This window comes from Streptomyces sp. NBC_00878 (assembly GCF_026341515.1).
Lineage (GTDB): Bacteria > Actinomycetota > Actinomycetes > Streptomycetales > Streptomycetaceae > Streptomyces.
The window spans coordinates 3,161,024-3,218,694 of sequence record NZ_JAPEOK010000001.1; the positions used below are offsets into that span (position 1 = coordinate 3,161,024).

Consider the following 57,671-nt stretch of genomic DNA (forward strand, 5'->3'; position numbering starts at 1 on the left):
GCCACGTCGGCCAGTTCGCGGACCGGCATGACCGTACCGATCTCGTTGTTCGCCCACATGACGGTCACGAGGGCGACGTCGTCGGGGTCACGCTCGATGGCCTCGCGGAGGGCCTCGGGGTGGACGCGGCCGTACCGGTCGACCGGGAGGTACTCGACCGTGGCGCCCTCGTGCTCGCCGAGCCAGTGGACCGCGTCGAGGACGGCGTGGTGCTCCACGGGGCTCGCGAGGACGCGGGTGCGGGCCGGGTCGGCGTCGCGGCGGGACCAGTACAGGCCCTTCACGGCGAGGTTGTCGGCCTCGGTGCCGCCGGAGGTGAAGACCACCTCGCTGGGGCGGGCGCCCAGGGCTTCCGCGAGGGTTTCGCGGCCTTCCTCGACCGTCCGGCGGGCGCGGCGGCCGGCGGCGTGGAGGGAGGAGGCGTTGCCGGTGACGGCGAACTGCGCGGTCATTGCCTCGACCGCCTCCGGGAGCATCGGGGTGGTCGCGGCGTGGTCGAGGTATGCCATGGTAGGCCCGATTCTAGGGCCCGCTGCTTTCTGGCTCGGCCGGGCGGGTGTCGTTTGCGCCTGCCCTCAAGCCGGGGTGCCCCACCGGAGCTCTTGCCCAGCCCCTCTGACCGGGCACCCGGAGCCGGCGGCTGTGCCCGCCCTCCCCCACTCTCGACTTCGTTCGAGCGGGGGACCCCCATCGCCCTGCGGAACCCCTGCCCACAGCAGTTGTAGGCGGCTGCCGCCTCAGAAGCTCCAGGACAGCGTGCTGTCCGCCGACATGAAGGCCAGGAGGACCAGGAGGTCGGCGATTCCCAGGGCGAGGCCCAGGAACGCGCGGCCGCGGCGCGTGGTGCCCCGGTAGAGGGCCGTCGAGGCGAGGGCGATGGCGACGGGGCCGAGGAAGATGTTCAGGGCCAGCAGGCCGACGAGGCCCAGGATGAACGACGCGACGGCCATGCCGTCGGCGTCACGGACAGTACTCCGGAGCCGCGGGGCGGCGGTGGTGAGTTCCATGTGTCTGCTCCCAACAGGCAGTCGAACGTGGACAGTTGGAGGGTTGGAGGGCGGGCGGTGGCCGCGTCGGAGAATTTCGGGGTTCAGCTCGACGTCTCGCGGCGTCGGCCGAGGCGCTCACGGACCGCGAAGACGGTCAGCCACACCCCGATGACGGCCGCGGCGACGAGGGTGAACGAGAGCGGGGCGTGGGCGACGGTGCCGAGCATGAGGCCCAGCAGCAGGAGCGCCGCGACGAGGAACAGCATGAGATGCCTCTCGTGGAAGTCCGGCGAGTCGCCGTGTCCGGTCCGTACAGCTCCGTACGTTCCGGATGCCCCCGGATGCCCCAGGGACTCGACAACTCGGTGAACGCTTGTGGTAACAACTGTTCACTGAATCCAGAGTCTAGCGCGCCCTACGACTTTCCCTCTACAGAGAACAGTTGTTAACTACATGGCATGAGTCACACCCTCGGCATCCGGCAGGCCCAGAAACAGAAGACCCGACAGGCGTTCCTGGACGCCGCGTTGGGCCTGCTGGAGGAGCAGAGCCTCAGCAGTCTGGGCCTGCGCGAGGTCACCCGGGCCGTCGGCGTCGCCCCGACCGCCTTCTACCGGCACTTCCACTCGACCGCGGATCTCGGGGTCGCCCTGGTCGAGGAGGCGCTGGGCAGCCTGCACCCGATGATCGCCGGCACCGTGTCCGCGGCCTGCGAGAGCGACGAACGCATCAACCGGGCCGTTGCCCTGATCGCCCGTCATGTGCGTGAGCATCCCGCGCACATCCGTTTCATCGCACGCGAACGCAACGGCGGCGTACAGAAGGTCCGGGCCGCGATCGCGGAGCAGATGGACCGGTTCACCGCCGAGGTGCGGACCGAACTGGCCAAGCAGCCCGAGTCGGCCGGCTGGAGCGACGACGACCTGCTGATGCTCGCCGGCCTGTACGTCGACCAGATGCTGATGACCGCCAGTACGTTCCTGGAGGCGGCCCCCGAGGAACAGGACCAGGTGGCCCGGGTGGCCACCCGCCGGATGCTGCTGATCGCCATCGGCCGCCGCCACTGGCTGGGCTGACGCCCCGTCGACCCCCGGCCTCGCCGCGCACGCGCGCGGACACGACCTAGGGGCGCGTACGACCTTTCGTACGCGCCCCTCGCGCCCTTCACACCCTTCGCGCTCTGCGGAAGGTCCGCGAGCGGGTCAGCCCTGGTCCTGCTGCTCCTGGCTCTGGCCCTGCTGGCCGCCGGTCCCGCAGCCTCCGCCCGGCCCGCCGCCCTGGCCGCCGCCGGGACCGCCACCCTGGCCGGGACCGCCGCTGGCCGCACCTGACGGCATCCCGGTGGGCGCGCCCGACGGGGCCTTCCCCGTAGCGGCACCGGACGGCGCCCCCGAAGGTGCCCCGGACGGAGCCCCGCTCGGCATCCCCGACGGAGCGCCGCTCGGAGCCCCGCTCGGTGCGCCGGACGGCGCCTGGCAGTTCTGCTGCCCCGAACTGCCGTTGCCGCTGCCATTACCCGAGGACGACGAGGAGTCGCCCGAGCCGCAGGCCGTCAGCAGGAGTGGCGACAGCGCCAGCAGGGCGATGGCGGGGATGTGACGTACGCGCGTCATGCGGACAGGCTTCATGAGGGCAACTCCCGTTTGGATGAGCGGAATCTGAGAGCCGCATGCAACCAACCGCCCATAGGCCCCGCTTGGGCCCGCGCTGTGCCCCGCCTGTGCCTAGAGCAAAGACCGACTCAACAAACCCGCCCTGACCTGCGCTTTCATCCGCTCGCCCCAACTCCCCCGCTGGTACAGGTCCGTGACAGAAGAAGCCAGGAGGCAGGAGCAGGAGGCAGGAGGCAGGAAGCAGGAAGCAGGAAGCAGGAAGCAGCTGACCGCGTACGGATCAGCCGAGCCGCACCCTGGCCAGTTGCCGTGACTGTGCGACGAGCCGGTCCGCGCTGTCCCACACCTCGGCGTCCTCCTCCAGGAAGCCGCCGGCGAGGTTGCGGGTGGTGATGGAGACCCGGAGCGGACCCGGCGCCGGACGGCAGCGCACGTGCACGGTCAACTCGACCGTCGGCACCCAGCCGGACAGGCCGATCTCGAAGGCGGTCGGCGGCAGCGCGTCCACCGCGAGGAGCAGCGAGAAGGGGTCCGCGTCACGGCCGTCGGCGAGGCCGAGCCAGGACCGCATCTCACCCCTGCCGGACGGCGATCCGAGGGCCCAGCCCAGCGTGGCGGGGTCGAGCTTGAGCGCCAGCCGCCCGGTGATGGTGGAGCTGACGGAGCCGGCGAGGGGGCCGGGTCCGTCCTCGGGTCCGAGGCACTGGTCCATGGGCGGTATCGCGGGCGGCCGGGCCGCCGTACGGATGTCGTCGGGCAGGCCGTCGAGGTCTCCGTACGAGGCGAGCACGCGGAGCCGCTCGACCTCGCGGCCCTCGCCGTCGTACTGGTACAGGGACGCCTGGCCGGTGGAGAGGGTGCGACCGGTGCGTACGACGTCGGTGCGGACGACCGCCGGGCCCGGCTGGGACGCGGTGAGGTAGTGCGCGGAGATCGTGAACGGGTCGGTGTGCGGCAGGGCGTCCGCGAGCGCGCGGCCGAGGACGGCGAGCAGATAGCCGCCGTTGACGGCGCCGATGACCGACCACCCGGCGGACAGGTCTATGTCGTAGACACCGGGTTCGCGTGGGGTGACCGTGGTGTCGCGGTCGAACTCGCTGTCGCCGATGGTGGCCCGCGTCGCGTGCAGGGCAGCTGCTTCTGACATGCCTGAACGGTACAACAGGCAATTACTAAGCGGTAGCTTTCCCTGTTTCGATCACGTGAAGCGCCTCTCGGCTCACCTCACACCACCCCACTCCAGCCCGCCCCGACCCACTCCGGCTCACTCCGGCTCACTCCGGCACCTCGACCGCCGTCGAGCGCCGATTCCACGCCCGGGGTGCGCGCCAGTGGTACCGCATCGCGAACAGCCGCAGCACGAAGGCCGTGATGACGGCGAGCGCGGAGGTGAAGGTGGTCAGCGCGTCGTAGCGGATGCACAGGGCGACCATCGTGGCGCCGACTATGGCGGGCACGGCGTAGAGGTCGCGGTCCCAGCGCAGCAGCGAGGGCACCTCGTTGGCGAGGACGTCCCGCAGCACGCCGCCTCCCACGGCGGTCGCCAGTCCCAGGGTCACCGAGGCGGTGAGGCCCAGCCCGTACTCGTACGCCTTCGTCGTGCCCGCGACGCAGAAGAGGCCGAGCCCGGCCGCGTCGAAGACGTTCACACCGCGCTGGATCCGCTCCACCTCGGGGTGGAGGAAGAACACCAGCAGAGCGGCGAACAGCGGCGTGATGAAGTACCCCAGATCCGTGAAGGCCGCCGGCGGTACGGCCCCGATGACCAGGTCCCGGAACAGCCCGCCGCCCAGCGCGGTGACCTCGGCCAGGACGGCGATGCCGAAGACGTCGAAGTTCTTGCGGACGGCCAGCAGGGCGCCGGAGATCGCGAAGACGAAGATGCCGATCAGGTCGAGCGTGTGCTGGACGGACGGGGTGAAGAGTTCCTGGGTCACCCGAACATTCTCACCCAGCACCGAGCCCCCGCCTTCCATTGCAAGGCAGAGGCTCGATGTTACTTACGTCTCTGTTGCTTACATCGCTTGATTACTTCGCTTGCTTATTTCTCTTTGGCGGGAGCCTCGTCCTCGGAGGAGGTCCCAGAAGGGGTCTCGGCGGAAGCCGGTGCGTCCGTGGCGGCAGCCACCTCCGCCGCGACCGCCGCCGACGTCGCCGCCGACTCCGCGAGCACCTCGTCGGCCACCAGCTCCGCCGCCTCCTTCGCGGCGGTCAGCAGCACGGTGTCCTGCGGGGCCTGGTCCTCGAAGTTCTCCGGGTGGTGGCAGGCCACCTGCTGACCGGGCTTCAGCTCCAGGAGCGGCGGCTCGGTCGTCGTGCAGACCTGCGTGGCCTTCCAGCACCGCGTGTGGAAGCGGCAGCCGCTGGGCGGCGAGATCGGCGAGGGCACGTCGCCCTTGAGCAGGATGCGCTCGCTCTTGGCCGACTTGCGCCGCGGGTCCGGGATCGGCACGGCCGACATCAGCGCCTTGGTGTACGGGTGCATCGGCGCCTTGTACAGCGACTCGCGGTCGGCCAGCTCGACGATCTTGCCGAGGTACATCACGGCGATACGGTCCGAGACATGGCGTACGACGGACAGGTCGTGCGCGATGATCACGTACGTGAGGCCCAGCTCCTGCTGGAGGTCGTCCAGCAGGTTCACCACCTGCGCCTGGATCGACACGTCGAGCGCGGAGACCGGCTCGTCCGCCACGACCATCTTCGGGTTGAGCGCGAGCGCGCGGGCGATGCCGATGCGCTGGCGCTGGCCGCCGGAGAACTCGTGCGGGTAGCGGTTGTAGTGCTCGGGGTTGAGACCGACCACCGACAGCAGCCGCTGGACCTCCTTCTTGATGCCACCCGCGGGCGAGACGCCCTGGAGCTTGAAGGGGGCGCCCACGATCGTGCCGATGGTGTGGCGCGGGTTCAGCGACGAGTAAGGGTCCTGGAAGATCATCTGGACGTCACGGCGCATCGGGCGCATGCCCGCGACGCTGAGGTGTGTGATGTCCTTGCCCTCGAACTCGACCTTGCCCGCCGTCGGTTCGAGCAGCCGCGTGATCAGCCGGCCCATGGTCGATTTGCCGCAGCCCGACTCGCCCACGACGCCGAGCGTCTCGCCGGACTTGACCTCGAAGTCGAGGCCGTCGACCGCCCGCACCGCGCCGACCTGTCGCTGGAGCAGGCCCTTGCGGATCGGGAAGTGCTTCTGCAGGCCGGTCACCTTCAGGAGCGTCTCGCCGGGGGCGGCGCCCTTGGTGAGAGTCGCCGTGCCGTCGCTCTGCGCGGGGATGGCCACGGGTTTGTCCTCTGCTTTGTCACTCACAGCTTCGGCGCAATCTCTTCGGTCCAGATCCGTTCCCGCTGCTCATGCGTCATGTGGCAGGCGGCCCAGTGCTGGCTGCCGACCTCGGTCAGCTCGGGGCGGACCGTGCGGGTGACGTTGTCCTTGGGGACGTCCGCGTACGAGCAGCGCGGGTTGAAGGCGCAGCCCGACGGGATGTTGATCAGCGAGGGCGGGGAACCCTTGACCGGGATCAGCCGCTCGGTCTGCTCACGGTCCAGGCGCGGCATGGAACCGAGCAGGCCCCAGGTGTACGGATGCCGGGGCTCGTAGAAGACCTTCTCGGCCGGGCCCCGCTCGATGCAGCGGCCGCCGTACATCACCAGGATGTCGTCGGAGAGCTCGGCGACGACGCCCAGGTCGTGGGTGATGATGATGACCGCGGAGCCGAACTCCTGCTGCAGGTCCCGGATGAGGTCGAGGATCTGCGCCTGGACGGTCACGTCGAGGGCGGTCGTCGGCTCGTCCGCGATCAGCAGCTCGGGGTTGTTGACCAGCGACATCGCGATCATCGCGCGCTGGCGCATACCGCCGGAGAACTCGTGCGGATAGCTGTCGACCCGCTTGTCCGGCTGCGGGATGCCGACCCGGTCGAGCATCTCGACGGCACGCCTGCGCGCCACCTTCTTGTCGACCTTGTGGTGGATCCGGTACGCCTCCACGATCTGCTGGCCGATCGTGTAGTACGGGTGCAGCGCCGACAGCGGGTCCTGGAAGATCATCGCCATCTCGCGGCCACGCAGCTTGCGCACGTAGTCGGGGTCGGCGGAGAGCAGTTCCGTGCCGTCGAGCCAGATCTCGCCGGAGATCTGTGCCTTGCGCTTGCCGTACTGGCCCGCGGTGTGCAGGCCCATGATGCCGAGCGAGGTCACCGACTTGCCGGAGCCGGACTCGCCCACGATGCCGAGGGTCTTGCCCTTCTCCAGCGTGAAGCTGAGCCCGTCGACGGACTTGACCAGGCCGTCGTCGGTCGGGAAGTGGACCTTCAGGTCGCGGACTTCGAGGAAGGCGGAGGGCGCGGGCGAGTCCTTGACGGGCTCGCCCACCGCGGCTCCACTCTTGCTGAGTTCGGTCATGAGAGCCTCACTCGGGGGTCGATCACGGCGTACAGCAGGTCCACCAGGAGGTTCGCGACGATCACCGCGAGCGAGGTGATCAGCGTGACGCCCAGGATGACGGGCAGGTCCTTGTCGCTGATCGCCTTGAGGACCGCCTGCCCGAGGCCGGGAAGGCTGAACGTGGTCTCGGTGAGGATCGCGCCGCCGATCAGGGCGCCGAGGTCCATGCCGAGCATGGTGAGGATCGGCGTCATGGTGGAGCGCATCGCGTGCTTGCCGATGACGACGGGTTCGCGCAGGCCCTTGGCGCGGGCGGTGCGGATGTAGTCCTCGCCCAGGACCTCCAGCATGGTGGCTCTGGTGATGCGGGCGTACATCGCCGCGTAGAGGAAGGCGAGCGTGACCCAGGGCAGGATCATGCCGCCGAGCCAGCCGGTGACGCTCTCCTCGATGGGTACGTACTGGGCGTCGATCCAGCCCAGTCCGTAGCTGAAGATCGCGAGCGACAGCAGGCCGGTGAAGTAGATGGGGAGCGAGACGCCGCCGAGGGCGACGATCATCGCGCCACGGTCCCAGAGGGAACCGCGCTTGAGCGCGGAGAGCACGCCCGCCGCGACACCGAAGATCAGCCACAGGATGGCGGCACCGAGCGCGAGAGCCAGGGTCACTGGGAAGCGGTCGGTGAGCACCGGCCAGATGGCCTGCTCGTTGCGGAAGGAGTAGCCGAAGCAGGGGGCAGCGCACTCGGTGACGTCACCGCCGCCCGAGTAGGTGCGGCCCACGAAAAGGCCTTTGAAGAACTCCCAGACCTGGGCGAAGATCGGATCAGCCAGACCGAGCTTCTGCCGCACGGCCTCGATGGCCGCGGGGTCGGCCTGCTTGCCCACGAACATCGTGGCCGGGTCCACGCCCGCCCATCGGGGGACGAGGAAGAAGATGCCGAAGACCACCAGAATGATGACCACCAGCATCACTGCGGCGGCGAAGAGCCGCCTGATGAGGTATGCGAGCACTGCTCTCGGCCCGGCGGCGGTGCCGCGGGCCACCGGAGGTCTTCCGGTGGCCCGCGGGTCACGCCGCGCCGGCCTTCACCTGCCTTTCGTGCCGTATGGCGGGTGCGCCGGTCGGTGTTACTTCTTCAGGCCCAGGTTGACGAAGTCGTACTGACCGCTGTAGCCGTCGGTCGTGTAGACGTTCGCCAGGTTGCTGGAGCGCCAGTTGATGAACTTCTCGAAGACGAAGGGCAGGTAGTAACCGCCCTCCATGACCTTGTGGTTGATCTCCGAGGAGATCTCGGCCTTCTTCGCGTCGTCGAGCTCCTTGACATAGCTGTCGAAGAGGCCGTCGATCGTCTTGTCCTTGATCAGGGCGAAGTTGTTGTTGCCGCTCTCGAGGATGTAGGCGCTGTCCCACAGGGGCAGGCCGTAGCCCTGGACGGTCGGGAAGTCCGGGCCCCAGCCCATGATGATGATGCCGTAGCCCTTCTTCTTCACGTTCTCGGGGCTACCGATGATGCCGGTGGTCTGCGCACCGTCGAACTGGTCGATCTCGGCGGTGATGCCGACCTTCTTCAGCGAGGCCTGGAGGGACTCGGCGGTGGCCACCTCGACCGGCTTGTTGTTGCGGACCGCGATGGTGGTCTTGAAGCCGTTCGGCTGACCGCAGGCCTTGAGCTCTTCCTTGGCCTTGGCGGCGTTGCCGTTCTTGTTCGTCGTGGCCGACTCGTACGGGTCGTACTTCTGGCCCTCGGAGCCCGGGACGGACGGCGGCAGCATGTTGGTGCCGATGTCACCACCGGCGACCGGGCCACCGCGAGCGGTCTGCAGCGACTCGTGGTCGGCGCCGTAGATCACGGCCTTGCGGCAGTGCTCGTTGTCGAACGGCTTGACGCTCTGCGGGAAGACCGCGTAGCGGATGTAGCCGGAGACCGGGTTGTCCAGGTTGCCCTTGTGCTCCTTCAGGGCGGTGGTGCGGCCCTGCGGGGACAGACCGGTCTGGCCGATGTCCAGGTCGTAGTCGCCGTTGATCAGGCGCTGGTCCATGTCATTGGCGTTGGTGAAGAAGTTGACCGTGATCTTGTCCGGGTACGCCTTGCGGATCGGGTCCGAGGACTGCTTCCACTCGGTGTTGCGGACCAGCGTGAGGTTCTTGTTCGGCGTGTACGACTGGAACTTGTACGGGCCGGACGAGAACGGCTTCAGGCCGTACTTGGACTTGGTGTCCTTGTCCTGGCGGACCGGGGACGCCGAGGTCAGCGCGAGCATCTCCTCGAAGTCCGAGTTCGCCTCGGGCAGCTTGAAGACGATGGTCTTGTCGTCCGGCGTCTCGATCGCCTTCAGACCCAGCTTGTCCGCGGACTTGTCCTTGTAGGGGCCCTTGTACTCGGCCTTGGGGTCGAGCACCTGCTGGAGGTAGATCGGCCCGCCGGACAGCACGTCCTGCGCCCACACGCGCTCGATGCCGTACTTGATGTCCTTGGAGGTGATGGGCTTGCCATCCTCCCAGGTGATCCCGTCCTGCAGCTTGTACGTGTAGGTCTTCTTGTCGGCGCTGATCTCGGCCGTGCTGGTGGCGAGGTCAGGCGTGACCTTGGCGCCCTCGGCACCCGGCTCCGCCTTGTTGGTCACCAGCTGACGGCTGTAGTAGCGCGAGAAGTTCCACATGAAGCCGTAGTAACCGCGCGTGGTGTCCCACGAGTCGGCATCCTGGGCGCCGGCGAACTTCAGCGTGCCGCCCTTCTTGGCGAGGGAGGCCTGCGCGACCTTGTTGTTGGCTGCGTTGAAGCCGGCCGCGCCGTTCTTCGAGCCGCCGTCGTCGTCGTTGCCGCCGCCGCCGCACGCCGCCGTGGACAGCAGTGCAGCGACCACGGCTGCGGCGGCCACGGCCTGCTTGCGCCGCCCTGTGGTGCGTTGGGTACTCACTCGGATCCTCCGATATATAGCGGCCCGTCGACAGATGACGGGCCCTGGGGGTACGGCAGTTCAGCGGGAACCCTTCGGGTCGAGCGCATCGCGTACGCCGTCGCCGAAGAGGTTGAAGGAGAGCACGGTGATGAAGATCGCTACACCCGGGATCACCATGTAGGTGGGGTCCGAGTCGTAGTAGTCGATCGCGGAGGAGAGCATCTGACCCCAGGAGGCGGTGGGCGGCTTGACGCCCACGCCCAGGAAGCTGAGCGCCGCCTCGGTGAGGATGTTGGTCGGGATCATCATCGTCGTGTACACGATGATGGGCGCGACGAGGTTGGGCAGCAGTTCCTTGAACAGGATGTAGAACCGCCCGGCCCCGAGGCTGCGCGCCGCCTCCACGTACTCGCGCTCGCGCAGGGAGAGCGTCTGGCCGCGCACCACACGTCCGACATAGGGCCAGCCGAAGAAGCCGATCACCAGGATCATGACGAACAGGCGCACGCCCGTGCCGGTCAGGCCCAGCATCTCGTTCGGCATGACCGAGACCAGGGCGATGATGAAGAGCAGCTGCGGGAAGGCCAGCAGGCCGTCCATCACCCGGCTGATGAGCGCGTCGACCCAGCCGCCGAAGTAGCCGGCGAGGACACCGAGGACCGTGCCGAGGACCACGGCGACCAGGGCCGACAGGAAACCGACCAGGAGCGAGATCCGGGCGCCGTAGACGATCCGGGCGAAGATGTCACGGCCGCTGACCGGCTCGACGCCGAAGAGGTGGTCTCCGCTGATGCCGCCGAAGGACCCCGTGGGGGTCGAGAAGAGCGGATCGATCAGGTCCTCGTGGTGGGCCTCGGGGTCCTGCCCGACCAGGTTCGTGATCACGGGGGCGAGCAGCGCGATCGCGATCAGCACGAGCACGACGACGCCACCCGTCAGGGCCAGCTTGTCGCGCTTCAGGCGCTCCCAGGCGATGCGGCCGAGGGAACGTCCTTGTACCGCCTTCGCCTCGGCGGAACCGGCGCCGAGCGCCGCCTCCTCGGCCGCGCTCGGCGCGGCTTCGGCCGTCGGCTCGTGCAATGGTGCCGTCATCGTGGCAGGGACCCCTCTCAACCGGCGGTAGCCGGCCCACACTTGCCGCTGTAGCGGCGTGATCAGTCCGTCGTACACGGGGGCGAAACCCCCTGGACCGGGAGTCTTCAACGCCTCAGCGATCTGTTGCCAGACCTGACGGTGAATGGATGCGCAAACGTGATGCTGTCTGGGGGGTTCCGTTATCCGAACGCCGGGTAACAGGGGTCGGACGCGGAACATTTGGTGCGGAAGCGGCCTTACATCTCATTTACCCGCGTAGATCTGGACATACCGCCCGGGGTTGAGGCGGGAGGGGAAGCGGATGCTCCACGGAATGGACTCAATGAGTTCGAACAGGAACGGACTCGACGAGTCCGGATCATCTCAGGTCTTCGGATGAGCTCAGTACGTACCCGGGAATCCGTATCCGCCGGCCGCCGGCGCCTGGGCGGGCGCCGCGTGGGCCTCACGATCGTAGAACGGCCGCGCGTTCACCCGCAGCCACAGGGCCACCGGGTCGTACTCGTCGGACATCGCGACCGTCGAGACCGGCAGGCCGTCCGGCACCGCTCCGATGGACTGCTGCATCATCGCCCGCACCGAGTCCACCGCGGGCGGGCTGGTGTCGTACACATCGAGTCCGATGGCGAGATACGGCGCCCCGAGCGCGGGCTGCACCCAGGCTCGGCGCAGCGAGCGGACGGCGTTCGTCCGGTGCGCGTTCTGGGTGAGCAGGGCGTAGAACTGCGGGATCTCGATGGCCGGATCGGACAGCCTCAGCGGGCCCGCGGGCTGCCGCTCCAGGCCGGTGGTGATCCGGCGCAGATCCAGCCAGGGGATGCCGACGCCGCCGCCCGGCGCGTGCGGGTTCAGCCAGAGGCCGTAGTGGTCGGGGTAGAGGGTGCGGGCCACGTCGAGTCCGTCGACCACCTCGTACGAACGGTTCCAGCCGCTCGCCGAGAGCTCCTGGGCGGAGGTCACACAGGGCGCGTAGCCGTAGCCGCCCACTTCCATGTTTCCGTACTGGGCGTCGGGCGAGCCGGCCTGGCCGTGCCAGAGCAGCATCCAGACCTGGCCGGACGACGGGGTCGCGAGCGCGCGCAGGAGCGCCTCGTAGGCGTCGTAACGCCCGGGCGTCACCTGGCGCAGCATGTGCTCGACCTGCCCGGCCGCGGCCGTGCCCGACGCGCTCACCTTCTACCGCCCCTTCGCGACATCCCTGACATACGGGTCCCCTTCGGCGGGGCCTGCGTTCGCTTGAACGTGGCAGTACCCCGACCGAGCCATGAAACCAGCTTAAGTGGCGATCCCGACAGCACCGTTGCGCTCCGCTGGGAAACCGGTGAGAGCTCGGGGCTTTCTGTTATCCGCCGACTGCGGGTTGTGTTCGGCTGAGCGCGCCGTTCCCCGCACCCCTTTGGGGCGCGCCTCAGTGGGACCAGGTGTAGAACGGGCGCACCTGGGCCCGTAGCCAGTCGCCCACCGGGTCCTGGGCGACGTCCAGGAAGACGACGTTCACCGGGTGTTGCACGGGGACCTGGCCGAGGGCCCGGCCCACGGCGCCCAGGGGGAGGGTGCGGGCGTCGTCGTGCCAGTGGGTGAGCTCGACGCCGATGAACATCACGGAGGCGCCGCCCTCGATGCTCGCCAGGCAGCGGCGGGCGCTCAGGACGACGCCGGTCGCGGCGAACTCCGCGGAGGCGACGGTCAGGAAGTCCACCGGGTCGTGCTGCCAGTCCGGCTGGAACAGCCGCACCCGGCCGCCGCTCGCCGACCCGTCCAGCTCCGTACGCCCGGCCCGGCACAACTCGGCCACGGCGAGCGGGGGCAGCGGCACCCCGACCGTGCCGTCCGGGTTCACCACGATGCCCACCTGAGGCGGCAGGCCGCGCGCGAACTCGACGGCGGGCGCCACCGTGTACGGCATGTGGTCGCCGACGACCTGGCGGAACTGCTGCTCCGAGCTGAAGACCGGCACGTACGCCTGTCCGCCGAGCTCCATCGTGGGCAGGTCGAGCGGGCCGCTGTGCGGGCCGCCGCCCTCGGGCAGCGGCACCCAGAGGAAGCTGCGGCCCATGACCTCCACGATCCGGGCCCCCGCCGAGGGCGACGCCGCGCCGAGGGAGGCCGCCAGTACCGCCTCCAACTCGTTGCCGGGCCAGCCGACATGGGGGTGTGGGTGTGCTTGCACCGGAATGTCCTGTGCCGGGAAGTCCATCTCGCTACCGCCTGCTCGAACCGCTTTCTGCGGATGACGAGATTACGCGTACGCGCCGTCACCCGCAGAAATCCATCCGGTCACCGGGACCTCAGTCGCCGAAGTCGACCCGCCGCAGCACGTCCGCCGCTGCCCGGTCGATGAGGACCGCCGAATCGCAGCCGTCCGGGAGGTCGCCCTTCTCCACCGAGCGCAGCAGCCGGCGGAACGCGCCGCGGTGCCGTGCGAACGCGTACCTCGACACTCCGCGCCCCCGCTCACGCTGGCCGTCCAGGGCCGTGCCGGGGTCCACGTCGAGCAGCAGCAGGTGCAGTGTGCCGCCGCGGCGCCTGGCGTCCCGGGCCAGCCAGCTGCGCACCCAGGCCTGCGTCCCGCAGTCGTGCACCACGACTCCCTCGCCGGACCGCAGGGCCCTGCGCAGGCCCGCGTAGTGCGCGGCACGGACCAGGGGCCGGTAGATCCCGTACGGCAGGAAGCGGGCCAGCCGGCCGTCCCAGCGGTCGCGGGTGTCCTGGGAGTCGATGCGGCGGCCCGCCACGGCCCGGCGCATCAGCGTCGACTTGCCGCTGCCTGGCAGGCCCGTGACCACGACCACGTCGGCCGCGCCGAAGCGCAGGCCGTGCGGGCTGTGTCCCGCGCGCTCCCGCAGATCGCGGACGACGGGCGCCGGAAGCGGGCCGCACGCCTCCCCGGCCGGGGCAGTGGGCTGCTTGGGCAGCGCGATGGCCGCGCTCGTGGCGTATGCCGTGGTCCTGTTCACCCTGATCGTCCTCCCCATGGGGTCGGGAGACCCATCCCCGTCGAGTGTAAAGAGAAGGTAATCCGCTGGACCCCTCATTTCTGTTCTTGTCATGCCACAGCCCCGTCACAGATCGCTGTGGACACCTGTGAACCTTGTGTGGACGCTGTGCGGCCATGCCGGGAAGCCGTGTGCCGCCCCCTCGCGAAGGGGCCCCTGCCGCGCCGCTCCGATGCGTGCAATGATGTGCCCGCCAACTGCATACCGGCCGCTTGAATCCACGCGGGAGAGTTCCGGACACGTCTGCGTACGTGATCCGGGCGCCGAAGGAGCAAGTCCCTCCCTTGAATCTCTCAGGCCCCCATTACCGCGTGGGCGAGGCACATCTGAAAAGCGGGCCGTCTCCTTTTTCAGCCAGGGCGTCGGCTCCACCCACGGTGCAAGTCACTGACCATCCCGTTGACCGGTGGTCATGGCGAACCTCTCAGGTTCCGATGACAGATGGGGAGGAACGACCTCGCCGTCATGCCTTGGGAGCCCCACCGTGAGCAGTAACGCCCCTGTTGAACCGCGCCATACCGCGCTCGATGCCCTCCATCGCTCGCTCGGCGCGACGATGACCGACTTCGCCGGCTGGGACATGCCCCTGCGGTACGCCTCCGAGCGCGACGAGCACCTCGCCGTACGCACCAGGGCCGGCCTCTTCGACCTCTCCCACATGGGTGAGATCACCGTGACCGGGCCCCAGGCCGCCGCCCTGCTCGACTTCTCGCTCGTCGGCAACATCGGGGGCGTCAAGACCGGCCGGGCCCGCTACACCATGATCTGCCGGGCCGACGGCGGCATCCTCGACGACCTGATCGTCTACCGGCTCGCGGACACCACGTACCTGGTCGTCGCCAACGCCTCCAACGCCCAGACCGTCCTGGACGCGCTCGTCGAGCGGGCCGTCGGCTTCGACGCCGAGGTCCGCGACGACCGCGACGCCTACGCGCTGCTCGCCGTACAGGGACCGGAGTCCCCCGGCATCCTGAAGTCCGTCACCGACGCCGACCTGGACGGCCTGAAGTACTACGCGGGCCTGCCCGGCACGGTCGCGGGCGTCCCGGCCCTGATCGCGCGCACCGGCTACACCGGCGAGGACGGCTTCGAGCTGTTCGTGGCCCCGGCCGACGCCGAGAAGCTGTGGCGGGCGCTGACCGACGCGGGCGCCACGGCGGGCCTGGTGCCCTGCGGCCTCTCCTGCCGGGACACCTTGCGCCTGGAGGCAGGCATGCCGCTGTACGGGCATGAGCTGAGCACCTCGCTCACGCCGTTCGACGCGGGGCTCGGCCGGGTCGTGAAGTTCGAGAAAGAGGGCGACTTCGTGGGGCGCGAGGCGCTGTCCGCGGCCGCCGCCCGTGCCGAGTCCGAGCCCCCGCGCGTCCTGGTCGGCCTGATCGCCGAGGGCCGCCGCGTACCGCGCGCCGGTTACCCGGTCGTCGCCGACGGCAAGGTCGTCGGCGAGGTCACCTCCGGCGCGCCCTCGCCGACCCTCGGCAAGCCGATCGCGATGGCGTACGTCGACGCCGCGCACTCCGCCCCCGGCACGGCCGGTGTCGGCGTGGACATCCGGGGCAGCCACGAGCCGTACGAGGTCGTGGCGCTGCCGTTCTACAAGCGCCAGAAGTAGACCCTGGTCCGCGAGGGCCGGAGCGTGAACTCCGGTTCGCGAGCGCCGGACCGTGCACCCTGGTCCGCGAGCGTCATGAATCGACCATGAAGTGACCATGAAAGTGAGTCCGGGCACATCCGCCCGGTCCACCCCCAGTCCCCGCGTCAGCACTCCCCCGCGTACAGGAGAATTCAGGCCATGAGCAATCCCCAGCAGCTGCGCTACAGCAAGGAGCACGAGTGGCTGTCGGGCGCCGAGGACGGCGTCTCGACGGTCGGTATCACTGAGCACGCGGCCAACGCGCTCGGCGATGTCGTGTATGTCCAGCTCCCGGAGGTGGGTGCCGCGGTGACCGCGGGCGAGACCTGCGGCGAGCTGGAGTCGACCAAGTCGGTGAGCGACCTGTACTCGCCGGTCAGCGGTGAGATCACCGAGATCAACCAGGATGTCGTGGACGATCCCGCGCTGGTGAACACGGCCCCCTTCGAGGGTGGCTGGCTGTTCAAGGTGCGTGTCGCGGACGAGCCGAAGGACCTGCTCTCCGCGGACGAGTACACCGAATTCTCCGGCAGCTAAGGACTCTTGACCGATGTCGCTTCTGAACCAGTCCCTCCACGAGCTCGACCCGGACGTCGCCGCCGCCGTCGACGCCGAGCTGGACCGCCAGCAGTCCACCCTCGAAATGATCGCCTCGGAGAACTTCGCCCCGGTCGCGGTCATGGAGGCGCAGGGATCGGTCCTCACCAACAAGTACGCCGAGGGCTACCCGGGCCGCCGCTACTACGGCGGCTGCGAGCACGTCGACGTCGCCGAGCAGATCGCGATCGACCGGGTCAAGGAGCTGTTCGGCGCCGAGTACGCCAACGTGCAGCCGCACTCGGGCGCCTCCGCCAACCAGGCCGCGCTGTTCGCGCTGGCCCAGCCCGGCGACACCATCCTCGGCCTCGACCTGGCCCACGGCGGCCACCTGACCCACGGGATGCGGCTCAACTTCTCCGGCAAGCAGTTCAACGTGGTCGCCTACCACGTGGACGACGCCGGCCTGGTCGACATGGCCGAGGTCGAGCGGCTCGCCAAGGAGCACCGTCCGAAGGTGATCATCGCGGGCTGGTCGGCGTACCCGCGGCAGCTGGACTTCGCCGAGTTCCGCCGGATCGCGGACGAGGTCGAGGCCTTCCTGTGGGTCGACATGGCGCACTTCGCGGGTCTGGTCGCGGCCGGTCTCCACCCGAACCCGGTGGAGTACGCGGACGTGGTCACCTCCACCACCCACAAGACGCTGGGCGGACCGCGCGGCGGAATCATCCTCGCCAAGAAGGCCTTCGCGAAGAAGCTGAACTCGTCCGTCTTCCCGGGCTTCCAGGGCGGTCCCCTGGAGCACGTGATCGCGGCCAAGGCGGTCTCCTTCAAGGTCGCCGCGAGCGAGGACTTCAAGGAGCGCCAGCGCCGTACGGTCGAGGGCGCCCGGATCCTCGCCGAGCGGCTGACGGCCGCCGACGCCCGCGCGGCCGGTGTGAACGTGCTCTCCGGCGGTACGGACGTCCACCTGATCCTGGTCGACCTGCGCGACTCGGAGCTGGACGGCCAGCAGGCCGAGGACCGTCTCCACGAGGTCGGCATCACGGTCAACCGCAACTCGGTCCCGAACGACCCGCGCCCGCCGATGGTCACCTCGGGCCTGCGGATCGGCACGCCCGCCCTGGCCACCCGCGGCTTCACGGCCGAGGACTTCGCCGAGGTCGCGGACGTCATCGCCGAGGCGCTGAAGGCGCCCGCGTCCTTCGGTGAGGCCGACGCGGAGCCCCTCAGGACCCGGGTCAAGGCGCTCGCCGACAAGCACCCGCTGTACCCCGGTCTGAACAAGTAGTTCCTTTTTGTGGGGTGTCCCGCACACTCGTAGTGAGCGGGACGCCCCACACCCTGCACCACCCTGTATTGAGGAGTCCCCGTGGCCATCTCGGTCTTCGACCTGTTCTCGATCGGCATCGGCCCGTCCAGCTCCCACACGGTCGGCCCGATGCGCGCCGCGCGGATTTTCGCGCGCCGGCTGCGCAACGAGGACGTCCTGCCCTCGGTGACCTCGATACGCGCCGAGCTGTACGGCTCACTGGGCGCGACCGGACACGGCCACGGCACCCCCAAGGCGGTGCTGCTCGGTCTGGAGGGCGCCTCGCCGCGCACGGTGGACGTGGAGGGGGCCGACGACCGCGTCGAGCGGATCAAGTCGTCTGGCCGCATCGCCCTGCTCGGCGACCAGGAGATCGGCTTCTCCTTCGACGACGATCTGATCCTGCACCGCCGCAAGACGCTGCCGTACCACGCGAACGGCATGACGCTGTGGGCGTACGACGCCTCGGGCGCCGAGCTGCTGTCGAAGACGTACTACTCGGTGGGCGGTGGTTTCGTCGTCGACGAGGACGCGGTGGGCGCGGACCGCATCAAGCTGGACGACACGGTCCTCAAGTACCCCTTCCGCACGGGCGACGAGCTGCTGCGCCTGGCGAAGGAGACGGGCCTGTCGATCTCCGCCCTGATGCTGGAGAACGAGCGGGCCTGGCGCACCGAGGACGAGATCCACGACGGGCTCATCGCCATCTGGCGGGTGATGCAGGCGTGCGTGTCGCGCGGCATGTCCCGCGAGGGCATCCTGCCGGGCGGCCTCAGGGTCCGCCGCCGCGCGGCCATGTCGGCCCGCCAACTGCGCGCCGAGGGCGACCCGTTGGCGCACGCGATGGAGTGGATCACGCTGTACGCGATGGCGGTGAACGAGGAGAACGCGGCGGGCGGCCGCGTCGTGACCGCCCCGACGAACGGCGCGGCGGGCATCATCCCGGCGGTCCTGCACTACTACATCAACTTCGTGCCGGGCGCCGACGAGGAGGGAGTCGTACGGTTCCTGCTCGCCGCGGGCGCGATCGGCATGCTCTTCAAGGAGAACGCCTCCATCTCCGGTGCCGAGGTCGGCTGCCAGGGCGAGGTCGGCTCGGCCTGCTCGATGGCGGCGGGCGCGCTGGCCGAGGTGCTCGGCGGATCGCCCGAACAGGTAGAGAACGCCGCGGAGATCGGCATGGAGCACAACCTCGGCCTCACCTGCGACCCGGTCGGCGGCCTCGTACAGATCCCCTGCATCGAACGCAACGGCATGGCGGCGGTCAAGGCGGTCACCGCCGCCAAGATGGCGATGCGCGGCGACGGCTCGCACAAGGTGTCCCTGGACAAGGTCATCAAGACGATGAAGGAGACCGGGGCGGACATGAGCGTGAAGTACAAGGAGACGGCTCGGGGCGGGCTTGCGGTGAACATCATCGAGTGCTGAGGCAGCGAGTCGGCTCCGCACCACGGTTCAGACCGGTCGGCGGCGGATCCACCAGCCGCACAGCCCGGTCGGCGCGCCCGCCGGCAGCAGGCCCAGGCAGGTCTCCGCCCACCGCAGGGACCACAGCCGGGACAACGGATGGAACTCCGCCCAGCGGCACATCGGGAACTGGTGGCCCTGCGCGAAGATCGTGAGCTTGGTCGAACGGATCCCGGACCCGATCCTGGCGCCCCGGCAGGCGTCCACCGCGCGTACCGGAGCGCACCTCAAGGTGACGGCAGCGGTGGCATGTCGTCCGTCCGCAGATGGGTCGACAGCGGGTCCTCCAGGCTGCCGGGACACCTGGCGGGCGAGCGCTGTGACCGGGTCACCGGCATCCGCCTCGGACTGATCCACCCACCTTCACCCACGCCAACAACCCTGCGTGGCCCATACGCCTAGGTCGTGTCCCGCGGCGCGTCCGACTCCCGGGGTCGGCCTTTCGCGAGGAGTTCGTCCGTCGTCTCCCTGTCCGGGTACCCCCTTGGGCACCGAGGTGGCCGGTGATCCCGGGTGTGGTGGTGACGGCCGTGACATCGACGCCCCGCGAGGCAAGGAAGTCCTTGGTGCAGGCGCCGAGCACATCGTCCCCGACGACGGCGAGCAGGGCTGTGGTGACGCCCTGTCGGGCGCAAGCCACCGCAGAGTTGGCAGCCACCCCTCCGGCACTCACCAGGTTCTCGAACGCGTGCGTCTTCTGGTCCGGGTCAGGAAGGTGCGGAACGCGAAGCGCCACGTCGAACGCGATGTCTCCACAGAACAGGGCCCTCGCCCTCGTACGGCTCTGCCTACTTCCTGGGTCTGCGTGTCCTCGTCGGCCGGAGTCGGGTACCTACCCGAGGCCGCCGCCCGACACGCTCCGTCGCGCCGCTCAAGACCGCCCCTGAGCGCCGCTACTTCACCGGACCGCTGAGCAGCCCGCCGACGTAGTACTTCTGCAGCAGCAGGTAGATGACGACGCAGGGGACGATGGTCACCGCGACGCCGGCCTGGAGGACCCCCCAGTCGACGCTTCCGAGGTTGCCGCTGGCGAGGACGCTGAGGCTGACCGGGAGGGTGAATTTCTCCTGGTCGGTGACGAGGATCAGCGCCGCGAAGAACTCGTTCCAGCAGGCGAAGAAGGTGAGCAGGGCGGTGGTGATGACGCCCGGCGCGGCGACTGGCAGGACGACGCGGACCATCGCCTTGAGGATGCCGCAGCCGTCGATCAGCGCGGCCTCTTCGAGGCTGCGGGGCACGGCCGCGAAGGAGTTGCGCATCAGGAACAGCCCGAAGGGGAGCTGGAAGGTGGTGTAGACGGCGGCCAGTCCGAGCCGCGAGTCCTGGAGGCCGAGGTTGTTGAGGAGCAGGTAGAGCGGGGTGATGACCGCCTGGAAGGGGATCATGAAGGTGGCGAGGGTGGCGAAGAAGAGGATGTTGCTGCCGGGGAAGCGCAGTCGCGCGAACCCGTAGCCCGCGAGCGTGCTGAGGACCACCGTCGCCAGTGTGGCGCCGAGGGAGACCAGCAGGCTGTTTCCGGCGCTGGCCACGATGTCGATCCCCGTGTCACCGCCCAGGGCCCGGTAGTTGTCGAGGGACAGCTCGTGCGGATAGAGGGTGGGCGGCGCGGTGGCGGCCTCGCCCGGCGCCTTGAGGCTCTGCGACACCATCACGTACAGCGGGTAGAGGAACAGCACGGCCAGGCTGGTGCAGACCGCCCACCAGGCGGCGCGCGGCAGCGACTGGCGGATGGCGGCCACCAGGTTCGTCGAGTCCTTCTCCACCGGGCCTCTTCCCCGGTCTCGGGTCCTCGCGGTGCGAGCGCTCACGGTTCAGGTCCTCGGGTTTCAGTTCCTCGGGTCTCGGGTCTCGGGTCCTGGGGTCCTCGGGTCTCGGGTCCTCATGGTTCGCGTGCGGTTCGGGTCCTCATTGGTCGGAAGAGCGCAACAGCAGCAGCTGTACCGCGCTGACCGCGACGAGCACGATCATCAGCAGGGCGGACAGGGCCGAGCCGTATCCGAGCTGGAACTTGATGAAGGACGTCCGGTAGATCTCGTACACCGCGGTGATCGTCGAGTTCGACGGGCCGCCGCCGGTCATGACGTAGAACTGGTCGAAGGCGAGCAGCGAACCGGCGACGGAGAAGACCAGGACCAGGGCCAGCGTCGGGCGCAGCAGCGGAAGGATGACGTAACGGAAGGTCTGCAGGCGGCTCGCGCCGTCGATTCTGGCGGCCTCCTCCACGTCGGTGGGGATCGACTGGAGTCCGGTCAGCAGCAGAAGCATCTGCAGGCCGACGACTTTCCAGGTCACCATGCCGATGACCACGAGCATCGCGGACGCCGATCCGGCGAACAAGTTGGTGGTACGGCTGCCGAGGCCGAGGTGGTCGGCGAGGTCACCGGCCGGGCCGATGTCGGACTGGAACATGAACAGCCACAGGAAGGCCGCCGAGGCGAGACCGACCACGACCGGCACGAAGTACAGGAATTGGAAGAAGCGGGCGCCGCGGTGTCTCCGGCGGACCAGCAGGGCCAACGCGAGGCCGAGGACGAACAGCACCGGCGTGGTGATGAGCGTGTACTTGACCGTGAAGATCACGGCGGTGCGGAACTCGGTGTCGTGCAGGGCGTCGCGGTAGTTCTTCAGGCCGGTGAAGCGGTGCTCCCCCAGCAGCGGCCAGTTGTGGAGCGACATCCACAGCATCATGACGAGCGGGACGAGGAAGAAGAGCGTGATCATCGCCAGGGCGGGTGTCGTCATCGCGACACCGGCCAGCCGACGCCGCCCGGCCCGGGACAGTGGCCGTCGGCGGACGGCGCCGGCCGTGGCCGCCGGTCCCGGGAAGGGCAGTTGACGGCGGCCGCGGTGGCGGTCTCCGCTCATGGCGCGTCGTCGATGATGGACTGGGCGGCCTTCTGCCCTTCCTCCTGTGCCTGGGCGATGTCACCGTCGAAGACGGCCCGGTTGATCATCCTGACCCAGGGCCCGTTGCTGTCGTTGAACAGCGCGTTCTCGACCGTGCTGTACGGCGTACGGCCTTCCTTCATCGCGTCGGCCAGCACCTTGTTCCGGGGATCGAGCGGAGTGTAGATCTTGTCGATCAGATCGGTGCGTACCGGAACGATGCTGTTCTCCGCGAGGACCGTCTGAGCCTGCTCGCCGGTCGCCCACCTGACGAACTCCTGTGCCTGCTCCTTGTTCTTCGCGTTCTTGGTGACGGCGATCTCGTCACCGCCCGAGAAGGAGGCCGAGCCACCGTTCTTGCCGGGCAGTGGAGCGACACCGAAGTCGATCTTGTCGTTCTGCTTGAGGACCTGCACGAAGAAGGCTCCGAGCGGGGTCATGCCCAGCTTGCCGCTCAGGAACGCGGCGGGCTGGTTGGTTCCCGTATCGGTCCTGGACTGGGCCGGCATCGTGCCGTCGGTGTACAGCGTCCGGTAGAAGGTGAGGGCGTCGGTGACCTCGGCTGTGTCGAACAGGGCCTTCTTGCCGTCGGCGGAGAGCACGTCGCCGCCGCTGGCCCAGATGTGCGGCGTGAACTCGAAGACCTGGCAGCCGCCGCACTGCCCGGCGATGGCGTACCCGTAGGTGCCGTTACCCAGCGCGCGGATCTTCTTCGCGGCGGAGATGATCTCCGCGTAGTTCGCCGGGGGCTTGTCCGGGTCGAGACCGGCCTTCCTGAACAGGTCCTTGTTGTAGAAGAGCACGGACGCCTCGGCGGTGAAGGGCAGCGCGTACGTACGGTCGTTGTACGTGGCGAGTCTGCGGTGGGCGGCGCTCAGGTCGTCCTTGTACGGCAGGTCGTTCGCCAGATCCGTGATGTCGTCCAGTACCCCGGTGGAGGCGAAGTACGGCAGATACACGAGGTCGATGGAGGCGACGTCGGGTCCGGAGCCTCCCGCGGCCGCGGTGCCGAACTTCTGGACGAAGTTGGCCTGGGGCACGACGGTCACCTTCACCTTCGTGTCATGGTCCTTGTTCCAGGTGTCCGCGACGATGTTGATGAAGGCCTTCTGGCTGTCGCGGGCCCACAGAGTGATGGTTCCCGAGTCGGAACCCGACGTGTCCGAGCCCGAGCCGCCGCACGCGGCGGCGAACAGCGCCACGGACGTCAGCAGCACACCCGCTGCCCTTGCTCTTCTGGTTCTCATGACTGCGGTCCTTAAGAAGTGGTGGGGGTCGCCTTCAGCTCGTGGGCAGCCAGACGCGCATGCTGCCGTCCTCGCGGTTGGCCCAGGCGTAGTAGGGGATGGCGGTCAGTTCGAGAGGTGCGTCCGTGGAGGTGTCCGCGGAGGTGTCCGCGGAGGTGTCCGCGGAGGCGTCCGTGGGACCGGTGGCTCGGGTCGTGCGGTACGGCCACCAGCCCTGTCCGGTGGGGCGGGCCCGCAGCCGGCCGGAGCCGATCACGGTGGTGACCCCGCCCAACAGGTCGGGGCGGTGCCGGACGGTCAGTTCCGCGGCGGGGTCGAGCACGATGTCGTCCAGGCCGGGGACGCCGGGCTGGTCCACCTGCTCCAGGCAGTGGACGAGCGGGCCGCGCTCGATGGCCACGCAGCCCCGCACCGCGTCGACCCTGGGGTCGGCTTCGGTGAGCCGCGGCTCCATGCCGAGGTTGAGCACGACCGTGTCGCCGGGCCGCCAGGTGCGGCGGATCCGCAGCCAGCCGTTCTCCGGCGCCTGCTCGACGGGCGTGGCACCGATCTCCAGCGTCTGCTTCTCGCACCACTGCGGCACCCGCAGCGACAGGGTCCACTCCCCCGGGCCCGCCTCGTCGACGGTCACCGCGATCCGGCCCTGCCACGGGTAGTCGGTGTCGACCCGGACCGCGACCAGCCCGCCGCCGGTGAGCCCGCTGTACGAGCCGGTGGCGTACTGGTGCAGTTGCAGGCCGTCGGTGTCGGTACTGGCCAGGTAGTGGGGCAGGCTCGCGAGCAGCCGCATGACATTGGGCGGGCAGCAGGCGCACGTGAACCACGGGGTGCGGCGCGCGGTGTTGTCCCCGCCGTGTGACTCGTAACCGTCGCGCACCCGGAGCGGGTTGACGTACAGCCAGCGCAGCCCGTCCAGGGAGACTCCGGACAGGAAGCCGTTGAAGAGCGTCCGCTCGATCAGGTCCGAGTAGCGGGTCTCGCCCGTGAGCAGGGCCATCCGCCAGTTCCACTGGATCGAGGCGACGGCCGCGCACGTCTCGCAGTACGCCCGCTCGTTGGGCAGTTCGTACGGGTCGCCGAAGTCCTCCGACTCGTGGTGGGCGCCGAGGCCGCCGGTGAGATAGGTCTTGGTGGTGGTCATCGACTCCCACAGCCGCTCCATCGCGGCGCGCAGCTGCTGATCGCCGGTCTCGGCGGCCAGGTCGGCGACGCCGGACAGCAGATAGAGCTGGCGTACGACATGGCCGGTCACGGTCTCGGCCTCCCGCACCGGGACATGGTCCTGGAAGTACGCGGGGCCCGGGGGGACGGCGTGTGCGTCGCCCAGCATGGGGCGCCCATCGTGCAGCAGGCCGTGCCCGCGCCGGTCGACGAAGTACCCGGCCAGGTCCAGATAGCGTCGCTCGCCGGTCTCCCGGTAGAGCTCCACCAGGGCGGTCTCGATCTCGGCGTGCCCGCCGATGCCGTCGACGGGCTTGCCGGGGCCGAAGGTGTCGTCGATGTGGTCGGCGAAGCGGCGGGCGACGGTGAGCAGATCCTCGCGTCCGGTGGCCCGGTGGTGGGCGACGGCGGCCTGGATGAGGTGGCCCGCGCAGTACAGCTCGTGGCCCCAGCGCAGTTCGACGAAGCGAAGTGTGGGTCTGACCACCTGGTAGTAGCTCTGCAGGTAGCCGTCGTCCTGCTGGGCGTCGGCCAGGAGGCGGATCATCAGGCCCATGTCCTCGGCCTGCGCGAACCCCTCCTTCCGGTCCGTCTGCGCCAGCTGCCAGGAGGCGGCCTCCAGCCACTTGGTCACATCGGTGTCGAGGAAGGGCAGCTCACCCCGGTACTCGCCGGTCGCCGTCCCGGCGGCCAGCCGGAGGTTGTGCAGATTGCCCACGGAGTCCAGCAGGGCCGGGCCCTGGGGGATGCTCACCTCGGCGTTGACGCGTCGGCGCTCGTGCCAGAACCCGCCGGTGACACGGGCGGATCCGGCGGGCCGCAGCGCGACCTGCGCCCGCTCCCTGAGCCGGACGGGGCCCGGCACGGGGGTGGGGCCGGGGGCAGAGCCGGCGGTGCGAGCAGGAATGGGGCCGGAGGTGGGGGCGGGGGTCGGCCCCGGGGGCGGAGTAAGAGACATGGAGGTGCTCCCTGCACAACGGGAAGATCCAGGCTATTTATCTACATTCACCTACAGACTGCTCCGAATCGCCGCGCCATGCGAGGTGCGGAGATCCGACGCACGGGGATCCGAGGTACGGGGATCCGGCGTACGGGATCCCTGGTACGGACGCCGACGGAGGCGGCCCGGACGGTGCGGGACGACGGAATCCGCAGGTATCCCTTTCTCGGTGCCGGGTGCGCTTTGGCCGGATATGGTGGGTGGTGCTTACGGAGCGCGACTCGACGGCTGCGAGGTGAGCAACGATGGCACGCCGTGACAAAGCTGTGCTCGAGTCGCCCCATGACCATGAGCCCATGACCGATCTGGCCACGGCAACGGTGAGCCGACAGGGCATCGTGACGGGCTGGAGCGTCGGTGCACAGCGCCTGCTGGGCCATCCCGCCACGGACGTCGTGGGGCGCGACGTCACCGAGCTGCTCGCCGCGGACCCCTCCGACGCGGCCTGGGCAGCCCTGGCCGGGGTGGGGCCCTGGAGCGGGACGGCCGCCCTCCGCCATCGGGATGGCAGCCGACGCCATCTGGGCCTGCGCGCCTACCCGTCACTGGACGGCGAGGGCAAGGCCAACGGGTTCGTCGTGGCCTTCGCACCGGAGCCGATCAGGAACGGGGACCGAGGCCGAGACGGGGACGAGTACAAGGAAGCGCAAGGGGAAAGGGAAGCGGACGAGCGAGGGCTGCTGGAGCTGTCGTTCACGCAGGCACCGGTCGCCCTGGCCACGTTCGACGCCGAGCTGCGATATCAGCGCCTCAACGACATCGCGTGCGAAATGCTGGGAACCACGGCGGCGCAGCTGCACGGACGGCGGTATCCGGACACCGTCTCCGACAACGTCGCGACCCGGGGGTTCCTGCGCCACCTGCGCCAGGTGGCCGAGACGGGGACACCGACGAGCTACGACAGCGACTTCGGCGGTCGTGCCTGGAACATCGAGATGTGGCCGGTCAAGGATCCCTCGGGCCGGGTGCGCGGCGTCAGCACGGCATCGTTCGACAGCAGCGCGCAGTACTGGGCCCAGCAGCGGCTGGCGCTGCTGAACGAGGCCGGCACCCGCATCGGTACCACCCTGGACGTGGTGCGCACCGCCCAGGAACTGACCGAGCTGGTGGTGCCGCGGCTCGCCGACTTCGTCAGCGTGGACCTGCTCGACTCGGTCCTCAAGGGGGAGGAACCGACCGCGGAGCCCATCGACGCCGCCGTCGTACTGCGCAGGGTCGCGCACCGGTCCGCCGTGGCGGGCGTCCCCGAGGCCGCCGTCGCCCTGGGCGCGGTCGACACCTACCCGGCGTACTCACCGCCGGCCCGCTGTCTGGCCGCCGGCCGCCCCTTCCTGAGCGGGCTGGAGGATCCCGACTTCGTCCGGTGGATCAAGGAAAACGACGTCAGGAGCGCGGGTGTCCACCACGCCGGCGTCCACTCGGGCATGGCGGTGCCGCTGCGAGCCCGCGGGATCACACTCGGGGTGGCCGTCTTCTGGCGCCGACTGCGTCCGGAACCCTTCCAGCCGGACGACCTGGTCCTCGCCGAGGAACTCGCCGGCCGGGCGGCGGTCTGCGTGGACAACGCACGGCGCTACACCCGCGAGTACACCGCCGCCCTCACACTGCAGCGCAGCCTGCTGCCGCGGGCACTCCCCGGGCAGGCGGCCGTCGAGGCCGCCTTCCGCTACCTGCCGGCCGGCTCCGAGGCCGGTGCGGGAGGCGACTGGTTCGATGTGATCCCGCTGTCCGGAACCCGGGTCGCCCTGGTCGTCGGCGATGTGGCCGGCCACGGCGTCCGCGCCTCCGCCACCATGGGAAGCCTCCGTACGGCCGTACGGACCCTCGCCGATGTCGACCTGCCGCCCGACGAGCTCCTCACCCACCTCGACGACCTGGTCACCCACCTCACCGCCGACGACGACGGCACGACCGACCCCGGCGACGGCACTGCCCCCGCCGATGCCCAGGACGCCGAGGGGATCAGCGCCACCTGCCTGTACGCCGTCTACGACCCCGTCACGCGCCTCTGCACCCTCGCCAGCGCCGGCCACCCCCCGCCCGGCGTCCTCCACCCCGACGGCTCGGTCACCCTCGTCAGCCTCTCCCCGGGCCCTCCGCTGGGCGTGGGCGGTCTGCCCTTCGAGGCCACCGAACTGGAACTGGCCGAAGGCAGCCTGATCGCCCTCTACACCGACGGCCTCATCGAAGCCCGCGACCGCGACATCGACGCGGGCCTCGACCGGCTGTGTCAGGCCCTGGCCCGCCCGTCCCCTTCGCTGGAGGTCACCTGCGACACCCTGATCGACGCGCTGCTGCCCGCCGCGGCCCTGCAACCGGGTGAGCCCGCTCAAGCGGGTGAGGCCCCCCAAGTGGGTGAGGCCATTCACCTGAGCCAGACCGTTCAAGTGGGTGAGCCCCCGTCCGCCTCCTCCGCGGGCCTCCGGCCGGGGGGTTCCCCCTCCCGCTTCGCCCGCCCCGCCGACGATGTCGCCCTGCTCGTCGCGCGTACCCGGGCCCTGCACACCGACCAGGTCGCCACCTGGGGCCTGCCGGCCGACCCCGAGATCGTCGCCGACGCCCGGCTCCAGGCCTCCCGCCAGCTCCAGGCCTGGGGGCTGGAGGAGGTGGGGTTCATCACCGAGCTGGTGGTCAGCGAACTCGTCACCAACGCCATCCGCTACGGCTCGGCCCCCATCCAGCTGAGGCTGATCCGCGACCGCACCCTGATCTGCGAGGTCTCCGACGGCAACAGCGCCGCCCCCCACCTGCGCCGCGCGCGCACCTTCGACGAGGGCGGCCGCGGACTCCTCCTGGTCTCCCAGCTCACCCAGGGCTGGGGCACCCGGCAGACCACCAGCGGCAAGACCATCTGGGCCGAGCAACTCCTACCGACGGGCCACGCAGGAGGAATCCGGTGAACCACGACGCCACCGCGGGGACCGGGCCGAACGGCCGGACCCGTGCGCTCGGCCTCGTCTTCCCGCCGGCCGGCGATCACTACACGCCGACGCAGCTGGAGTTCGTCGGCCGCGTGGCCGAGACGGCCCAGGCGTACGACTACGACCTGCTGCTCACCACCGGCAGAGAGGTCGGCGACCCGCCGTTCCAGCGGATCCTGGCCGGACGCCGCGTGAACGGGCTGATCCTCATGGAGATCCAGCTGGACGACGCCCGGGCCACCCACCTCATCGAGCTGGGCTTCCCCTTCGTCACCATCGGACAGTCCGGCCTGGACAAGACCTGGTGGGTCGACATGGACTGGGTGGCCCTCAGCCGTGCCTGCGTGCGGCACCTGGCCGACCTGGGCCACCAGCGGATCGCCTTCGTCAACCGGTCGCAGGAGTTCTTCGAGAGCGGGTACGAGTCCGCGCACCGTGGGCTCGAAGGGTTCAACGAGGGCGTGGCGGAGCTGGGGCTCACCGGGCGCGGGTATCTCTGCGGGGACGACGACACCGAGGGCGAGGCGTGCCTTCGACGGATCCTGCAGGACGACCCGGCCACCAGCGCGCTGGTGACCATGAACGAGGCGTCCCTGGGGGGCATCTACCGAGGACTGACCCGTGCGGGTCGCGTCGTGCCGCGTGACTTCTCGGTCCTCGGCCTGGTGTGCGGGCCCTGGGCGGCGGCGGTGACCCCGCCGCTCACCGCGGCCGACGAGCCGATCGATGAGATCTGCCGGGTCGCCGTCGAGCTGTTGCTGGAGCGGCTGGACGACCCCGGCGCCGCTCCCCGGCACGTCGTGCTGAGACCGCTGATCTCCATCCGCTCCAGCACCGGCCCGGGCCCCTCGGGACCGGACGAAGAGTTCTGAGCCGACTCGCCCTCTCCCGCCGCCACCTGGATGGTGTCGAGTGGCCACAGGAACAAGGCCCAGGGCAGGTTGCCGATTTCAGTGTGCATGTACGGTGCCCCTCCTTGTCCCAGTCGGCGAACTGCGGCACGGGAGTTCGCCTTTCCGTGAAGGTAGGGAGAGCGGGAACGGAGCAACCTGGCCATGTGCGGGCCATACCGAGGCAGCCAGTCCGCCGGGTACGAAGCAGGGCTGTTGCACAGTTTTTTGAACTTGTGTGAGTGCTGGTCAGGAGAGGCCGAGGAGGGGGTCGGTCGCCTGGACTTGGCGGGCTTACGACGGCGTCGTCCCCGGTGGGAGCGGATGGGCGGTCTCCGCAGACCAACGGTAGGCCGCGGAGACCCCACGGAAAAGGAAGACTGTTCCAGCCGGTGATGTCCAGGGGGCACGCCCACGCGCACAATCAACCCTCCACCACTGCCGGGGACTTCCAGAAACCCACACTCCCGAGCGGATGGGGGCGCGCATAGTGCGTTGAGCCGTTCGTGTGACATGTCCCAGAGGCACTTGCCGCTGTTGGCGTGGAAGTGGATTACTGGCATGGATCCAACCGGTGGGCCGCCCATTCTCGCCGAGGGATGCGGCAGGCGGGCTGCCCGCGGATTTCCCGGGAAATCTCGGGTGACGTTCCGGCATACCGCGATGGGCACCCTCGGAGAGAAATTGGATCCGCTCAGCCGGTGCCGTTCGCGGCACCGGCTGACGCGTCTCCCCAGGCCGTGCTCGCTCCATCCGTTGCGGCACAGAATGGCAGAACCTCTCTCGGGAAGGTGGCGGAGGTGTCGTTCCTGCCCCACAGGCCCGGTAACTGCCGGGTGAAAGAGGGCTTGAGGCAGCATCGTCATTTCTTGAGCGTGGCTCACCCCGCGCGGTGGGAGCTACGCCAGTCCGCTCTTCAGGGGGCGAAACACGAAATTCCGCAGCGGGCCGGGAAACTCCTCAGTACCGAAGCCCGGCGGGTGCGAGAGGTGAAAACCTTTTCCAGTGAGTTTCTTGAATCGGCTTGAGCAGGAATTCAGCAGCTCCCGTATGCCAGCGGCCGGCCGGGATCTCGGTGGAGGTCGGGGATGTGGCTCTGGAGCTGATCGACCGCCTGGGATCCCTGCATGTACTCATCCCCCGGCGGAGAGGAGGACGGCCTGAGTTCGCCGTGCTGGTTCGCCCCGGGATGCAGCACCGCCACCGCACCGGGGCCACCGATTCCGGCGCCGAGGCCACTCCTGCGGGGACGGCCGCCGGGCCGAGCATGGTGGTGACCGCCGGACTGCCGGTGTCGGTGACACTGACCTTGCCCGTGCCGGAGTTGGCGACGAACGGCCGCCGTCCGACGGGCCCGACGGCAATGTCCCGTGGGGTCCTACGGACCGGGAGGATGGAGACGGCCGGCGCCGGCGCGGCAGCGGCCGGGCCGGGCTTGCTGGAGTCTGATTGATGTCGTGGTCATGACCCACCTTCCGCAAATGCCGGAGAAGAAGCACCGGCGTGGGGATGGGCAGCCCACGAACGCCACACGCACAGTGACCCACCGCTCGCGTCCGCACGGCAAGAAGCAGACCGCGCTGGTCACTCGAATGGGTGACGGAAGCGGCCAGTTTCACGTTGTATCGCTTCTCTGCGTGCTGACGGGATGTCGGATCGGGATGCCATCAATCACCGAATCGCCGTTTGCCCCGTGATCGTTGGAAATCAGATCGCTGCCGCAGACCTGAGTCTTCAGTAGCCCTTGAGAACGACTTGTTCTGCCAGGTGAACAGCGGTCTCGGCCCAGTGGGGGTCGCTCCGCCACGGGTTACCGGGGCTACTCCGTTCGGGTGATGCGAGTTGACGGCCTCTTGTCACTTGATTGGGCCTGTGGGTCACTGAGAATGCGAACCGGCGGGCTGCCCATCCCGTGCCGGGGGAATGTTGAGACAGGCAGCCTTTGCCGGTTTTCTCCTTGCCCAGAGGAGATGGCACAGCCTGCTGCCCCTCCTGCCGGCGTGCAAGGCGGGCATCTCTCCATTCGCCCTGGGCCCGGCCGTACTGACGGCGCCTGAAGAGGCCGGGAAGAGAGCAGGCTTGTCCCCTTGCCTGTGGCTCGGCCCGACGACGCGGCAGCCGGTGGTCAGGTCCCCCTCGCCGGTTCCTCGCATGTCCCCATCAATCAGCGAGGAGTACCTCATGCCTATCTCTCCGAATCAGGGTTCCACCGGCGGTGGAACGCTGGTGACCGTCACGGGAACGAACCTGGCCGGCACCAGCGCGGTGAAGTTCGGCAGTAAGTCGGCGACGAGCATCACCCAGGTCTCGCCGACCCAGGTCACCGCCGTCTCCCCTTCGGGAAGCGGCACGGTCGGAGTGACCGTGACCACTCCCGGCGGGACCAGCAACCCGCTGTCGTACTTCTACGTCGGCGCTCCGTTCAAGTCGTCGCTGGAAACGACCTCCGGGGCGCTGGCAGGCGGCAACACCATCTCCATCAACGGCACCGGACTGTCGACGGCCACCAGCGTGTCCTTCGGCGCCGTGACCGCCACTCCGACGGTGAACTCTGACAGCCAGCTCAGCGTCACGGTGCCGGCCGGGGCGGCGGCCGGGTCGGTGTCGGTCAGCGTCACCACTGCGGGCGGCACCAACAACGGCCTGACCTACACCTACGTCGACACCCCGACGATCGGCGCCCTCAACCCGACCTCGGGTCCGACCTCGGGCGGCACGGCGGTGACCATCACCGGCACCAACCTCAACAGCACCGACTCGGTCACCTTTGACGGCACCCCGGCGCCGTTCTCGGTGATCAACGCCACCACGCTGTCGGCGGTCACCCCGCCCGGCACCGCAGGCGCGGTCGACGTGATCGTGACCAACCCTGGCGGGTCCGACACCGCGGTCGGCGCGTTCACGTACGTCGCCGGCCCCGGCATCTGACCCCTTCGCCGGACCTTCACTCAGCGAAGGCAAGGAACCCCGTCCGGGCGGCAGTCCCCCTCCGCCCGGACGGGCCTCATCCCGCTGCCGGCTGGCGGCCGCCGTGCATTGCACACGCATCCCCAGTCGCGACATGAGCCCGACCATTGCCGTAGGCGGATCGAGATCCCCCCGAAACGGGACCCGGCCCTCGGGGGTTACGAAGACCGCCACCCGCCCTGCCGTCATGTCAGCCAGGGCACCCGCACCTTTCCTTCCTGCCCAAGGAGTAGAGCCATGGCTGCCCCTGTCGTCCTTTCGGTCAGTCCCAACCAGGGGTCGGCCTCCGGTGGTACCACCGTGACCGTGACCGGTACCAGCTTCACCGGCGTGACAGCCGTCCGGTTCGGCAGCAAACCCGCAACGTCGTTCACCGTCAACAGCAGCACACAGATCACGGCGGTCAGCCCGTCCGGCACCGGGACGGTGAACGTCACCGTCACCACCACTCAGGGCACCAGTACGCAAACGGCCACCTTCGCCTACGTCACCACACCGGCGCCCTCCCTCTCGAGCCTGTCGCCGAACCAAGGGCCGGTCTCCGGAGGGACCACGGTCACGCTGACGGGCACGAATCTCTCCGGCGCGACGGCGGTCCGCTTCGACGGGGTGGCCGCGACGTCGTTCACCGTCAACTCCGCCACGCAAATCACCGCGGTGGCCCCGGCTCATGCGGCCGGCGCCGCGGCAGTCACCGTGACCACCCCCGGCGGCACCAGCAATACCGACAACCCTCAGGCGTACTTCTACTACGCCGCCTCGCCCTCCCTGGCCGCCGTCGCCCCTGCCTCCGGGACCACAGCGGGCGGCACGACGGTGACCCTGACCGGCGCCGACCTGCTCGGCGCGACGGCGGTCCGCTTCGACGGGGTGGCCGCGACATCGTTCACCGTCAACTCCGCCACGCAGATCACCGCGGTGACGCCACCCCATGCGGCCGGCGCCGCGGCAGTCACCGTGACCACCCCCGGCGGCACCAGCAATACCACCGGCTACGTCTACCTCGCACCGCCCACGCTGATCTCCCTGGTCCCCGACCAGGGGCCGACGTACCCCGGCACGGTCATCACCCTGACCGGCACCAACCTCACCGTCACCACCGAGGTCCGGTTCGACGCCACCCCCGTGTCGTTCACGGTGATCTCCCCGACCCAGATCACCGCCGTGGCCCCCGCGGGCACCGAAGGGCCGGTAAGCATCACCGCCACCACCCCCGCCGGCACCACCAACGCGCTCACCTACACCCGGCTCCCGGCCCCCGGCATCTGATTCCGAGCAACTCCTACGCCGAAGGGGCATCGTGATGGAACTGGGCGAGGCCGCGCTTGCGGCAGCCGGACTCACCACCCGGAATACGGGGATCGGGTGGCAGGGGGACGTGGTCGGGTTCGGCGACGGCGTCATCGGCAGCCCCATCACGCGTCACCGCGCTGACTGCGTAGCGGCCTGGTACTGGCTGCGGTCAGTTCTTCCGCAATCACAGCCTGCGTCGACTGACACCCATGCGAGAAAGATGCGCTGACTGGACGTCATCACCCGCGACGGCATCAGCGGCGAGCCTTGTTCGTCTGTCTTCGGATGTCCTGACCCGGCTCTTCCCACCGGCCTGACTCAGTGCCAGGTCGTTGAGCTGTCGACGGCGCGGCAGTCGGTGCTCTTGTCGAGCCCGCCCAGTCCGGGCTCGTCGGGTTGGGGGACGGTGAGAACAATCAGGTCGCTGTCGGAGCCGCAGTGGAGGTTCTGCTTGCCGTTCTGCGCCGTGGTGGACTGCGGTCCTGCTGCGGTGCCGTTCACGGCCGTGGCCTGGCCCCGGCGATGGGCGCCGGGGAAAGCGTGCCCGCTGGACCGGTCCACGGCCTCGCAGTTGGTCCTCCTCCTGACGGTGCTCAGGGCATTGAAGGTGAGTACGTCTGCGGAGTTGCCGCAGTTCAGGTTCTGCTTGCCGCTCTGCGCCGTGGTGAACTGCGGTCCAAGGGCCGTGCCGCCGACGGCGGACGCGCCACCAAGTCCCGGTTCCTCCACCGGACCGGCATGGCGGCCGCGGGCTCGGCCAGGGAGATCCTGCGAGCTGTCCACGATCCGGCAGGTGGTCTCCTCCTCCACCGTGCTGAGCACATTGAGGGTGAGTACGTCTGCGGAGTTGCCGCAGTTCAGGTTCTGCTTGCCGGACTGTGCCGTGGTGAACTGCGGGCCGAGAACCGTGCCGCCAACGGCGGAGGCATCAGCGTCACGGCTGCCGGGCTCAGTGCATGTCTGCTCACGCCTGATGGTCCGCGCGACATTGACTGTGACCAGCTCATGACTGTCGCCACAGTCCAGGTTCTGCTCGCCGTCCTGTGCGGTGGTGAACGGCTCGCCGTTCGCGTGTGCCGCTCCACCGTTCGCGCCCAGCAAAGTACTGGCAGCCATGGCCAGCAGCGCCGCCTTGCCGATCAGCCTCATCGTTTTCTCCGCCGTTCGGGGGTCCGGTCACCGATACCACGAGTCTGCTCAACCAGCCGGAAGCCCTGGGGGCACGGACCCGGCCTGCCTGTCACTCGGGCGGCCCACGTGGTGCCGACAGATGCCGGGCGTTCGGGCGAAGTTGTGATCGCTTACGTGTCCCGCAACCACACCGTGCGTTGGCAGACGCAAGAAGTGATGGGTAGTTGCCCATGAACGTTCATCCAAGGGGATTGCACGATGACCAATGCGGTACGGCGCATGACTGGGAGGTCCGCACTCGCGGCCTTGGTGCTCGCCGGGCTGGTTTCCACGGGTACGAGCATGGGTGCGCCCCTGCCGGACGGTGGCGCCGACGCCGGTGGTGGCTCTGGAGCGGCCGGCCTCCTCGACCAGAACACCGCCTTGGACGGCCGCCAGAACAATGCCTGCGGCGATTCCCAACGGTTGACCGGCTCCGGGGTCCTCGATGGCAGCGGCCAGATCACAACTGACTGTTCGACGTCCGCCCGTTCGCACAGCACCGACACCCTGACCACCGGCGACGGCGCCCAAGCCACCGCAGGCGACGGCGTGCCCCTGCAGCAGAACACCGCCGAGCGCGGCCGGCAGAACAACGCCTGCGGCAACTCGATCGAGAGCGGCCTTTACGACGGCGAGACGGACACGAACTGCGCAGCGCGCGATCAATCCGTGAGCAAGAAAACCGTCACCCACGCAGGCCCCGCACAGGCCACCGGCGGTAGCGGATACCTTTTCCAGCAGAACACCGCCCAGCAGGGGCGGCAGAACAACGCCTGCGGCAACCTGAACAACGGCACCCTTAGCGGGACCACGGAAGTCCGCTGCGCGGCGCATGACGGCTCGGTGAGCAAGGGAACCGACACTCACGGCGACGGTGCCAAAGCCGACGGCGGCAACAGCACCCTGGGCGCGTCCCAGCAGAACACCGCCCAGGAGGGCCGGCAGAACAACGCCTGCGGCAACATGAACAACGTCGGCCTCCCCGGTGACACCGAAGCCGGTTGCGCGACGCATGACGGCTCGGTGAGCAAGGGAACCGCCACCCACGGCGGCGGCGCCAAAGCCGACGGCGGCGACAGCCAGCTGTCCTCGACCCAGCAGAACATCGCGCAGGAGGGTCGGCAGAACAACGCCTGCGGCAATGCCAACGTCGGTTCCGTTTCTGGGGAGGCGAAGGCGCACTGCGCGACGCATGACGGCTCGGTGAGCAAGGGAACCGCCACCCACGGCGGCGGCGCCAAAGCCGACGGCGGCGACAGCACCGCCGAGCTGACGCAGCAGAACATCGCCCAGGAGGGCCGCCAGAACAACGCCTGCGGCAACACCAACTCCCTGACCCTGGACGAAGGCGGCACGAACGCCCAGTGCAGCGCCGTCGACGAGTCCGTCGAGATCAGAAGCAAGAAGCACGGCTGACCCTGCCGTTTCGGTTGGTGTGATGAGAGGTCGCTGATCGTCAGCTGTCTCAGACGCGGGGACCGGCTTCCGCTCGGGGCGTGCCGACGGTGAACATCGTCGAATGCCTGGGGTGGGACGGGCGAAGTGGGGGAAGGTCAAGGGAAGTTGGCCCCCCACAGGCGGCACCAGCGACCCGTCCCCCACCGCACGGAGGAACCACCATGCTGCGCGGCATCGACGTCAGTGCCTACCAGTCGTCCTCGTACAGCACCGAAGGCCTGTCCTTCGTCTTCGTCAAGGCCACGGAAGGCCGCACGTACGTCAACCCGAAGCTGGGCGCGCAGACGCAGCGGGCCCGCGACGCCGAGTGCGTGGTCGGCTTCTACCACTTCCTCTGGCCGGGCAACCTCACGGCCCAGGCCGAGTACTTCGTCAGCAAGGCCCCGGAGAGGGCGGGCGACATCCTCGCCGTGGACTGGGAAACAACCAGCGACGGCACCCACGCGAGCAACGCCGAGAAGGACCGCTTCATCCGCAAGGTGAAGGAACTCCGGCCGAACAACCGGGTGATCCTGTACGCGAACCGCAACTACTGGCTGAACGTCGACACGACCTCGTACGCCGGTGACGGTCTCTGGATCGCCGACTACGTCACCGCGGGCAAGCCCCGCATCCAGGCCACGTGGCGCTTCCACCAGTACACCGACGACCCGCTCGACAAGAACGTCGCCGAATTCTCCAGCAAGGCCGCTCTGCGCGAATGGGCCGGGGCCGCCTGACGCGTCCAGCCGCCCGCCGCGTGCCAAAGGGGCGCCCCCGCCCGTCCGGCCGGAGCGCCCCTCGTGTTCGGGCTACTTGTCTGGCTGCTTGTTCGGGCTACTTGTTCAGGTGGGACCAGAACTCGTCGAACGACAGCAGCTTGTCGCCGTTGAGGTCCTGGGAGGCGATCACCGCCTCGGCCACGGACTCGGTGACGTTCCAGTCGCCGCCCTGGGCCAGGGCCTTCTTGAACTCGGCGGCGGTGACGTAGCCGTCCCCGTCCACGTCGATACGCTCGAACGCCTTGCGTGCTTCCTCGATGTCCGCCACCGGACCCGCCCCTTCTTGCTGTGCTATTGACGAGGTCAGGGTACGGGTTGTCTTTCCGGCCGGGGGTCTGGGGGTTGTCCCCCAGTGTCAGCAGCGCCGGCCAACTGAGCGCGGAGCGCGGTGACCACCCACGCGAACTCCTCCCGGTGCGTGGGCAGCGGTTCGGTCCCCCGCACGAGTGCCAGCAGTTCCCGGAAGCGGGCGAGTTCGACGTGGCTCGCCGACACCATGCGTTCCAGTACGGCGGACCGGTCGGCGTCGCCGAGCAGCTCGGCCAGGACCGTGGCGGCCTCCGGGGCGTCCGGCGCGAGCCCCCGCTCCTGTACCTCGCCGGCGAGCTGCACCAGACGGCTCATGAACCAAAGGGACGTACCGGCCGGCCACTCGGGCCCCCGGTCCGGGACGTTGAACTCGACCGCCCTCCGCATCCGCGCGCGAAAGTCCGTGTCCCGCATCAGTTCGGCGAGCTCGACCCACGCGTCCACCTGCTCGATGGTGGGGTCGTCGGGCAGATCGGGCACGCCGAAGCGCATGCGGGTGCGGATGTCGGGGTCCGCGGTGTCGAGGCCGTCGAAGGTCAGTTCGAGGCGGGCCACGGACCCGGCGTCGTACAGCCGGTAGCCGCCCTCGGAGCGGGTCACGGGCGGCAGGGCGCCCGCGTCCGACCAGTAGCGGATGGTGCGCACCGGCAGTCCGGTGCTCCGGGAGAGCTGCCCGATGGTGAGCAGCCGGGTGCCGTCGTCGATCATGGGTGGAGTCTGGGCCTTCCAGTGGGTGGAGACTCAAGTGACGGGCGAGGGAAGGGGCGGCGCGGTGGCCGGCACGCTGCGGGACATTCTCGACGCGGCGGCGCGAGGAGTCTTCCCGCCCCCTGACGGCGGTACGACGGTCGTGCCGCAGCACGCTCACCGGGACGCCGGGGTCATCGCCTTCACCGCACACTCCGTCGTCTTCACCGACGAGGGGGAAGGGTGGGTTCGCGAAACGCTGGCCGGGGCCGACTGCGATCCGCTCGCCGCGACCATGAACCCGCGGTTCCTGGCGGCGTTCATGGAGCGTACGGGGCGTACGACGGACACGATCGATCTGCTGACGGTCGCCGCGCCGCTGACCGGCCCGCCGCCGCTGAGGCTGACGGAACTCTACGATCCCGGCCATCCCCGGGTCAGCCGGGCCCGCGAGCGGCGGGACGACGTGCGGGTGTGGGCCGCCGACGGCGGCGTACTCGTCCTGGGGCGCGGCGTCGCGGGGCGGCTGGAGGCCGCGATCGAGGTGGCCGAGGGGGTACGGCACCGAGGGCTGGGGCGCGCGCTCGCGGTGGCGGCGCGGCACCTGAGCGGGGGCGAGCCGGTCTGGGCGCAGCAGGCCGCCGGGAACGCCCGCAGCGTACGGGCCTTCCAGGCGGCCGGGTTCCGCCCGGTCGGGGCGGAGGCACTGCTGATCGCCCCGTAGGGCTGGAGCGGCGGGCCGACTTCAGAGGTCAGGTCGGGGACCGGGGCTCAGTGCCAGGGCTCGTAGTGCGGGTTGCTCTCGCAGTCGCTCATGATCTCGGTCTTGGTCTTCTTGTCGACCGGGCAGACGCCGATGATGTACTTCCGCTCGATACCGCCGGGGAAGGCGACCTCGACCTGGTCGGCCCACTTGTGGGTGTCGCCGATGGTCTTGTTGACGTCCACGCCGCCGGGGGCGTCGATGTAGTAGTTGTAGCCGCTCTTCCACCACGTCTTGTAGAGGTCGTGGTCGTACGTCGTGGAGACGTACGGGGAGGGCTGGTTGACCAGGACGTACTGCTCGATGTCGTACTGGCCGTCGATGACGTCCTTGGGGTGGAGGCCCTGCTCGAAGACGACCGAGGGGCCGCGGCCGTCGCTGCGGTAGAGCGTGCCGCAGGTCTTGCGCCAGACGGGCTCGGGCGTGATGCGGTCGACCTCCACACGGCGGTCCGCGGCGGCGTGGACGGGGTCGGCGAACTGGGGACAGGTGGGGGCGGCGGCCTTCGCGGCGAAGGCCGTGGGTGCCTTCGTCGTGGTGTCGGCGGGGAGCGTCGCCGCGGACGTCGCGAAGACGGCCGAGAGGGACAGGACAACGGCGGCGGCCCGCCGCCGCAGGCGAGTTGAGATCATGAGGAGCACGATCTCGGTTCTGTGGGGGCGGGCCGTGGAGCTTCACTCGTACGGCGGCGTGTCCGGCTACGGACGTTGCCTCGGCCGTCTCAGCGGAAGATGCCCGTGTGACCGAGGGAGTAGCGGCCCGGCTGGGGGTAGACGGCGGGGGCGCAAACCTAGCGGTCCGCCACCCGCATCTCGAACCACGTCGTCTTGCCGCGAGGCAACAGGTCCACGCCCCAGCGGTCGGAGAGCTTGTCGACAAGGAACAGGCCGCGGCCACTGACGTCCATCTCCTGGACCGGCATGAGACAGGGAAGCCCCCGCGAGGGATCCCGCACCTCGACCCGGATCCAGCCCCGCCGCCGCCGCATACGCAGGCCGAACACCCGCGCACCCGTATGCCGCACGGCATTGCCCACCAACTCGGAGACCAGTAGAACCGCATCCTCGGTCATCTTCGGCGAGAGCCCCCAGTGGCGCAGAACCACAACCTGCGCGAGCCGACGCGCGGCCGCCGCTGACTCGGGCCGGGACGGCAACGGCACTTCCCCCTCGGTCGGATTGCCGAACAACTCCAGCGCCTTGAGCGCGTGTTCGTCCTCGACCGCGGGCGACCAGCGCGCCGCGGTCGCACTGCCGTGCCGCCGCGGCTGTTCGATACCATCCAGCCCCGCCATGCCCCCATCATGGCCGCCCAGAGGCCCTGTTGGGGGCGTTCCGGAGGAATACGCCCCCCGGAACCCTCCATTCCGCAGGATTCGTTTGACATATGCCCCAGGCAGTTCAACCGCTCCCGCAGCCCATCCGACCTGCAAGAACAGCCCTGTCCGGGGCAATCGCCCGCCTCCCCCGACAAGACACCCTTAAGACTGCCTTAAGGCTCCGATAAACCGCCCCTTCGAGGGACGCGGGTAAGACATCGCGTCAACTGCAAGTGGATCAGCGGAACTTGGGGCGTGACTTTCACGGCACCCGCAACCCCTTGCCAGCGGCACCCGTAACCCTTTGCGGCAGCACGCGCGGACACAGCGGCCAACAACACCCACCGACCGCTGCCGGCCGCGCCCACCGCCCCCGTCAGAGAAACTTCGCCTTCCCCGGCCCCTCCTCCACGAAGCTCCGCATCCCCCGCTCCCGGTCCTCCGTCGCGAACAGCCCCGCGAACCAGCTGCGTTCGATCGCGAGCCCGGTCTCGATGTCCGTCTCCAGACCCGCGTCGACCGACTCCTTGGCGGCACGCAGCGCGAGCGCGGGACCCTGCGCGAGTTTCGCGGCCCACGCGTGCGCCTCGGTGTACACCTCGTCGGCCGGTACGACGCGGTCCACCAGGCCGAGCGTCAGGGCCTCGTCGGCCTTGACCATCCGGCCGGTGAAAATGAGGTCCTTCGCCTTGGAGGGGCCGATCAGGCGGGACAGGCGCTGGGTGCCGCCCGCGCCCGGGATCAGCCCGAGGAGGATCTCCGGCTGGCCCAGCTTCGCGTTGTCCGCGGCGATACGGAAGTCGGCGCAGAGCGCCAACTCGCAGCCCCCGCCCAGCGCGTAGCCCGTGATCGCGGCGACGACCGGCTTGGGGATGCGGGTCACGGCGGTGAAGGAGTCCTGCAGGGCCCGGGACCGTACGACCATCGCCGCGTGGTCCATGGCCTGCATCTCCTTGATGTCCGCGCCCGCCGCGAACACCTTCTCCCCGCCGTAGAGGATCACCGCGCGCACGTCCTCGCGGCGCGTGGCCTCCTCGGAGAGCTCCTTGAGGCGGTCCTGCGTGGCGACGTCCAGCGCGTTCATGGGCGGGCGGTCGAGACGGATCGTGCCGACACCTTCGGCGACTTCGAGACGAACGGATTCGAGAGGCACAGTCATGAGGGCAGGTTAACGAAGGCTAACGACAACGGCCCCGGTGTGCTCCGTCACAGAGCGGCACACCGGGGCCGTACGGTCTCGGGGAAGTGGAGCCGCGGTCAGCGGCTCCGCCCTCGTCCCCGGAGGGTCACGCCTTCCACTTCTCCCACGACATGTTCCAGCCGTTGAGCCCGTTGTCCGGGTCCACGACGCGGTCCTTGGAGTTCTTCACGACCACCACGTCACCGACGATCGAGCGGTCGAAGAACCACGCGGCCGGCGCACCGCGGTCGCCGCCGCCGCGCTGGTCGCGCAGGCCGATGCAGCCGTGGCTGGCGTTGTAGTTGCCGAAGGCGCCGCCGGCCCAGTAGTTGCCGTGGATGAAGGTGCCCGACGTGGTCAGCCGCATCGCGTCCGGCACGTCCTTGATGTCGTACTCGCCGCCGTACCCGACCGTCTCACCGTTCATCCGGGTCACCCGGTGGCGCTCGGTGATGACCATCTGGCCGTTCCAGGTCTCGTAGCCGGGCTTGCCCGTGGTCACCGGGATGGTCTTGATGACCTTGCCGTCGCGCTTGACCGTCATCTTCTTGGTCTTGACGTCGACGGTGGAGACCTGGCTGCGGCCTATCGTGAACTTCACGGTCCTGACCTGCTTGCCGTAGACACCTGGCCGGCCCTCGACGCCGTCGAGATCGAGGCTGACGGTGACCTTCGTACCGGGCTTCCAGTACTTCTCGGGGCGGAAGTCGAGACGGTCGTTGCCGAACCAGTGACCCTCGACGTCGACCGCCGGCTCGGTCTTTATGTCTATCGCCTTCTCGACGTCCCCGGGATGCGTGATCCCCCGGGTGAAGTTGAGCGAGAAGGTCGTCCCGACACCGACCTTCGAGCCGTCTTCGGGCGTGAAGATGCCGACGAACGTGTTCTTCGGAGTCAGCGTGGTGAAGGCGGACTCCTCGGCCGCCTCACGGCCCTTGGAGTCCTTGGCCACCGCGTGGACCTTGTACTTGGTGGACAGGGCGAGATGCGTGGCAGGCGTCCAGCTCGCGCCCCCGTCGGTGATCTTCCCCTCGACCGGGTTGCCCTTGGTGTCCTCGACCTTGACCTCGGTCAACTTGCCCTTGGCGGCTGTCACCTTGAGCGCGCCGTTGGTCTTCACGGCGCCGGCGCCGTCCTTCGGGGCGATGGTCACGACCGCCTGCGAAACCTTGGTCTCCGCCTGGCCGGAGTCCTTGTCCTTGCCCTTCCCCGAGCCGGACCCGGAATCCGAGTCCCCGCCACCGCTGCACGCGGTCACGACGAGCAGCAGGACCCCGAGCACCAGCGCCAGGATCCCTCTCCCCCTGCTCCCCCTGTTGCCTCTGCTTCCCCTGCGTGTCCGCGCGCCGGCCGACGCCCCCGATATCGGACGCACGTTCAAGTTCGCTCTCCCCTCGCACGGCCTGGTCAGGCCCGCACTCCCCATCGACGGCGCCCACGGTCACCCATGTCGCCCCGTGACGCCCTGGTCCATGGCGAGAGCTCGCAGCTCACAGCCACGTCACACGCGTGTATCGCGCTAATTAATCACACCGCCAGGCGAGTTGCCCTCCCCCGATTGTCACTTTTCAGTTCCAAACTGCAACGGCCCGCCGCGCCGCCTACCCACATGATGTGCGTACCCCTACGTCGGTATGTGCGTACCCCTATGTCGTGTTACTTCACCGCGGATCCCGCTTTCCAGGCGTTCCATCCCATGTTCCAGCCGCCGAGGCCGTTGTCGGGAGCGACCTTTTTGTCACTGCTGTTCACGACCTCGACGACGTCACCGACGAGGGTGCGGTCGAAGAACCAGCCCGCCGGTGTCGCGGAACTGCCGCCCTTCACATCGCGCAGGCCCACGCAGCCGTGGCTGACATTGGCGGCGCCGAAGACGCCCCGCGCCCAGTAGTTGCCGTGCAGGAAGGTCCCGGAGGTGGTGAGGCGCAGCGCGTGCGGGACGTCCGGGATGTCGTACTCGCCCTTGCCGTCGGCGTCGGTGAAACCGACCGTCGCGCCGTTCATCCGAGTCACCTCCAGCATCTCGGTGACCACCATTTTCCCGTTGTACGTCGTGCTCTTGGGGGCGCCCGCGGTGATCGGCACGGTGGACAGGAGTGCGCCGTCGCGGCGTACCTCCATGGTGTGGGCGGCGGCGTCGACGAGGCTGATCTGGCTGCGGCCGACCGTGAACGAGAAGGTCTTGTCCTGCAGTCCGTACACGCCCGGGGCCGCCGCGACGTCGCGCAGCCGCAGCGCGACGGTGACCTTCGTGCCCGGCTCCCAGTACTCCTCGGGCCGGAAGTCGAGACGGCCCTCGCCGAACCAGTGCGGGGCGATCTCCACCGCCGGTTCGGAGGTGACGCGGACGGCGCGCTCGACCGCCGCCCGGTTCTCGATGGAGCGGTTGAAGTCCAGCGAGACGATCATGCCGGTGCCGACCGTGGAGCGGTTCTCCGGCATCACGTATCCGATGAAGCGCTTGTCGGGGACGTGCGTCGTGAACGTGGCGTGCCGGGCCACCCGTCGGCCGTGGCCGTCGAGCGCGACCGCGTCGACCGAGTACCTGGCGGCCAGGACGAGCTTGGGGTCGTCGGGCCGCCAGGTCATGCCGTCGTCGTCGATCCTGCCCGGTACCGGGAACTGCTGCGCGTCCTGGGACCTGACGACCTTCACCGACTCCAGGCGCCCGGCGGGCACCCGTACCCTCAGACCCTGCTCAGGGCGTACGGCCTTGCTGCCGTCGTCCGGTGAGACACGAATCGTGTCCTCGGGCGCACGGGCCTTGCCGAGCATCCTGTCCATGCCGTGCGAGGTGCATCCCGCGGCTCCGGCCAGCAGCCCCGTCCAGGTCAGTACGGCGGCCAGAGCGGCCCCTGCGCGCCCCGCGCGCGTCTGTGCGTGCATCACGTGGGACCCAACGACGAAGCGGCCCCGGGGAAGTGGGCGGCCTTGCGGCGTGCCCCCGTTCTCCACCGCCGCTCAGCCCTCTCCTGGGGAAACGTGAGTGCGAGCCCGACGCTGGGCAGAACAGTGGGAAGGACGACGCGACGGAGAGCCGCGGCCGGGACGCCGTGTACTCTCCGCGCGTCGATCCCATCGAGCCGCAGGAGGCCGTGAGGTGTCGAGCGCAGCCGAGCAGGAGGCAGTGCAGGAGGGGCGCGCCCCGGATGTCGGGCTGCCCGCGCAGCACGCTCCCGTGCTGAACGGCAGCCCGCGCGTCGCGCCGGCCGTCCCCGTGTGGCCAGGTACGCCGACCCCGCTCGGGGCGCGCTTCCGGACCGGGCCCGACGGCGTCTCGGGCACCAACTTCGCGCTGTGGGCGGGTGGCGCCGAGTCCGTCGAACTGTGCCTCTTCGACGACGACCGCAGTGAGGGCGGCGCGGGTACCGAGACCCGGGTCCCCCTCACCGAGCTGACCCACGAGATCTGGCACGGCTTCGTGCCCGGCGTACGTCCCGGGCAGCGGTACGGCTTCCGGGTGCACGGCCGCTGGGACCCGTGGACCGGCGCCCGCTGGAACCCCGCGAAGCTGCTCCTCGATCCGTACGCCCGTGCCGTGGACGGTGCCGGACAGGACGAGTACGGCACGCTGCCGCCCGAGGTGTACGCGCATGTGCGCGACTGGCCCCAGCAGCAGGTCGCGGACACCGTGCGCGACGACCGGGACTCCGCTCCGTACGTCCCCAAGGGTGTCGTCGTCCACGACGACGCGCCCGACGACGAATGGACGGACGACCGCCGCCCGAAGACGCCCTGGGCGGACTCGGTCATCTACGAGCTGCACGTACGCGGCTTCACGAAGCTGCACCCGGACATCCCGGAGGAACTGCGGGGCACGTACGCGGGGTTGGCGCACCCGGCGGCGATCGAGCACCTGGTGAGACTGGGTGTGACGGCGGTCGAGCTGCTGCCGGTGCACCAGTTCGCGCACGAGGACCATCTGCTGCGCCGGGGCATGAAGAACTACTGGGGCTACAACTCGATCGGCTACTTCGCCCCGCACGCGGGCTACGCGGCCTCCGGGACCAACGGCCAGCAGGTCGGCGAGTTCAAGCGCATGGTGCGCGCGCTGCACGCCGCCGGCATCGAGGTCATCCTCGACGTGGTCTACAACCACACGGCGGAGGCGAGCGAGCTGGGCCCCACGCTGTCGCTGCGCGGCATCGACAACCGCGGCTACTACCGGCTGCAGAGCGACGCCCGGCGGTACGCGGACTACACGGGCTGCGGGAACACGCTCCACGTGGTGCAGCCGCACGTCCTGCGCCTGATCACGGACTCGCTGCGCTACTGGGTGACGGAGATGGGGGTGGACGGCTTCCGGTTCGACCTGGCGGCGGCGCTGGCCCGCTCCATGCACGACGTCGACATGCTGTCCCCGTTCCTGGCGGTCATCGCCCAGGACCCGGTACTGCGCCGGGTGAAGCTGATCGCCGAGCCGTGGGACGTCGGCTCCGGCGGCTACCAGGTAGGCGCCTTCCCGCCGCTCTGGACCGAGTGGAACGACCGCTACCGCAACGCCGTACGGGACTTCTGGCGGGGCGCGCTGCCGGACGTACGGGATCTCGGGTACCGGCTGTCGGGGTCGAGCGACCTGTACGCGTGGGGCGGGCGGCGGCCGTACGCCTCGGTCAACTTCGTGACGGCCCACGACGGCTTCACCCTGCGGGACCTGGTGTCGTACGAGCGCAAACACAACGAGGCCAACGGCGAGGGCAACCGGGACGGCACGGACGACAACCGCGCCTGGAACTGCGGGACGGAGGGCGAGACGGACGACGCCCGCGTACGGGGCCTGCGTCGCCGTCAACTGCGCAACCTCCTCACCACCCTGCTGCTGTCCACGGGTGTGCCGATGCTGGTCGCGGGGGACGAGCTCGGGCGGACCCAGGGGGGCAACAACAACGCGTACTGCCAGGACAACGAGATCAGCTGGCTCGACTGGTCCCTGCTGGACGACCCCGACTGGCGGGCCGTCTTCGACCTCACCTCCCGGCTGATCGCCCTCCGCCACGCCCATCCCGTACTGCGCCGGCGGGCCTTCTTCTCCGGCCGGGCCCACTCGGCCGACGGGCTGCGGGACCTGGCGTGGTTCACGGCCCGCGGCACGGAGATGACGGAAGGGGACTGGTACGCGCCAGCGGCGACGCTCGGCATGTACCTGTCCGGACGGGACATACCCGGCCGGGACGCACGGGGCGTACCGGTGACGGACGACAGCTTCCTGGCGGTCCTGCACGCGGGCGACCGCCCCGCGAGCTTCCTCCTGCCCGGCCCGCCATGGGCGGACCACTACGAGGTCGTCGTCGACACGTCGAGGGAGGAGCAGGGGGAGACACCCGGGGTGGTGCACCGGGCGGGGGCGTCGATCACGGTACCGGCGCGGGCGGTTCTGCTGCTGCGGGTGAGGTGAGTTCGCCGATGAGTTCCGGCGTGTTTCCCTCACCCGCTTCGAAGACGTCCCGCGCGTACGACCCTCGAACGCACAGGTCGTAGGACCAGAGACGGACCCCGGCCCGGCCAAAACTCGGTGGGCGTTGTCAGTGGCGATCCGTAGGCTCACTGCTGATGCCGACCACACCTGCGCCCACCGGGGAAGCCGAAGAAACCGAGCCTGCCAAGGGCCGTTCCGTCGTACGCAGTCTGCTGCGCCTGTGGCCGTATGTGCGGCCCGTGCGCGCCAGACTCCTCACGGCGGCCGTCGTCGCGGTCGCCGCCTCGTGTACGGGGCTGGTGATTCCGCTCGTTCTGAAGTGGATCGTGGACGGGCCGGTGGCCGACCGTGACACGGGCGGGGTATGGCTCGGGGCGCTGTATCTGCTGCTCCTCGGGCTTGCGGAGGCGGTGCTCTTCGGACTGCGGCGGTGGCTGGTGGCCCGGCCGCTCGCCGGGGTCGAGGCGTCGATGCGGGCGGATCTGTACCGGCATCTGCAGCGGCTGCCCGTCGCGTTCCACGACCGCTGGCCCTCCGGCCAGTTGCTGTCGCGCGGCACGACGGATCTGATGCTGCTGCGGATGTTCCTCGCCTTCCCGCTGACGTTCCTGCTGGTCAACTCCGTGACGATTCTGGTGGGCTTCGTCATCATGCTGGCCCAGGAGTGGACGCTCGGGCTGGTGCTGCTCGCTCCCGCCGTGCCCGTGATGGTCGTCTGCTGGCTCTTCGAGGAGCGGTACTCGAAGGTGGCTCGGCAGGCGCAGGACCAGGTCGGCGATCTGACGACGCTGGTCGAGGAGAGCGTGCTCGGCATCCGGATCATCAAGGGGTTCGGGCGCCACCGCAGCCAGGCCCTCGCCTTCCGGGACCTCTCCCGCACCCTGCGCGGCACCGAGCTCGCCAAGGCGCGCCTGCTCGCGTGGATCTTCGCCGCCATCACGATCCTGCCCGAACTCGCCGTCGGCGCGGCGCTCGTGCTCGGGACGGTGCAGGTGGCGGACGGCGAGTTGTCCACCGGCACGCTGGTCGCCTTCCTCTCCACGGCTCTCGCGCTGCGCTGGCCCATCGAGTCGATCGGGTTCCTGCTGGCCATGAGCCAGGAGGCGGCGACGGCGACGGAGCGGTACTTCGAGGTGATGGACGCCGAGCCGGAGTCCAGCGGCGGCCGGGCGGATGAGGTGGTGGCCCGGCCCGGCGGAGTCAATACCGCCGGCGTCGGTCGCTCCCCCTCGCCCTCCCTCTCGCCCTCCCCCTCGTCTGCCCCCTCGCCCTCCCCCTCCCCCAAGTCCGGCTCCAGCGGACTCCGTTTTCACGCCGTCCGGTTCCGCTACCCCGACGCCCCGGTCAGCTCCACTCCCGTCCTCGACCGCATCGACCTGCACATCCGCCCCGGCGAGACCATGGCTCTCGTGGGCGGCACCGGCACCGGGAAGACGACACTCACCGCGCTCGTCCCCCGGCTGCACGAGGTCACGGCGGGCCGGATCACCCTGGACGGCGTGGACATCACCGAGATGCCCCGGGAATCGCTGCGCGAACTCGTGGCGGTCGCCTTCGAAGACCCCACCCTCTTCTCCGCCAGTGTGGGTGAGAACGTCCTGATGGGCGCCGAGGACCACGCGGGCGAGGCCGAGTTGAACCGGGCCCTGGCTGTCGCGCAGGCGGACTTCGTCCACGCGCTGCCCCAGGGCACGGACACCCAGGTCGGCGAACAGGGCCTCAGCCTCTCCGGCGGCCAGCGCCAGCGCCTCGCCCTGGCGAGGGCAGTGGTCGGACGCCCCCGCTTCCTCGTCCTGGACGACCCCCTGTCGGCCCTGGACGTGCACACGGAGGCCCTGGTCGAGGCGGCCCTGCGCCGCGTCCTCGCCGACACGACCGCCCTCGTCGTGGCCCACCGCCCCTCCACCGTCATGCTCGCCGACCGGGTGGCCCTGCTCTCCGAGGGCCGCATCGCCGCCGTCGGCACTCACCACGAACTGCTGCGTACGAGTACGGAGTACGCCTGGCTGATGTCCGGAACGGCCGAGCCGACGGACACGATGGAGAAGGCGGAGCCGACGGAGCCGACGGAGCCGATCCAGCTGACCGGGACGAGCAAGGGGGACACCCGATGACGGCGCCCACGACCACCGCGCCGACCGACGACGAGGAACGGCCGACCCCTCCGCGCAAGGACGGCGGCGGCGACCCCTTCGACCGCGACGCCCTCCCCGCTCCCCCGCGCGCGACAGCCACCCTCCTGCGCTCCCTGCTCGCGCCGATGAAGGCCCGCGTCGTCCTCGCGGCGGTCCTGCTGCTGCTCCAACAGGCGGCCGTGCAAACCGGCCCGCTCCTCGTGGCGTACGCCATCGACCGCGCCGTACCCGCCTTCCGCGCTGACGACCACGGTCCGCTGATCGCCGTGGCGGTCGCCTACGTCCTGGCCTCGGTGGCGGCCGGCGCCCTCCAGTACGGCTTCGTGCTCACCTCCGCCCGCGTCAACCAGGACGTCCTGCTCGACCTGCGCGGCAGGATCTTCCGGCACGCGCAGGCGCTCAGCGTCGACTTCCACGAGCGCTACACCTCGGGCCGGCTCATCTCGCGCTCCACGACGGATGTCGAGTCGCTGCGCGAACTGCTCAGCGAGGGCCTCCAGGAGCTCATCACCGTCATCCTGTCGTTCGTCTACATCTCGGCGATGCTGCTCTGGCTCGACCTGGGCCTCGGCGCGGTCGCCGTGGCCTCGTTCGTCCCGCTGTACCTCCTCATCCGGCTCTACCAGCGCCGCGCCGGACGGATCTTCGGCCGCCGCTCGACCGCCATCGCCGCCGTCATCGTGAAGTTCGCGGAGACGATGAACGGCATCAGGCCGGTGCGCGCGTTCCGCCGCGAGGCCGTCAACGACGCGGACTTCCACGTACTCAACAGCCGCCACGAACGCATCAACGGCGACGCGATCCTGGAGATGGCCCGCTATGTCATCGGCTCCCGGCTCGTCGCCAACACGGCGGTCGCGGGGATCGTGCTGTGGGGCGCCTACCGGGTGGCCTCGGGCTCGCTGGCGCTGGGCATACTGGCGGCCGCGGTGCTGTATCTGCGCCGCCTGTACGACCCGATCGACCGGCTCGGCATGTTCCTCAACTCGTACCAGTCGGCCGCCGCGTCCCTGGAGAAGATCGCGGGGCTGCTGGCCCAGGTCCCCTCGGTGCCGGAGCCCGCGCAGCCGCGTGAGCTGCCGGAGCTCGCCTCCGAACACCCGGGCCGCGAGGTCGACTTCGTCGACGTCCGCTTCGCATACCGCACCGGCGGCGAGGTGCTCCCCTCCTTCTCGCTGACCCTCCCGGCGGGCCAGACGCTCGCCGTGGTCGGCTCCACGGGCGCGGGCAAGTCGACGCTCGCCAAGCTCCTGGCCCGCTTCTACGACCCCACGGACGGCCGGGTCCTCCTCGACGGCGTCGATCTGCGCGAGCTCTCGGTGCCCGAACTGCGCCGCGGGGTCGTGATGGTGACGCAGGAGGCGTTCCTCTTCTCCGGCACGGTCGCGGAGAACATCGCCATCGGCCGCCCCGACGCCTCCCGCGAGGACATCGAGCGGGCCGCGAAGGCCATCGGCGCCCACGACTTCATCAGCGCCCTGCCGGACGGCTACGACACGGACGTACGCAAGAGGGGCGGCCGTATCTCGGCCGGTCAGCGCCAACTCGTGGCGTTCGCGCGGGCGTTGCTCGCCGATCCGGCGGTGCTGATCCTGGACGAGGCCACCAGCTCGCTGGACGTGCCGGGCGAGCGGGCCGTCCAGCGCGCCATGGACACGGTCCTGCGCGGCCGTACGGCGGTCGTCATCGCCCACCGCCTGTCGACCGTCGAGATCGCCGACCGGGTCCTCGTCATGGAGCACGGCCGCATCGTCGAGGACGGCAGCCCCGCCCGGCTCATCGCGGACACGGGCAGGTTCGCGGATCTGCACCAGGCATGGCGGGACAGCCTCGTGTAGCCGGGACAGCCGAGCGCGGCAGGGCGCGGGCGGTATCCGCGACGCCCCGAGAGGGCAGACGGGCAGGGCACGGCACGGGATGGCACGGGATGGGGCGAATGGTCGACGCATACGAGGAACCCGGGACACCCGACTGTCGCGGCGGAGCCCGGTATCTCTGGTGGCTGATCGCCAGACAGCCGGGCCGGGCCGTCGCGGGGGCGCTGCTGGGCACCGTCTGGATGGTGCTGATGGCGCTGACGCCGTATCTGCTGTCCCGCGCGATCGACGACGGCCTCGAACCGGGCGACCAGCGGGCGCTGGCCGGCTGGTCCGCCGCGCTGCTGGGCCTCGGGGTGTTCAACTCGTGGGTGAGCATCATGCGGCACCGGACGATGACCAAGCTCCGGATGGACGCCAACTTCCGGTCGGTCAAGCTCGTGGTCGGGCAGGCGACCCGGCTGGGTGCCGCGCTGTCGCGCCGGACGGCGGCCGGGGAGGTCGTCACCATCGGCGTCGGTGACGTGCTGACGATCAGCCAGTCCCTGACCGTCGTGGGCCCCGGCGTGGGCGCGGCCATCGCCTACGTCGTCGTGGCCGGACTGCTGCTGTCGATCTCGCTGCCGCTGGCCGCGGTGGTCCTGCTCGGGGTGCCGCTGCTCGTCGTACTCGTCGGTCCGCTGATGAGTCGGCTGCGGGGCGCGGAGACGGAGTACCGCGAGCGGCAGAGCGTGCTGACGGCGCGGATCGGCGACCTCGCGGGCGGTCTGCGTGTCCTCAACGGCCTTGGCGGGAAAGGGCTGTTCGCCGACGCGTTCCGCCGGGACTCGCAGCGGCTGCGGGCGCAGGGGTACCGGGTCGGGTCGGTGACGAGCTGGATCCAGGCGCTCGGCATCGGGCTGCCGACGGTGTTCCTGGCCGTCGTGACGTGGCTGGCGGCCCGGCTCGCGGCCCAAGGGTCCATCACCGTCGGCGAGTTGGTGTCGGTGTACGGCTATGGCGCCGTCCTCGTGGCGCCGGTCGCCTTCTTCGTCGAGTGCGGCTACCAGCTCAGCCGGGGCGTGGTGGCCGCCCGGCGCGTCGTACGGTTCCTGGCCCTGGAGCCCATGGCGACGGGCCGCTCCGCCGCGGACGCGCCGGCGGAGCCCTCCGTACTGCACGATCCGCGATCCGGCGTCCGGGTCGCGCCGGGCAGGCTGACCGCGCTGGTCGGCGCCCGTCCGGCGGAGTCCGCCGCCGTGATCGACCGGTTCGGCCGGTACACGGCGTCGACGGTGACCTGGGGCGGCGTACGCCTCGACGAGATCGCCCTGCCGCAGGTACGGGAGCGCATCCTGGTCGCGGACAACGAGGCCGACCTGTTCGTGGGCACCCTGCGCGACCTGGTCTCCGGCCGCGGGGACCCGGACGAGGAGGCCATCGCCGGGGCCGTACACGCGGCCGTGGCGGACGACATCGTGCTCGGGCTGCCGGACGGGCTCGACTCGGTCGTCGACGCGCAGGGCCGCAGTCTCTCCGGAGGCCAGCGGCAGCGCGTACGCCTGGTGCGGGCGCTGCTCGCCGACCCCGAGGTGCTGCTCGCGGTCGAGCCCACCTCGGCGCTGGACGCGCACACCGAGGCCGCCGTCGCCACCCGGCTGCGTGCGGCGCGCTCGGGCCGCACGACCGTCGTGACCAGCACCTCACCACTCGTGCTCGACCAGGTGGACACCGTGTACTACCTGGTCGACGGCAAGGTCACGGCCGTCGGCGGCCATCGCGAACTCCTGGACGGGGAGCCGGGATACCGCGCGCTGGTGGCCCGCGACACAGAAGACACCGACGCTACGGATGCCGTCGGCGGCACGGATGCCGACCAAGTCACCGCGCACCCCACGGTCGCCACGGTCGCCACGGACGCCACGGGCACGACGGGCACGACGGGCACGACGGGCACGACGGACGCCGATGAATCGGACCTGGACGCAGAGGAGGCCATGCGATGAGCACGCAGCTGCCGGTCGCCGAGCGGGCCGACGTACGCAGGGCGGCCGGGCGGCTGATCCGCGCGGACGGCCGTGCCTTCGCCGTCGTACTCGTGCTGAACGCGCTGGCCGCCGCTGCCGGTCTGGTCGGACCCTGGCTGCTCGGCCGCATCATCGACGAGGTCCGGGCCGGTGGCGGCGTGGCGGTCGTGGACCGGCTGGCGCTGGTCATCCTGGTGTGCGCGCTGGCGCAGCTGCTGCTGGCGCGCGGCGCCCGGTACGTGGGGTACCGGTTCGGCGAGCGGACGCTGGCGCGGGTGCGCGAGGAGTTCGTCGACCGGACGCTGGCACTGCCCGCCTCGGTCGTGGAGCGGGCGGGCACGGGCGATCTGACGGCCCGGGGCACCGCCGACGTCTCCGCGGTGGGTACGACCCTGCGCGACGCCGGTCCCGAGCTGCTGATCTGCTCGGTCCAGTGCCTGTTCCTGCTCGGCGCGGTCTTCGCGCTCGACCCGCTGCTGGGCGGCTGCACGCTGCTCGCCCAGACCGGTATCTGGCTCTCGCTCCGCTGGTATCTGCGCCGGGCGCGCGACGGCTATCTCGCCGAGGGAACCGCCACGTCGGAGGTGGCCGAGATCCTCACGGCCACCGCCTCTGGCGGGCGTACGGTCGAAGCTTTCAGGCTCCAGCGGCGGCGGATCGCCGCGAGCCGGGACGCGCTGGAGACGGCCCGGCACACCCGGATGTACACGCTGTACCTGCGGACGGTGTTCTGGGTCGTCGTGGAGATCTCGTTCGTCCTGCCGGTGGCCGTCGTGCTGGTGGTCGGGGGCGCGCTGCACGCGCGGGGTGCGATGAGCCTGGGTGCGGTGGTCGCGGCGGCCCTGTATCTGCGTCAGCTGGAGTCACCGCTCGACACGATCCTGATGCGGATGGAGCAACTGCAGAGCAGCGGCGCCTCGTTCGCCCGTGTGGAGGGTCTGCGCCGGGCGCCGCGGGCCGTCCCGTCCGGCTCCCAGGCCCAGACCCCTGTCCCGGTCCCGGTCCCGGCGGACGACCGGATCGACGTGACGGAGGTGCGTTACTCGTACGACCGCGGGGGCGAGGTCCTGCGCGGGGTGGACCTGACCGTGCGGCCCGGGGAGCGGCTGGCCGTGGTCGGGCCCTCCGGTGCCGGGAAGACCACCCTTAGCCGGCTGCTGGCGGGCATCGACGCGCCGCGTTCCGGCTCGGTGACGGTGGGCGGGGTGCCGATCGTCGACCTCGCCCCGGAGCAGCTGCGGCGGCAGGTCGTCCTCGTCACCCAGGAGCACCACGTGTTCCTGGGCACGCTCCGCGACAACCTGCTGATCGCCGAACCGTCCGCCCAGGACGCCGAGTTGTGGGCGGCCCTCGCGGCGGTCGGTGCCGACGACTGGGCCCAGCAGCTGCCGGAGGGCCTCGACACCGGGTTCGGCCCCGGCAGCCCGCATCGCGCGGACGGCTCCCGGGCGCAGCAACTGGCTCTGGCCCGGGTCGTGTTGGCCGATCCGCACACGCTGATCCTCGACGAGGCCACGGCACTCCTGGACCCGGCGACCGCACGCCACACGGAGCGCGCGCTCGCCGCCGTCCTCGAAGGCCGCACCGTCATCGCGATCGCCCACCGCCTGCACACCGCCCACGACGCGGACCGGGTCGCCGTGATGGAGGACGGCCGGCTGACCGAACTGGGCACGCACGACAGCCTGGTGGCCGCCGACGGCGCGTACGCGGCCCTGTGGCACTCGTGGCACGGCGAGCGCCCGGGCCTTCCCGGGGGCCTTCCCGGGCAAAAGTCCCCATAGGCCGGACACCGGGCAAAGGATCCGTATACCGAACATGACCACCCGGACAACGAACGATTTCCGGCCAACTTATTGATGCGCACCTGACAGAGAGCGCAATCTGCTGCCACTCTTCCCACGACCACTCCACAGCAACCTCACATGCACCCCCGTGCCTGTGCCGCTGCGCCGTGGCGCGTTCCCCACGCACGCCCGCACGCCTGTACGCCCGCACGCCCGCACGTGCCTCATGCAAGTGGTTCCGCGTTCCGCCTTGTTCTGCCCGGACGGATCCCACCCGTCCGGTCCCCCCTGGCCGCGCGATCCGTGATCGGCGGCCACGCAGAAGGAGTCCGTGTTGAGACGCACCTCCCACAGACGCACCTCCCACGCCGCAGGCACTTCTCAGACCGCCGGAACTTCTCAGACCGCCGGTAGCTCCCGTACCGCGTTCGCCTCCCGTTCCTCCCGGCGCAAGGCCGCCGCCGGCGCGCTCGTCGCCGTAACCGCCCTGCTCGCCGCGGCCGTCCAGACGGGCGCCGCCACCGCCGACGCCAGGCCCGCCCCGGGCAAGCTCGACAAGGGCTCCCTGGCCGTCAAGCTCTCCCCCGCCCAGCGCGCCGCGCTGATCCGCGACGCCGATTCGGCGAAGGCGGACACGGCGAAGGAACTCGGCCTGGGCGCCCAGGAGAAGCTCGTCGTCCGTGATGTCGTCAAGGACGCCGACGGCACCGTTCACACGCGGTACGAGCGTACGTACGCCGGACTCCCGGTCCTCGGCGGCGACTTGGTGGTCGACACCGCCAAGTCGGGCAAGGCGGAGGGTGTTACGCGCGCGGTGAAGGCCCAGCTCAAGGGCCTGACCACCAGCGCGGCGGTGAAGCCGGCGGTCGCCGAGAAGCAGGCTCTGAAGGCCGCCGCGGCGGAGGGCTCGAAGAAGGCCGAGGCGGACGGCGCGCGCAAGGTGATCTGGGCGGCCGACGGCACGCCGAGCCTCGCGTACGAGACGGTGGTCGGGGGTCTGCAGCACGACGGCACCCCGAACGAGCTGCATGTCATCACGGACGCGGCCACCGGCAAGAAGCTCTTCGAGTACCAGGGCGTCGAGACGGGCACCGGCAACACCCAGTACAGCGGCTCGGTGACGCTCGGCAGCGCCCAGTCCGGGACGACGTACAACCTCACGGACACGACGCGCGGCAGCCACAAGACGAACAACCTGAACCGCGGTACGTCGGGCACCGGCACGCTCTTCTCCGGCGCGGACGACGTGTGGGGCAACGGCGCCGCGTCCAACCTGGAGACGGCGGGCGCGGACGCCCACTACGGGGCCGCGCTGACCTGGGACTACTACAAGAACGTCCAGGGCCGCAGCGGTATCCGCGGTGACGGCGTCGGCGCGTACTCCCGCGTCCACTACGGCAACAACTACGTCAACGCCTTCTGGCAGGACTCCTGCTTCTGCATGACGTACGGGGACGGCTCGGGCAACGCCAAGCCGCTCACGTCGATCGACGTGGCCGCGCACGAGATGACGCACGGCGTCACCGCCAACACCGCGGGCCTCAACTACAGCGGTGAGTCGGGCGGGTTGAACGAGGCGACCTCCGACATCTTCGCGGCGGCCGTCGAGTTCTACGGCGGCAACGCGCAGGACGTCGGCGACTACCTGGTCGGCGAGAAGATCGACATCAACGGCAACGGGACGCCGCTGCGTTACATGGACAAGCCGAGCAAGGACGGGGCGTCCAAGGACAGTTGGTACTCGGGCATCGGCTCGATCGACGTCCACTACTCCTCGGGCCCGGCGAACCACTTCTTCTACCTTCTCTCGGAGGGCAGCGGCACCAAGACCGTCAACGGTGTCGCGTACGACTCGCCGACCTCCGACGGTCTGCCGGTGACCGGAATCGGCCGGGAGAAGGCCGAGCTGATCTGGTTCAAGGCGCTCGCCACGAAGTTCACGTCGACGACCAACTACGCGGCGGCCCGCACCGGCACGCTCGCGGTCGCGGGTGAGCTGTACGGCACCACGAGCGCCGAGTACACGGCCGTCCAGAACGCGTGGGCCGGCATCAACGTCGGCGCCCGGCCCGGCGGTGGCGGGGGCGGCGGCACGTCGTTCGAGAGCACGACGGCCGTAGCGATTCCGGACAACGGAGCGGCGGTCACCTCGTCGATCACCGTCTCCGGCCAGGCCGGCAACGCTCCCACGAACCTGGTCGTCACCCCGGACATCACGCACACGTGGCGCGGTGACCTGGTCGTCGACCTGGTGGCACCGGACGGCACGAGCTACCGCCTCAAGGCCTTCAGCTCCTCGGACTCGGCGGACGACGTCAACGAGCCGTACACGGTGAACGCGTCCTCCGAAGTCGCCAACGGCACCTGGCAGTTGAAGGTCCAGGACCAGGCGGCGCAGGACGTCGGCACGATCAACGGCTGGAAGATCACCTTCCCGCAGGTCTAGGCGGCGACGCACGGGCCCGCACGGATGACCAGCCAGGCCCTTCGTGCGGGCCGGCGCGAAAACCCGGGTGTACCGGGGCTCCGCCCCGGGGATCCAACTCCCCGGAGCGGCACCCTCTCCGCCACCGCACAACCATGCCTCTACCGGCGATCAAGTCCGCAATCCGTACGTGGATCTTCGGGCAGCGGACGATTTCCGGCCAACCTTTATCTGCCTTACTGACATGTACACGCCTCACCTGGCAACGTTTCCCCCGCACCACCTGGCACCACATCGCACGGCACACCCGCATGGCACACCCGCACCGCAACTTCACCACCGCCCGACCGGTCCCCATGCCAGTCGGTCACCCCCCACGAAGGAGCTTGCGTGACCCCCCTCTACGCGCGTCGCCGCCGCACCACTCTGGCCATCGCCACCGCTGTCGCGGCCGGAGCCCTCCTCACCACCGGTCTGACCACCGGTGCCTCCGCCCAGTCCCCGGCCGAGACGTCCGGCGGGACCACCCTCGCCGCGTCGCCGGTCCAGCTGACCGCGGCAGCCCGTACGAGCCTGATCCAGAAGGCCGACGCCGCCACGGCGGAGACGGCCGACGAGTTGGGCCTCGGCGCCAAGGAGAAGCTGGTCGTCAGAGACGTCGTCAAGGACGCGGACGGCACGACGCACACCCGCTACGAGCGCACGTACGCCGGACTCCCGGTCCTCGGCGGCGACTTGGTCATCCACGAGACCAAGGCCGGCAAGACCCAGGGCGTCACCAAGGCGACGAAGGCCACCATCGCGGTCTCCGACGTCACCCCGGCCATCGCCAAGTCCGCCGCCGAGAAGCAGGCGTTGAATGCGGCGAAGGCGGAGGGCAGCACCAAGTCGGCGGCCGACAAGGCCCCCCGCAAGGTCGTCTGGGCGGCCGACGGCACGCCGGTCCTGGCCTACGAGACGGTCGTCGGCGGCTTCCAGCACGACGGCACCCCGCAGGAGCTGCACGTCATCACCAACGCGGAGACGGGCAAGCAGCTGTACGAGTGGGAGGCGATCCAGACCGGCATCGGCAACAGCCAGTACTCCGGCAAGGTCACCATCGGCACCTCGCTCTCGGGCTCGACGTACCAGCTGAACGACACC

General features: G+C 69.9%; 47 protein-coding genes and 1 riboswitch (2 of these 48 running past the window's edge). Of the genes, 19 read left to right on the top strand and 28 right to left on the bottom strand.

Translation table 11 applies throughout. From position 1 onward, the window contains the following. The 3 genes from OHA11_RS12965 to OHA11_RS12975 form a co-directional block, all read right to left on the bottom strand. A protein-coding gene (locus OHA11_RS12965; protein ID WP_266495535.1) for a cysteine desulfurase family protein crosses the window boundary here: on the bottom strand, positions 1–509 show its 5' end (the start). 661 nt of this gene lie to the left of the window's left edge; 509 of the gene's 1,170 nt are visible here — the first part of the coding sequence; its start codon is at positions 507–509; its stop codon lies off the left edge, out of view. Positions 510–737: 228 nt separating this feature from the next. After that, entirely contained in the window at positions 738–1,007 is a 270-nt protein-coding gene (locus OHA11_RS12970) for a DUF4190 domain-containing protein (RefSeq protein WP_266495538.1), read from the bottom strand. Between the two features lie 83 nt (positions 1,008–1,090). Next, positions 1,091–1,255 carry a hypothetical protein gene (locus OHA11_RS12975; RefSeq protein WP_266495540.1) on the bottom strand — a complete coding sequence of 55 codons (165 nt, stop codon included), beginning with the start codon at positions 1,253–1,255 and terminating at the stop codon, positions 1,091–1,093. Positions 1,256–1,447: 192 nt separating this feature from the next. On the opposite strand from OHA11_RS12975, the gene OHA11_RS12980 reads away from it, so the two are divergent. After that, positions 1,448–2,065 (top strand): TetR family transcriptional regulator, encoded by a 618-nt coding sequence (locus tag OHA11_RS12980; protein ID WP_266495543.1) that lies wholly within the window; start codon positions 1,448–1,450, stop codon positions 2,063–2,065. Positions 2,066–2,191: 126 nt separating this feature from the next. On the opposite strand, the gene OHA11_RS12985 is transcribed toward OHA11_RS12980, so the two are convergent. The 11 genes from OHA11_RS12985 to OHA11_RS13035 form a co-directional block, all read right to left on the bottom strand. Then, on the bottom strand, positions 2,192–2,602 hold the full coding sequence (locus OHA11_RS12985; RefSeq protein ID WP_266495545.1) for a hypothetical protein: 411 nt from the start codon (positions 2,600–2,602) through the stop codon (positions 2,192–2,194). A 280-nt stretch (positions 2,603–2,882) separates the two neighbouring features. After that, the gene (locus OHA11_RS12990; protein ID WP_266495548.1) at positions 2,883–3,749 is read right to left on the bottom strand and encodes a thioesterase family protein; all 867 of its coding nucleotides are present in this window, start codon (positions 3,747–3,749) and stop codon (positions 2,883–2,885) included. A gap of 127 nt (positions 3,750–3,876) precedes the next feature. Next, a complete protein-coding gene (locus OHA11_RS12995) occupies positions 3,877–4,539 on the bottom strand; it encodes a trimeric intracellular cation channel family protein (RefSeq protein WP_266495554.1) in 663 nt (220 codons plus the stop codon). Positions 4,540–4,643: 104 nt separating this feature from the next. After that, complete coding sequence (locus OHA11_RS13000; protein WP_266495556.1) at positions 4,644–5,882, bottom strand: ABC transporter ATP-binding protein; 1,239 nt, start codon at positions 5,880–5,882, stop codon at positions 4,644–4,646. A 23-nt stretch (positions 5,883–5,905) separates the two neighbouring features. After that, entirely contained in the window at positions 5,906–7,003 is a 1,098-nt protein-coding gene (locus tag OHA11_RS13005) for an ABC transporter ATP-binding protein (protein WP_266495558.1), read from the bottom strand. After that, positions 7,000–7,998, bottom strand: coding sequence for an ABC transporter permease (locus OHA11_RS13010; protein WP_266507123.1), 999 nt, complete (start codon positions 7,996–7,998; stop codon positions 7,000–7,002). Before OHA11_RS13010 ends, OHA11_RS13005 begins: the two co-directional genes overlap by 4 nt. Positions 7,999–8,115: 117 nt before the next feature. Next, positions 8,116–9,906: an ABC transporter substrate-binding protein gene (locus OHA11_RS13015; RefSeq protein ID WP_266495560.1), complete on the bottom strand. Its 1,791-nt coding sequence runs from the start codon at positions 9,904–9,906 to the stop codon at positions 8,116–8,118. Between the two features lie 60 nt (positions 9,907–9,966). Next, positions 9,967–10,980, bottom strand: coding sequence for an ABC transporter permease (locus OHA11_RS13020; RefSeq protein ID WP_266495563.1), 1,014 nt, complete (start codon positions 10,978–10,980; stop codon positions 9,967–9,969). Positions 10,981–11,364: 384 nt separating this feature from the next. Beyond that, the gene (locus OHA11_RS13025; protein WP_266495565.1) at positions 11,365–12,156 is read right to left on the bottom strand and encodes an enhanced serine sensitivity protein SseB C-terminal domain-containing protein; all 792 of its coding nucleotides are present in this window, start codon (positions 12,154–12,156) and stop codon (positions 11,365–11,367) included. Between the two features lie 235 nt (positions 12,157–12,391). After that, positions 12,392–13,180 (bottom strand): enhanced serine sensitivity protein SseB, encoded by a 789-nt coding sequence (locus OHA11_RS13030; RefSeq protein WP_266495568.1) that lies wholly within the window; start codon positions 13,178–13,180, stop codon positions 12,392–12,394. 91 nt (positions 13,181–13,271) lie between these two features. Next, the gene (locus OHA11_RS13035; protein ID WP_266495571.1) at positions 13,272–13,940 is read right to left on the bottom strand and encodes an AAA family ATPase; all 669 of its coding nucleotides are present in this window, start codon (positions 13,938–13,940) and stop codon (positions 13,272–13,274) included. A 252-nt stretch (positions 13,941–14,192) separates the two neighbouring features. Further along, positions 14,193–14,299: riboswitch (glycine riboswitch) on the top strand. A gap of 164 nt (positions 14,300–14,463) precedes the next feature. On the opposite strand from OHA11_RS13035, the gene gcvT reads away from it, so the two are divergent. The 4 genes from gcvT (at position 14,464) to OHA11_RS13055 (ending at position 18,889) form a co-directional block, all read left to right on the top strand. Next, a complete protein-coding gene (gcvT, locus tag OHA11_RS13040) occupies positions 14,464–15,591 on the top strand; it encodes a glycine cleavage system aminomethyltransferase GcvT (protein ID WP_266495574.1) in 1,128 nt (375 codons plus the stop codon). A 180-nt stretch (positions 15,592–15,771) separates the two neighbouring features. Then, entirely contained in the window at positions 15,772–16,149 is a 378-nt protein-coding gene (gene gcvH, locus OHA11_RS13045; RefSeq protein ID WP_266495577.1) for a glycine cleavage system protein GcvH, read from the top strand. Between the two features lie 13 nt (positions 16,150–16,162). Then, the gene (gene glyA, locus OHA11_RS13050) at positions 16,163–17,440 is read left to right on the top strand and encodes a serine hydroxymethyltransferase (RefSeq protein WP_266495579.1); all 1,278 of its coding nucleotides are present in this window, start codon (positions 16,163–16,165) and stop codon (positions 17,438–17,440) included. 81 nt (positions 17,441–17,521) lie between these two features. After that, complete coding sequence (locus OHA11_RS13055) at positions 17,522–18,889, top strand: L-serine ammonia-lyase (protein WP_266495580.1); 1,368 nt, start codon at positions 17,522–17,524, stop codon at positions 18,887–18,889. A 27-nt stretch (positions 18,890–18,916) separates the two neighbouring features. Here OHA11_RS13055 and OHA11_RS13060 read toward each other — a convergent pair whose 3' ends face one another. The 6 genes from OHA11_RS13060 to OHA11_RS13080 form a co-directional block, all read right to left on the bottom strand. Next, on the bottom strand, positions 18,917–19,135 hold the full coding sequence (locus tag OHA11_RS13060; protein ID WP_266495582.1) for a hypothetical protein: 219 nt from the start codon (positions 19,133–19,135) through the stop codon (positions 18,917–18,919). 121 nt (positions 19,136–19,256) lie between these two features. Next, a complete protein-coding gene (locus tag OHA11_RS48510) occupies positions 19,257–19,691 on the bottom strand; it encodes a PfkB family carbohydrate kinase (protein WP_353962972.1) in 435 nt (144 codons plus the stop codon). Positions 19,692–19,821: 130 nt separating this feature from the next. Further along, complete coding sequence (locus OHA11_RS13065; RefSeq protein WP_266495585.1) at positions 19,822–20,736, bottom strand: carbohydrate ABC transporter permease; 915 nt, start codon at positions 20,734–20,736, stop codon at positions 19,822–19,824. A 97-nt stretch (positions 20,737–20,833) separates the two neighbouring features. Then, complete coding sequence (locus OHA11_RS13070) at positions 20,834–21,793, bottom strand: carbohydrate ABC transporter permease (RefSeq protein WP_266495587.1); 960 nt, start codon at positions 21,791–21,793, stop codon at positions 20,834–20,836. After that, positions 21,790–23,061, bottom strand: coding sequence for a sugar ABC transporter substrate-binding protein (locus OHA11_RS13075; protein ID WP_266495590.1), 1,272 nt, complete (start codon positions 23,059–23,061; stop codon positions 21,790–21,792). Before OHA11_RS13075 ends, OHA11_RS13070 begins: the two co-directional genes overlap by 4 nt. Before the next feature lie 34 nt (positions 23,062–23,095). Beyond that, positions 23,096–25,180 (bottom strand): glycoside hydrolase family 127 protein, encoded by a 2,085-nt coding sequence (locus OHA11_RS13080; protein ID WP_266495593.1) that lies wholly within the window; start codon positions 25,178–25,180, stop codon positions 23,096–23,098. A gap of 338 nt (positions 25,181–25,518) precedes the next feature. On the opposite strand from OHA11_RS13080, the gene OHA11_RS13085 reads away from it, so the two are divergent. The 4 genes from OHA11_RS13085 (at position 25,519) to OHA11_RS13100 (ending at position 33,269) form a co-directional block, all read left to right on the top strand. Beyond that, positions 25,519–28,122: a SpoIIE family protein phosphatase gene (locus OHA11_RS13085; RefSeq protein WP_266495596.1), complete on the top strand. Its 2,604-nt coding sequence runs from the start codon at positions 25,519–25,521 to the stop codon at positions 28,120–28,122. Continuing rightward, complete coding sequence (locus OHA11_RS13090; RefSeq protein WP_266495599.1) at positions 28,119–29,015, top strand: LacI family DNA-binding transcriptional regulator; 897 nt, start codon at positions 28,119–28,121, stop codon at positions 29,013–29,015. Before OHA11_RS13085 ends, OHA11_RS13090 begins: the two co-directional genes overlap by 4 nt. A 2,199-nt stretch (positions 29,016–31,214) precedes the next feature. Beyond that, complete coding sequence (locus OHA11_RS13095; RefSeq protein ID WP_266495602.1) at positions 31,215–31,961, top strand: IPT/TIG domain-containing protein; 747 nt, start codon at positions 31,215–31,217, stop codon at positions 31,959–31,961. Positions 31,962–32,237: 276 nt separating this feature from the next. Further along, positions 32,238–33,269 carry an IPT/TIG domain-containing protein gene (locus OHA11_RS13100; RefSeq protein WP_266495604.1) on the top strand — a complete coding sequence of 344 codons (1,032 nt, stop codon included), beginning with the start codon at positions 32,238–32,240 and terminating at the stop codon, positions 33,267–33,269. 342 nt (positions 33,270–33,611) lie between these two features. Here OHA11_RS13100 and OHA11_RS13105 read toward each other — a convergent pair whose 3' ends face one another. Then, the gene (locus OHA11_RS13105; protein WP_266495607.1) at positions 33,612–34,442 is read right to left on the bottom strand and encodes a hypothetical protein; all 831 of its coding nucleotides are present in this window, start codon (positions 34,440–34,442) and stop codon (positions 33,612–33,614) included. Positions 34,443–34,682: 240 nt separating this feature from the next. Between OHA11_RS13105 and OHA11_RS13110 the strand changes: the two genes are divergently transcribed. Further along, complete coding sequence (locus OHA11_RS13110) at positions 34,683–35,882, top strand: hypothetical protein (RefSeq protein ID WP_266495609.1); 1,200 nt, start codon at positions 34,683–34,685, stop codon at positions 35,880–35,882. A gap of 203 nt (positions 35,883–36,085) precedes the next feature. After that, entirely contained in the window at positions 36,086–36,643 is a 558-nt protein-coding gene (locus OHA11_RS13115) for a glycoside hydrolase family 25 protein (protein ID WP_266495611.1), read from the top strand. Positions 36,644–36,740: 97 nt separating this feature from the next. Here OHA11_RS13115 and OHA11_RS13120 read toward each other — a convergent pair whose 3' ends face one another. Next, positions 36,741–36,953, bottom strand: a complete 213-nt coding sequence (locus OHA11_RS13120; protein WP_189843688.1) for an EF-hand domain-containing protein — start codon at positions 36,951–36,953, stop codon at positions 36,741–36,743. Positions 36,954–36,988: 35 nt separating this feature from the next. Further along, the gene (locus OHA11_RS13125; protein WP_266495623.1) at positions 36,989–37,702 is read right to left on the bottom strand and encodes a MerR family DNA-binding transcriptional regulator; all 714 of its coding nucleotides are present in this window, start codon (positions 37,700–37,702) and stop codon (positions 36,989–36,991) included. Between the two features lie 64 nt (positions 37,703–37,766). On the opposite strand from OHA11_RS13125, the gene OHA11_RS13130 reads away from it, so the two are divergent. After that, entirely contained in the window at positions 37,767–38,405 is a 639-nt protein-coding gene (locus OHA11_RS13130; RefSeq protein ID WP_266507125.1) for a GNAT family N-acetyltransferase, read from the top strand. Positions 38,406–38,452: 47 nt separating this feature from the next. On the opposite strand, the gene OHA11_RS13135 is transcribed toward OHA11_RS13130, so the two are convergent. The 5 genes from OHA11_RS13135 to OHA11_RS13155 all read right to left on the bottom strand — a co-directional run bounded on the left by OHA11_RS13135 (position 38,453) and on the right by OHA11_RS13155 (position 43,831). Further along, positions 38,453–39,076: an ADP-ribosyltransferase gene (locus OHA11_RS13135; protein ID WP_266495626.1), complete on the bottom strand. Its 624-nt coding sequence runs from the start codon at positions 39,074–39,076 to the stop codon at positions 38,453–38,455. A 158-nt stretch (positions 39,077–39,234) separates the two neighbouring features. After that, positions 39,235–39,738, bottom strand: a complete 504-nt coding sequence (locus OHA11_RS13140) for an ATP-binding protein (protein WP_266495629.1) — start codon at positions 39,736–39,738, stop codon at positions 39,235–39,237. Positions 39,739–40,138: 400 nt separating this feature from the next. Next, entirely contained in the window at positions 40,139–40,921 is a 783-nt protein-coding gene (locus OHA11_RS13145; RefSeq protein WP_266495632.1) for an enoyl-CoA hydratase/isomerase family protein, read from the bottom strand. 127 nt (positions 40,922–41,048) lie between these two features. Continuing rightward, positions 41,049–42,323 carry an Ig-like domain-containing protein gene (locus tag OHA11_RS13150; protein ID WP_266495635.1) on the bottom strand — a complete coding sequence of 425 codons (1,275 nt, stop codon included), beginning with the start codon at positions 42,321–42,323 and terminating at the stop codon, positions 41,049–41,051. Positions 42,324–42,598: 275 nt separating this feature from the next. Then, complete coding sequence (locus OHA11_RS13155; protein ID WP_266495637.1) at positions 42,599–43,831, bottom strand: Ig-like domain-containing protein; 1,233 nt, start codon at positions 43,829–43,831, stop codon at positions 42,599–42,601. 211 nt (positions 43,832–44,042) lie between these two features. Here OHA11_RS13155 and glgX point away from each other — a divergent pair, with 211 nt between their 5' ends. From glgX to OHA11_RS13190, 7 genes are all read left to right on the top strand, one after another. Further along, positions 44,043–46,337: a glycogen debranching protein GlgX gene (glgX, locus tag OHA11_RS13160; RefSeq protein WP_266495640.1), complete on the top strand. Its 2,295-nt coding sequence runs from the start codon at positions 44,043–44,045 to the stop codon at positions 46,335–46,337. Positions 46,338–46,492: 155 nt separating this feature from the next. Beyond that, positions 46,493–48,472 (top strand): ABC transporter ATP-binding protein, encoded by a 1,980-nt coding sequence (locus tag OHA11_RS13165; protein ID WP_266495643.1) that lies wholly within the window; start codon positions 46,493–46,495, stop codon positions 48,470–48,472. After that, positions 48,469–50,331 carry an ABC transporter ATP-binding protein gene (locus OHA11_RS13170; protein WP_266495646.1) on the top strand — a complete coding sequence of 621 codons (1,863 nt, stop codon included), beginning with the start codon at positions 48,469–48,471 and terminating at the stop codon, positions 50,329–50,331. The genes OHA11_RS13165 and OHA11_RS13170 overlap by 4 nt, the downstream gene beginning before the upstream one ends. A gap of 98 nt (positions 50,332–50,429) precedes the next feature. After that, positions 50,430–52,295 (top strand): ABC transporter ATP-binding protein, encoded by a 1,866-nt coding sequence (locus OHA11_RS13175; protein WP_266495649.1) that lies wholly within the window; start codon positions 50,430–50,432, stop codon positions 52,293–52,295. Continuing rightward, positions 52,292–54,100, top strand: a complete 1,809-nt coding sequence (locus tag OHA11_RS13180) for an ABC transporter ATP-binding protein (protein WP_266495652.1) — start codon at positions 52,292–52,294, stop codon at positions 54,098–54,100. The genes OHA11_RS13175 and OHA11_RS13180 overlap by 4 nt, the downstream gene beginning before the upstream one ends. A 334-nt stretch (positions 54,101–54,434) precedes the next feature. Continuing rightward, complete coding sequence (locus OHA11_RS13185; protein WP_266495655.1) at positions 54,435–56,549, top strand: M4 family metallopeptidase; 2,115 nt, start codon at positions 54,435–54,437, stop codon at positions 56,547–56,549. Positions 56,550–56,918: 369 nt separating this feature from the next. Then, a protein-coding gene (locus OHA11_RS13190; protein WP_266495657.1) for a M4 family metallopeptidase crosses the window boundary here: on the top strand, positions 56,919–57,671 show its start. It continues 897 nt past the right edge of the window; 753 of the gene's 1,650 nt are visible here — the first part of the coding sequence; it begins with the start codon at positions 56,919–56,921; its stop codon lies off the right edge, out of view.

Excerpts from the sequence above, each read along its gene's own strand:
- OHA11_RS12970 (WP_266495538.1), bottom strand. The coding sequence starts at position 1,007 with ATGGAACTCACCACCGCCGCCCCGCGGCTCCGGAGTACTGTCCGTGAC.
- OHA11_RS12975 (WP_266495540.1), bottom strand. The coding sequence starts at position 1,255 with ATGCTGTTCCTCGTCGCGGCGCTCCTGCTGCTGGGCCTCATGCTCGGC.
- OHA11_RS12980 (WP_266495543.1), top strand. The coding sequence starts at position 1,448 with ATGAGTCACACCCTCGGCATCCGGCAGGCCCAGAAACAGAAGACCCGA.
- OHA11_RS12985 (WP_266495545.1), bottom strand. The coding sequence starts at position 2,602 with ATGACGCGCGTACGTCACATCCCCGCCATCGCCCTGCTGGCGCTGTCG.
- OHA11_RS12990 (WP_266495548.1), bottom strand. The coding sequence starts at position 3,749 with ATGTCAGAAGCAGCTGCCCTGCACGCGACGCGGGCCACCATCGGCGAC.
- OHA11_RS13005 (WP_266495558.1), bottom strand. The coding sequence starts at position 7,003 with ATGACCGAACTCAGCAAGAGTGGAGCCGCGGTGGGCGAGCCCGTCAAG.
- OHA11_RS13020 (WP_266495563.1), bottom strand. The coding sequence starts at position 10,980 with ATGACGGCACCATTGCACGAGCCGACGGCCGAAGCCGCGCCGAGCGCG.
- OHA11_RS13030 (WP_266495568.1), bottom strand. The coding sequence starts at position 13,180 with ATGGACTTCCCGGCACAGGACATTCCGGTGCAAGCACACCCACACCCC.
- gcvH (WP_266495577.1), top strand. The coding sequence starts at position 15,772 with ATGAGCAATCCCCAGCAGCTGCGCTACAGCAAGGAGCACGAGTGGCTG.
- glyA (WP_266495579.1), top strand. The coding sequence starts at position 16,163 with ATGTCGCTTCTGAACCAGTCCCTCCACGAGCTCGACCCGGACGTCGCC.
- OHA11_RS13070 (WP_266495587.1), bottom strand. The coding sequence starts at position 21,793 with ATGAGCGGAGACCGCCACCGCGGCCGCCGTCAACTGCCCTTCCCGGGA.
- OHA11_RS13075 (WP_266495590.1), bottom strand. The coding sequence starts at position 23,061 with ATGAGAACCAGAAGAGCAAGGGCAGCGGGTGTGCTGCTGACGTCCGTG.
- OHA11_RS13080 (WP_266495593.1), bottom strand. The coding sequence starts at position 25,180 with ATGTCTCTTACTCCGCCCCCGGGGCCGACCCCCGCCCCCACCTCCGGC.
- OHA11_RS13085 (WP_266495596.1), top strand. The coding sequence starts at position 25,519 with ATGACCGATCTGGCCACGGCAACGGTGAGCCGACAGGGCATCGTGACG.
- OHA11_RS13095 (WP_266495602.1), top strand. The coding sequence starts at position 31,215 with ATGCCTATCTCTCCGAATCAGGGTTCCACCGGCGGTGGAACGCTGGTG.
- OHA11_RS13100 (WP_266495604.1), top strand. The coding sequence starts at position 32,238 with ATGGCTGCCCCTGTCGTCCTTTCGGTCAGTCCCAACCAGGGGTCGGCC.
- OHA11_RS13105 (WP_266495607.1), bottom strand. The coding sequence starts at position 34,442 with ATGAGGCTGATCGGCAAGGCGGCGCTGCTGGCCATGGCTGCCAGTACT.
- OHA11_RS13110 (WP_266495609.1), top strand. The coding sequence starts at position 34,683 with ATGACCAATGCGGTACGGCGCATGACTGGGAGGTCCGCACTCGCGGCC.
- OHA11_RS13115 (WP_266495611.1), top strand. The coding sequence starts at position 36,086 with ATGCTGCGCGGCATCGACGTCAGTGCCTACCAGTCGTCCTCGTACAGC.
- OHA11_RS13125 (WP_266495623.1), bottom strand. The coding sequence starts at position 37,702 with ATGATCGACGACGGCACCCGGCTGCTCACCATCGGGCAGCTCTCCCGG.
- OHA11_RS13135 (WP_266495626.1), bottom strand. The coding sequence starts at position 39,076 with ATGATCTCAACTCGCCTGCGGCGGCGGGCCGCCGCCGTTGTCCTGTCC.
- OHA11_RS13140 (WP_266495629.1), bottom strand. The coding sequence starts at position 39,738 with ATGGCGGGGCTGGATGGTATCGAACAGCCGCGGCGGCACGGCAGTGCG.
- OHA11_RS13145 (WP_266495632.1), bottom strand. The coding sequence starts at position 40,921 with ATGACTGTGCCTCTCGAATCCGTTCGTCTCGAAGTCGCCGAAGGTGTC.
- OHA11_RS13165 (WP_266495643.1), top strand. The coding sequence starts at position 46,493 with ATGCCGACCACACCTGCGCCCACCGGGGAAGCCGAAGAAACCGAGCCT.
- OHA11_RS13170 (WP_266495646.1), top strand. The coding sequence starts at position 48,469 with ATGACGGCGCCCACGACCACCGCGCCGACCGACGACGAGGAACGGCCG.
- OHA11_RS13175 (WP_266495649.1), top strand. The coding sequence starts at position 50,430 with ATGGTCGACGCATACGAGGAACCCGGGACACCCGACTGTCGCGGCGGA.
- OHA11_RS13180 (WP_266495652.1), top strand. The coding sequence starts at position 52,292 with ATGAGCACGCAGCTGCCGGTCGCCGAGCGGGCCGACGTACGCAGGGCG.